Raw genomic sequence first — 56,526 nt, 5'->3', positions numbered from 1 at the left:
GCCAGGCCGGCGCGCCGGGCCAGCGCCGTGGCGGGGCGGCCACCGGCGGTGAGCACGACGAGGTCGGCGCTGAGCACGTAGCCGTTGTCCAGCCGCAGCCCCTCGTCGGTCAGCCTCACCGCGCGGGCGCCGGTGTAGACGGCCGTGCCGAGCCGGGCCAGGTCACGGGCGATGATGCGGCCGGCCTGGGGGCCGACCTGGCTGCGGAGCAGGTGCTCCCCGCCCTCGACGAGCTCGACCTCGAGCCCGCGGACCGCGAGCGCCCGGGCGACCTGGAGGCCCAGCAGGCCACCGCCGACGACGACCGCGCGGGCCCCGGGTGACACCGCGGCATCGAGGCGGAGGCAGTCGTCGAGGCTGCGGAAGGCGTGGACGGCCGGGTGCAGGGTGCCGTCCATCCTGACCAGGCCGCGGATCGGCGGCAGGCTCGGGATCGAGCCGGTGGCCAGGACGAGCACGTCGTAGCCGAACCGCTCGCCGTCGACCAGCATCACCTCGCGACGCTCCCGGTCGACGTCGAGCACGCGGGCGCCCAGGCGCAGCTCGACGCCGTGCGCGGCGTACCAGGCCGGCGAGCGGAGCGTGAGCGCCTCGGGACGGTGGGTGCCCTCGAGGACCGCGGAGAGCAGGATCCGGTTGTACGGCGCGTGCGGCTCGTCGCCGAGCACGGTGACCTGGTCGCGCTCGGCCACGCCGCGGGCGACCAGGCCCTCGACGAGGCGGGTGGTGGCCATGCCGGAGCCGACGACCACGATGCGCCGGCCTGTCACGTGCGCACCGCCGCGGCGCAGACCTTGAACTCCGGCATCCGGCTGGAGGGGTCGAGCGCGTCGTTGGTGAGCCGGTTGGCGCCGACCCAGTGGAAGGGCACGAAGACCGTGTCGGGCCGGATCGTGGTGACCACCCGGGCCGGTGCCTTCAGCTCGCCGCGCCGCGTGGTGACGACCACCGGCTCGCCGTCGACGGCGCCGAGACGGGCGGCCAGCATCGGGTGCAGCTCGACGAAGGGGCCGGTGTCGGGCAGGTCGCGGACCCGACGGGTCTGGGCGCCGGACTGGTACTGCGCGAGCACCCGGCCGGTGGTCAGGTGCAGCGGGTACGCCGCGTCGGTGGGCTCGGCGGTGCCGACGTGGTCGACCGCCACGAACCGGGCCCGGCCGTCGGCGTGGGCGAAGCTCTCGGTGAACATCCGTGGCGTCCCGGCAGATCCGACCGGGCAGGGCCAGAAAACCCCGTGCTCCTCGCGGATCCGGTCGTAGCTGATGCCGCTGTAGTCGGCCCGGCCGCCCGCCGAGGCGCGACCCAGCTCGGCGAAGACCTCCTCGGGGTCGGTGCTGAACGGCACCGGCGACCCGAGCCGCTCGGCCAGCCCGGCCAGCACCTCGAGGTCGGAGCGCACGCCCTCGGGCGGGGGAGTCGCCTGCTGCCGCAGCACGACGCGGCCCTCGAGGTTGGTCATGGTGCCGGTCTCCTCGGCCCACTGGGTCACCGGCAGCACCACGTCGGCGATCGCCGCGGTCTCGCTCATCACCAGGTCGCAGACGACGAGCAGGTCCAGCGCCTCGAGCCGGGCGGTGACGTGGCCGGCGTGGGGGGCGGAGACCACGATGTTGGAGCCGTGGACGAGCAGCGCGCGGGGGCCGCCGGGGGTGCCGAGGGCGTCCAGCAGCTCGTACGCCGATCGCCCGGCCCCCGGCAGGTCGGCCGGGTCGACGCCCCACACGCGGGCGACGTGGTCGCGCGCCGCCGGGTCGTCGATCATCCGGTAGCCGGGCAGCTGGTCGGCCTTCTGGCCGTGCTCGCGGCCGCCCTGGCCGTTGCCCTGCCCGGTGAGGCAGCCGTAGCCGGCGTACGGCCTCCCGGGCATGCCGAGCGCCAGCGCGACGTCGATCCAGCCGAGCACGGTCGCGGTGCCCTGGGCGTGCTGCTCGGCGCCGCGGGCGGTCAGCACGGTGACGCGCTCGGCCCCGGCCAGCAGCGTGGCCAGCGCCCGCAGCTCGGTGGCGGGCACGCCGGTCACGCGCTCGACCCGCTCGGGCCACCAGCCGGCCGTCACCTCGCGGACCGGCTCGAAGCCGGTGGTCCGGGCCTCGACGTACGCCGTGTCGACCGCGCCCGCTGCGTCGAGCAGGTGCAGCACGCCCAGCGCCAGCGCGAGGTCGGTGCCCGGGACGGGCTGGAGCAGCACGTCGGCGCGGTCCGCGGTCGGCGTACGACGGGGGTCGACGACCACCACGGTGCCGCCGCGCTCGCGGAGCCGGTCGAGGTGCCGGGCCGCGGGCGGCATCGTCTCGGCCAGGTTGGACCCGACCAGGACGAGCACGTCGGTCTGCTCGAGGTCGGCGAGCGGGAACGGCAGCCCGCGGTCGAGGCCGAAGGCCTGGTTGGCCGCCGACGCGGCCGAGCTCATGCACCAGCGGCCGTTGTAGTCGACCTGGCTGGTGCGTAGCGCGACCCGGGCGAACTTGCCGAGCGCGTAGGCCTTCTCGTTGGTCAGCCCGCCGCCGCCGAACACCGCGACCGCGTCGGGGCCCGACTCCACCTGCAGGTCGCGCAGCCGGCCGGCGACGAGGTCGAGCGCCTCGTCCCAGCCGGCCGCGCGCAGCTCACCCGTCGCCCGGTCGCGCACCAGCGGCTGCGTCAGCCGCTCGCGGTGACCGCGCAGCCCCGTCGCCGTCCAGCCCTTGCGGCACAGCCCGCCCTCGTTCACCGGGAACTCGGGCCACGGCTGCACCTCCAGGGTGCGCCCGCCGCGCCCGTCCCCGGTCCCTGAGGAGGGCGCTCCGCGCCCGTCTCGAAGGGTCATGCCGCACTGGAGCGAGCAGTAGGGGCAGTGGGTGAGCGTGTCCATCGCCGGCTCAGACCTCGACGCGGCCGACGGCCGAGCGGCTGCGTCGCAGGTAGACCGCCCAGACGACGATCGCGCAGACGACGTAGTAGCCGGCGAACACCACGAACGCGCCCTGGGTGGCCTGCAGCGGGCTGTCGACCCACGGGGCGCTGAAGGCGAGCGGGATCAGGAAGCCGCCGATCGCGCCCACCGCCCCGATGACGCCGAGCGCCGAGGAGGCCTGCCGGGTGGAGGTGAGCAGCGCCCGGTTGCGCTCGGGGGTGCCGGCCTCGGTGGCGGCGACGGCGCCGGCGCGCCAGATCGCGGGGATCATCTTGTAGGTCGAGCCGTTGCCGATGCCGGTCGAGGCGAAGACCAGCAGGAAGAAGCCGAGGAACACCGGGAACAGGCTCTGGTTGTCCGCGGCGATCCCCGGGTCGGCGGTGGGGTTCGGGGTCAGCTGCAGCAGCGTCGCGAGCACGCCCAGGGTGAACACGATCATCCCGGCGAACGCGGCGAGGGTCACCTTGGCGCCGCCGTACTTGTCGGCGAGCCAGCCGCCGAACGGGCGGGTCAGCGAGCCCACCAGCGCGCCGAGGAAGGCGTAGTAGGCGAAGTAGATGCCGGTGCCGAGCGGCGCCGGCTCGGGCACCCAGAAGTTGAGCTTGATCAGCAGCGGCATCGCGGCGGAGTAGCCGATGAACGACCCGAAGGTGCCGATGTAGAGCACCGCCATCACCCAGGTGTGCTTCTGGGTGACGACCTTGAGCTGCTCGCGGGGGCTGGACTTGGCGGTGCCGAGGTTGTCCATGAACAGGTACGCCGCGAGCGTGGCGACGACGGCCAGGCCGGCGTACAGCCACCCCGCCCGCTCGAGGTGGATCCCGCCCTCGCTGGCCTTGACCAGCCCGAAGATGCCGGCGCCGCCGACCACGACCGGCAGGAAGAACTGGATCAGCGAGACGCCCAGGTTGCCGCCCGCGGCGTTGAGCCCGAGCGCGGCGCCCTTCTTCGCGGTCGGGTAGAAGAAGTTGATGTTGGCCATCGAGCTGGCGAAGTTGCCGCCACCGAAGCCCGCGGTGGCCGCGATCAGGCAGAACACCCAGTACGGCGTCGCGGGGTTGCCCACCGCGATCGCGAACCCGATCGTCGGGACCAGCAGCAGCGCGGCGCTGGCGATCGTCCAGTTGCGGCCGCCGAACGCCGGCACGGCGAAGGTGTAGGGCAGCCGCAGCAGCGAGCCGACCAGGTTGGGCAGCGCCACCAGGAAGAACAGCTGCTGCGGGGTGAAGGTGAAGCCCTGGGCCAGCAGGAACGCGGAGCTGACGCTCCAGATCAGCCAGACCGAGAAGCCGAGGTGCTCGGCGAAGATCGACCAGACCAGGTTGCGGCGGGCGACCTGCTTGCCGCCGCTCTCCCAGAAGTCGGTGTCCTCGGGACGCCAGTCGTCGATCCAGCGACCGGTGCGGCGGCCGCTCCCGGAGGGCGGGGTGGGGGTGGTTGGCTGCGGCGCCGCGGTGAGGTCGGGCTGCGATTGCGTCGTGGCCATGGAGGCACTCCTGTGGTGTGGGGGTGCCCCGAACAGTCGTCGTCCGGTGTTTCGCCGTTGTCACGCCCGCGAAGACACGAACGTCAACTTGTGCTCACGACCTCACGGGCCTCACCGCCTCACGCCCGCCCGCCGTCGGTCGAGCCCGACCGACGAACCCTCAGGAGGCGAGGTCCTCCGCGGGGACGCCGAGCGCGGCGCCGGCCTCACGGGCGGCGGAGTGCGCCTTGCGCTGCATCTCCGCGGCGAGGTCGGTGAACTCGTCGAGGGCCGGGTTGACCCCGACGAGGGTGAACTCGCGCTCGACCAGCGTCAGGTCGGCCTGCCACACGTCCTCGAGGATGCGGCGCAGGTAGGCCGTGGAGTGGTCCCAGCCCTCGCGCGGGGTGCCGGCGCCGTAGGCCCCGCCCCGGACGGTGGCGAGCACGACGGGCTTGCCCTGGAGCAACGGGGCGCCGGGCTCGGAGCCGGCGATGACGAGGTCGATCCACGCCTTGACGTGCTGGGAGACGCCGAAGTTGTAGAGCGGGACCGCAAGCAGCACGGCGTCGGCGGTGGTGAGCTCCTCGACCAGCTCGGCGGCGAGCGCGACGGCGCGCTGCTGGCCCTCGCTGCGCTCGTCCTCGGGGGTGAAACCGGCGGTGACGGCGTCGGCCCAGGCCTCCGCGGGCAGCGGCTGCGAGCCGACGTGACGGCGGATGACCTCGTCGTGGGGGTGCTGGGCGGCCCACTCCTGCTCCACGAGGTCGGCGATCTCGCGGCTGGAGGAGGTGGCGGGCAGGATGCTGGCGTCGAGTCGGAACAGGGTCACGGTGTCTCCCGGGGTGGGGCGCGTCGCTGGTCGAAGCGCTTCTAGATCAGGAGCAACATCGAAATACGAAGCGACATTCCCGCTCCGAGCGGATCTGTGGGGGTCGGCGCGCTGAACTACCCTGGGTCCATGGCCGGGGACGTCGACGTGCGCGCGGGGGAGACCCGCGCCGACGGGGCGTCCGGCCACTCCGCCCCGCTCTGCGACGCCGCGCTCGGCCACGCCTTCGAGCTGCTGGGCAAGCGCTGGAACGGCGTCATCCTGGGGTCGCTGATGGAGGGGCCAGCAGGCTTCGCCGAGGTGCGCCGGGCGACCGGGATCAGCGACTCGGTGCTCGCCGACCGGCTCGCGGGGCTGACCGCGGCCGGGCTCGTGGTGCGCGAGGTCGACGAGGGGCCGCCGGTGGCGGTGCACTACCGGCTGGCGCCGCGGGGCGTCGCGCTGGTGCCGGTCCTGCAGGACCTGATGACGTGGGCCCGCGACCACCTCGACCTCGGTCCGCCGCCGGCGGGCTGCTAGGTCCGCCCACGGCGGCCTCGGCCCCTGAGGAGATACGGAGTCCTGTCTCGACGGGCGCGTGGGCAACGCCCGGGTGGTCGAGGAGGTCGTGCACGCGCGCGCCGGGTGGTCGAGAAAATCGCGCACGCGCGTGCCGGGTGGTCGAGGAGGTCGCTCTGCGACCGTCACGAGACCCGCCGGGCCTCACTCCCGCCGGCGGAACTCGAGGGTGCCGTCGGGGGTGAGGTGGTGGTGGTATGCCGGGTCGTGGACGCGGCGGTGGTGGTGACCGCAGAGCAGCCGGCCATTGTCGAGGCTGGTGCCCCCTCCTGCTGACCAGGGGTGGTCGTGGTGGGCGTGGCACATCGCGGGTGGCTTGTCGCAGCCCTGGGCGGTGCAGCCGCGGTCGCGCTGCGCCAGCGCCAGCCGTTGGGTCCTGGTGTGCAGCCGACGTGACCGGCCCAGGTCGAGGGGGACCGATGCTCCGTCGAGGACGGCGGGCAGGATCCGGTGGGCGCACGCCAGGCGTCTCGCTTCGCCGGCGGAGATGCGGGTGCCGGTGTCCAGCGTGGCGACGCCGACGGACGCCAGGTCGGCCAGCAGCTGGTCGTGGCGCATCGTGACCACGACGGTGATGTCGCCGCCGGCGACGGTGGGGAGGCCGTCGGCGGGCAGGGCTTCAAGGAGCTGGGTGAACGCGACACCGTGGCGTACTGGTGTCGGGAGGTCGGGGTCGATGACGACGTCGTCGGACCGGGCGGGTGAGGCGAGCCCGAGGATGGCCTTGGAGAGGATCGCGCCGTGCAGCGCAGGGATGGTGAACCTGCCACGAACCTGGCCGTCGCCGGAGTCCGACATCGTGAGGCTGGTCTTGCGCGCGGCCACGGCTTCCTGGGCTACGAGCAGGCGGCCTTCGTAGGCCTCGGCCAGGTCGGGTGCGATCACCTCGAACACCCGAGCTCCGAGGACCTCGAGGTCCTTTGCGTCGTGGTGGCGCGCGAGGGCGACGAGGTGGTGCTCCGCGGCGAGCCGCCGGTCGGGGTCGATGGCGAAGTCGCCGTCGATCGGGAGCCGGTCGACGGAGCGGACGATGACGCGGGCCTGGTCGGCGTTGACGACGCCGGCGGCCAAGCCACTCGCGGTGGGCTGGTGCTGCTCCAGCGATCGTGCAAGCTTGAGGTCGGAGCGGGCGTGGCTGCGGCGCTGCCGGGTCTGACTTGCGACCCACTCGGCGGCCGAGGCGGACGCCTCGGCTCCGGTGGCGCCGGAGCGGTCGGCCTCGGCGAGGACCTGCAGCCGCAGTGCCTCCAGCTGGGCGGTGGCGGCGGCTAGCTCGGTCAGCACGTGCCGCTGCTCGGCGGCGTCCAGGGCCCACACCGGACGCGACTGGGCGGGGTCGGTCAGCGCGTCCAACCGGTCCCGGAGCCGGGTCGTGAACTCCGCCAGCGGGTGCCCGCTGGTGGGGGTCTCGACCTGGTCGCGCATAGACCAATCCAAGCACCGACCACTGACAGAACCAGACGCTGACCTGGCCTTTTGACCGGGATCTGGACACGACTCCTCGAAAGATTGCGGCCGGTCCGCATGGCCTTTCGAGACGGGACTTCGTCCCTCCTCCGGGGCCGGGGTCGGCCGGTCCCGTGACGGTCGCTGCGCGACCTCCTCGACCGGCCGGGGCCGCGCCCGGCGCCGCCGCCCCTCAGAACACGTTGCGCGGCCGGAACTGCACGCTGATGCGGGGTCCGACCGGTCGCGCGGTCTTGGGCACGGCGTGCTCCCAGGTGCGCTGGCACGAGCCGCCCATCACGACGAGGTCGCCGTGGCCCAGGGCGTGGCTGACGGCGAGCTGTCCGCCGACGGGTCGCAGCTGCAGCTTGCGCGGGGAGCCGAAGGAGACGATGGCGACCATCGTGTCGACGGTCCGGCCGCGGCCGAGGTCGTCGCCGTGCCAGGCGACCGAGTCGCGGCCGTCGCGGTAGTAGCAGCAGCCGGCCGTCACGAACGGCTCGCCCAGCTCCGGCGCGTAGTGGGCCGACAGCGCCTCGCGCGCCTCGACCAGCGCCGGGTGGGGCAGCGGGTCGCCAATGCCGTAGGTGTGGAGCAGTCGGGGCACGTCGACGACGCCGTCGTACATCGGCCGCTTCTCGGCGCGCCAGGGGATCCGCGCGACGAGGTCCTCGAAGACCTGGTCGGCGCCCTCGAACCAGCCGGGCAGCAGGTCCACCCACGCGCCGCGGCTCAGCTCGGTGCGCCGCACCCGCCCCGCGAGCGGGCCGACGCCCACGTGCGAGCCCTCGAACAGCGAGGCCTGGAAGTCCACGGACATGCGGCCCAGCGTAGCGTCGTTCGAACACGTGTTCTAGGGGCATGATCGCTCCGTGACCACGACCGGGCTCCTCCTCGCCGCCGGCGCCGGGCGCCGGATGGGACGCCCCAAGGCGTTGGTCGAGGGCTGGCTGCCCCGCGCCGTGGCCTCGTTGGCCGGCTGCGACCGGGTGGTCGTCGTGCTGGGTGCGCAGGCCGAGGCGGCCCGCCCGCTGGTGCCCGTGGGGGTGGACGTGGTCGTCGCCGACGACTGGTCCGACGGCATGGGCGCCTCGCTGCGGGCGGGGCTGCGGCACCTCGCCGGCTCGGCGTCGAGGAGGTGCGTGGTCACGCTGGTCGACCTGCCCGACGTCGACGCGCGGGTGGTGGGCCGGCTGCTGGAGCGGCCGGTCGACCCGTCGCTGCTCGCGCGGGCGGCGTACGACGGGACGCCGGGCCATCCCGTGCTGCTGGGCCGCGACCACTGGGCCGGCGTCGCCGCGGCGGCGGTGGGCGACCAGGGGGCGAAGGCCTACCTGGGGACCCACGAGGTGGCGCTCGTGGAGTGCGGCGACCTCGCCACCGGGACCGACCAGGACACGCCCGACGGTCTGGTCGAGGGGCCTAGCGGGCCTTCCTGATCCGGATCGCGCCCTTGGCGGTGGAAGGGTCGACGACCTTGCCGCCCTGGGTGATCTCGACCTCGCCGGCCGCGACCAGCCGTCGGGCCGCGCGGCGGGCGGGCTCCATCAGCTCGCGCCAGGCGTCGTCGGCGTCGCCGCCCACGGCGCGGGCGGCCTCCGACGGGCAGATGGTCGACCCGCCCCTGCGACCGGCGAGCAGGTCGAGGATCGAGGCCTCGAGGCGCTCGTCGGTGGCCGAGACCTTGTGCTTGCGGCACGCGGTGGAGCAGTACTTCACGTCGTCCCAGTCGCGCTCCCACTTCTTGCGCCACTCGATGCGGCGGCCGCAGGAGGCGCAGGTCTTGTCGGCGGGAGGCACCGCCCCAGTCTGCCGCGCGGCCGGTGACCCGCGCGGGTCCGGGCAGACTGTCCGGCGTGCACGAGGTGAGGCTGCAGCCGCTGGCGCGCCAGCGGGTGGAGTCGCTCGGCGAGGTCGGGCGGGCGTGGCTCGACGGTCTGCCGGCCGCCCTGGGCGAGCTGGCCGACCGGTGGTCGCTGTCGTGGGGTCGCGGCCTGCCCGGCGGCAGCGCGTCGTACGTCGTGGCAGCGCGCACCGCCGACGGCGAGGACCGCGTCGTCAAGCTGCGGATGCCCGACCCCAGCGCGGTGACGCCGGGCGAGGTGCCGGTGCTCGCGGCGGCGGCCGGTCGGGGGTACGCCGTGCTCCACGACCACGACGCCCACCACGACGCCCTCCTGCTCGAGCGGCTCGGCCGGTCGCTGGAGCAGACGCCGGGCGAGCCGACCCGCACCCTCGACGTGCTGGTCGACACGCTGCGCGAGGCGTGGCGGCTCCCGCTCGGCACGGTGCCGGAGGCCCAGCCCAAGGCCCTCTCGCTGCGCGCGCTCGTGCTCGACACCGACGCCCGGCTGGGCCACCCCTGCGACCGCGACGTCCTCCGCCAGGCCCTGGCGTACGCCGAGGAGCTGGCCGCCCCCGGCCCGGACCCGAGCGTCGTGGCGCACGGCGACCCCCACCCGGCCAACGCGCTGCGCACGCAGCAGCCGCGCGACGGCGCCCCGGCCGGGCACGTGATGGTCGACCCGGACGGGTTCGTCTGCGACCCGGCGTACGACCTCGGGGTGACGCTGCGGGAGTGGACCCGCCGCCTCGAGGACGGCGGCCGGCCGCTCCTGGAGGGCTGGTGCGACCGCGTCGCCGAGCGGGCGGGCGTCGACCGCGACCGGACCTGGCGCTGGGCCTACCTCGAGCGCGTCTCCACCGGCCTGCACGTGCTCGGCTTCGGGGGCACCGTGCTGGGTGAGCGGCTGCTCGGCAGCGCGCGGCTGCTGCTCGCCAACCCGGGACCAACCGGCCGGACGTAGCCTCGCCGCATGGAGCTCACTTCTCCGGACGCGGTGACGGCTGCCCTCGCGAGCACCGGCTACCTCGCCGACGACGACCTGGCCACGGTCGTGTTCCTGAGCGCCTCGATGCAGCGACCGCTGCTGCTCGAGGGCGAGCCCGGCACCGGCAAGACGGCCCTGGCCGAGGCGCTGGCCGAGCTGACGGGCACGCCGCTGATCCGGCTCCAGTGCTACGAGGGCATCGACGCCTCGCAGGCGCTCTACGACTGGGACTTCGCGCGCCAGATCCTGCACCTGCGCACCCTCGAGGCCGCTGCCGCGTCGCGGGCGCCGGGGGAGGGCGCGTTCGACGCCGGCGAGGCCGAGAAGTCGCTGTTCGACGAGCGGTTCCTGCTCGCCCGGCCGGTGCTGCAGGCGCTGCGCCAGGCGCCGGCGGTGCTGCTGGTCGACGAGGTCGACCGGGCCGACGACGAGTTCGAGGCGTTCCTGCTCGAGGTGCTCTCCAGCTGGTCGGTGAGCATCCCCGAGCTCGGCACCGTCGTGGCCGCCACCCCGCCGCTGGTGGTGCTCACCTCCAACCGCACCCGCGAGCTCCACGACGCGCTCAAGCGCCGCTGCCTCTACCACTGGATCGACCACCCGGGCCTGGCCCGCGAGGTCGCCATCGTGCGCAGCCGGCTGCCCGAGGTCAGCGAGCAGCTCGCCGAGCAGGTCGCGACCGTCGTGCAGGGGCTGCGCACCGAGCACCTCCTCAAGGCGCCCGGCGTCGCCGAGACCCTCGACTGGGCCCGTGCGCTGCAGCGTCTCGGCGCGGAGGAGCTCGACCTCGACACCGCCTCGCGCACGCTCGGCACCGTGGTGAAGTACCGCGAGGACACCGACCGCGTGAAGCAGGCCCTCGACCGGATGCTGGCCGGCTGAGATGACCTCCCTGCCCGTGCCGCCCCCGCTGGTCTCCGCGCCCGTCGCGCACGAGGCCGACGAGGTCCTGCTCGGATTCACCCGCGCGCTGCGCGCGGCGGGGATGGGCGTCACCCACGACCGGGCCGCGGTGTTCCTCCAGGCGGCGGCCCTGGTCGACGCGGGCGACGGGGCGGCGGTCTTCCGGGCCGGCCGCGCGACGCTGTGCAGCGGCCCCGACGACCTGCTGCGCTACGAGCACGTCTTCGAGGCATGGTTCGGCTCGCGGGAGCGGCTGCCGCGCAGCATCCCCTCGGAGAAGCCGCGCGAGATCCGCTCGCCGCTGCCCCTGGGCGACGGCGGCGAGAGCGGCGGCGAGGACACCCCCGACACGGTCGCGTCCGCCGCGAGCGACGTCGAGGTGCTCAGCCGGCGCGACGTCGCCACGCTCCGGCCCGACGAGAAGGCGCTGCTCGACGCGATGATCCGCGCGCTGCGGCCGCGGCTGCCGCAGCGGCGCGCCACGCGGCGCACGGCCTGGAGGCGGGGCGAGGTCGACGTCCACCGCACGCTGCGCACCACGCTGCGCCGGATGGGCGAGCCGGCTGCCGTCGAGCACCGCCGCCGGGGCACCACGCCGCGCCGCGTCGTGCTGCTCGTCGACGTGTCCGCGTCGATGCGGCCCTACGCCGACGCGATCCTGCGGCTGTGCCACCTCGTGACGCGCACCGCCGAGGCCGGTCGCGGCCGCAGCCGCGTCGAGGTCTTCACCCTCGGCACGCGGCTGACCCGGGTCACCACCGCGATGCGCACCGCCGACCCCGACCGCGCCCTGGTGCGCGCGGGCGAGGAGGTGCCCGACTGGTCGGGCGGCACCCGGCTGGGCGAGACGATGAAGGCGTTCCTCGACCTGTGGGGCGCGCGCGGCATGGCCCGCGGCGCGGTCGTGGTGGTCTTCTCCGACGGCTGGGAGCGCGGTGACGCGGTCGAGCTCGGCGAGCAGGTGCAGCGGCTGCAGCGACTGGCCCGCCGGGTGGTCTGGGTCAACCCCCACCGCGGCAAGGACGGCTACGAGCCGGTGCAGCGGGGGATCGAGGCGGTGCTGCCGCACTGCGACGACTTCGTGGCAGGGCACTCCCTGCGTGCGTTCGACGAGGTGCTGGAGGTGATCGGCCGTGCGTGAGGTCCTCGACGACCTGCTGCGCTGGTGGGAGCAGGGGGAGACCGTGGGGGTGGGCACCGTGGTGGCCACCTTCCAGTCCGCGCCCCGGCCCGCCGGCGCGTCCATGCTGGTGGGACCCGGCGGCGAGGCCGTCGGGTCGGTCTCCGGCGGCTGCGTCGAGGGCGCGGTCTACGAGCTCGGCCAGGACGTCGTGGGCAGCGGGGCGCCGGTGCTGCAGCGCTACGGCGTGTCCGACGAGGACGCGTTCTCGGTCGGACTGACCTGTGGCGGCATCCTCGACGTCTACGTCGAGAAGGTCGACCAGCAGACCTTCCCCGAGCTCGGCGAGGTCGCGGCCGACATCGCCGCCGGCCGCCCGGTCGCCCTGGCGACCGTGATCGAGCACCCCGACCCCGCGTGGCTGGGTCGGCGGCTCGTCGTACGGCCCGAGGAGGTGGGGGGCCGGCTCGGCAGCGACCGCGCCACCGACGCCGTGTCCGACGACGCCCGGGGGCTGCTCGCCTCGGGCCACAACGCGACGCTGACCTACGGCCCCGACGGCGAGCGGCGCGGCGAGGGAATGCGGGTCTTCGTGTGGGCCTTCGCGCCCGCGCCACGGATGCTGGTCTTCGGCGCCATCGACTTCGCGGCGGCCGTGGCCTCGGTCGGCAAGTTCCTCGGCTACCGCGTCACCGTCTGCGACGCCCGGCCGGTGTTCGCGACGGCGACGCGCTTCCCCGAGGCCGACGAGGTGATCGTGAAGTGGCCGCACAAGTTCCTCGCCGAGGAGCTGGAGGCGGAGCGTATCGACCCCCGCACGGTGATCTGCGTGCTGACCCACGACCCGAAGTTCGACGTGCCCGTGCTCGAGAAGGCGTTGCGGATCCCCGAGGTCGCCTACGTCGGCGCGATGGGGTCGCGGCGCACCCACACCGACCGGCTCGACCGGCTCCGCGAGGCGGGCCTGAGCGAGGAGGAGCTCGGTCGGCTGCACAGCCCGATCGGCCTCGACCTCGGCGCCCGTACGCCGGAGGAGACCGCCGTCAGCATCGCCGCCGAGATCATCGCCGGACGCTGGGGCGGCAGCGGCGACCGGCTCTCGACCACCGACGGCCGGATCCACGCCCACGCCGCGCGCGACCTCGACCCGTCGCTGCCGGTGGGCTGACCCCTCGCAGGAAGGCCTCCCCGCGGGGCACCATGACCGGGTGACGACCTTCGTCCGCGGCCACGAGGCGCTGCCCGACGGCGTCGTCTCGGCGTGCGCGTACGACGCGTCGGGGCTCGAGCCCGGTGAGCACCGCGGACTGCCCTCGCCCTGGCTGACCTTCGTGGTCTCCACGGCCGGCCCGGTGCGCACCTTCGGCACCGTCGCCGAGCCCGGGACGCCCGACGCGTCGCGCGCCACGGCGTACGACGTGCTGCTGGCGGGGCTGCACCCCGTCGCCGCCCGCGTCGAGCAGCCGACCCGGCAGAGCGGGGTGCAGCTGGCCCTGCACCCGCTGGCCGCCCGACGGCTGCTCGGGTGCACCGCGGCCGAGCTGACCGGCGTCGGCCAGGACGGCGTCGACGTGCTGGGCCCGGTCGCCGCGGAGCTGCACGACCGCGTCGCCTCGGTGACGGGTGGGCAGCGGCTGCAGGTCGCCGAGGAGTGGCTGCGCCGGCGTCTGGCCGCCAGCGACCGGGGCCGCCGGGTGCGTCCCGAGGTGGTGCGCGCCTGGCAGGTGCTGCGGGCCGGCCGCGGCCGCTGCCGCGTCGACTACCTCGCCCGTGAGGTCGGCCTGAGCCCGCGGCACCTCCGCGACCTCGTGCGGGCCGAGCTCGGGGTGACGCCCAAGGCGCTGGCCCGGGCGTTCCGCTTCGACCACGTCGTGGCCCGGCTGGCCGCGGGCGAGCGCGGGCTCGCCGGCCTGGCGCTCGGGACGGGGTACGCCGACCAGGCCCACCTGACCCGGGAGTTCACCGCCATGGCCGGCTGCTCCCCGACGGCCTGGCTGGTCGAGGAGCGCCGAAACCTCCAAGACGGCGGCCACCGCAACCGGCCAGGCTGAGCCCATGAGCGATCCTGCGAGCACCCCGCCTCCCACCGTCTGGCCCGCCTTCAACGCCCGTGACCCGCGGGCGATGATCGACTTCCTGGTCGCGATCGGGTTCGAGGCCACCGCCGTCTACGGCGACGAGCACGAGGTCGCCCACGCCCAGCTGGACTGGCCCGAGGGCGGTGGCGTGATGTTCGGCAGCGTGAAGGACCACGGCCTGTCCCGACCGCCGGGCGCCGCCGGCTTCTACGTCGTCACGGCCGACCCCCGCGCCGTCCACGGTCGCGCCGTCGCCGCCGGGGCGAGGATCACCCGCGCCCCGGAGAACCCCGACTACGCCGGCCCCGACGGGTGGGAGTTCTCGCTGGAGGACCCCGAGGGGAACGCCTGGTCCTTCGGGACCTACCCCGGGGAGCCCCGGGCGGGGGGCTGACGGTCGTCCGGTTTCCCAGGTGATGAAGGGAGACCGGGTCCTCGCACACCACACCGGGTCCTCGCACACGGTGCTTCGTGTGCGGAGAGGCTGTTCGGGTTCATCACCTGGGAAACCGGACCCGCACCGTTGGACAACCGGCCCCGCCGTGTCCACGGAGTAGGACTGAGGGATGCGACTGCCCCTGCCCGACCCCCGTGAGCTGCCCCGTGTCCTGCTCGGTCTCCCCGAGCGGGTCTTCGGCCTGCTCGACTCCGCCGAGGCCCTGATCGGCCGGGTCGACGCGCTGCTGGTGCGCATCGAGGACACGCGGCAGGACGCCGCTGCCGTCGTACGCCGCGTCGACGCGATCGCCGCCGACGCCGAGCCCCTCGTCGGCCGGCTCGGCGGCCTGCTCGACCGGCTCGAGCCGTCGCTGACCCGGCTCGAGCCGACGCTGCGGACGCTCGCCGACACCACCTCGCCGGCCGAGGTGGCCGCGCTGGTGACGATGGTCGACCACCTGCCCGAGCTGACCCGGCGGCTGGAGACCGAGGTGCTGCCGATCATGGCCACGCTCGGGTCGGTGGCCCCCGACATGCACGACCTGCTCGACGTCTCCCGCGAGCTCAACGAGATGCTCGGCAAGCTCCCCGGGATGGGTCGGATCCGCAAGCGGGTCGAGGAGCAGCAGGACGAGCAGCAGGAGCAGGAGGCGCTCGCGGAGCAGCGCGGCCCGGTCGCGTGAGCGCGCCCGCCGGCTTGCCCGGGCGGGGCACGATGGGGGCCATGAGCGCGTCCGTGACCCGGCGTACGGCACTGCTCGGCGCCGCCGGCCTGACGCTGTCGGCCTGCGCCGGCGCGGAGGACCCGGCCGCCTCGCCCAGCCCCAGCCGCACCCCGTCCGGGAGCGGGTCGCCCAGCGGGTCGCCCAGCGGGACCCCCGGCGGGACCCCCGGCGCGTCGCCCTCGGCCAGCGCCACCGCCGACGCCCTGCCGCCGGTCGAGCGCCGGGTGTCGCTGCCGCAGCTGATGCGCGAGGAGTTCGACGGCGGCCCGGTCACCCGGGTGCGGCGGCAGGCCGTGACCGACGCCTACGAGCGGTGGGAGGTCACCTACCCGGCGGGGGACACGACCGTGTCCGGCATCCTGCTCCGCCCGCTCGGCCGAGGCCCCTTCCCGGCCGTGGTGCTCAACCACGGCTACATCGAGCCCTCGGTCTACGTCACCGGCCAGGGCCTGGCGCGCGAGCAGGACTACCTCGCCCGGGCCGGCTTCGTGGTGCTGCACACCGACTACCGCGGCCACGCCGCGAGCGACCCCGCCGGCGACCTGGAGCGGGAGAGCCGGCTGGGCTACACCCGCGACACGCTGCACGCCGTCGCCACCCTCAAGCGGCTGCCCGCCGTCGACCCCGACCGGGTCGGCATGCTCGGGCGCTCGATGGGCGGCGGCGTCACGCTCAACGCGCTGGTCGCACAGCCCGGCGCGGTGCGGGCGGCCGTCGTCTACGCCTCGGTCAGCTCGGCCTTCACCGAGAACCTCGACCAGTTCACGATCCCCAACCGGCCCGAGGCGGCGCAACGACTGGCGCAGCGCTTCGGCTCACGGCGCGAGTCGCCCGACTTCTACGCCGGGCTCTCCTCGCGCACCTACTTCGACCGGGTCACCGAGCCGGTGCTGATCCACCACGGCACGGCCGACGACACCTGTCCGCCGCCGTGGTCGAGGCGCACCCACCGGCTGCTGCGCGCCGCCGACGTCGACTCCACGCTGCGCCTCTACGCGGGCGAGCAGCACGCCTTCGTGCCCCAGTGGCCGCTGTCGATGGAGCGGACCGTGCGCTTCCTGCGGCGGCGGCTCCGCGCCTGAGGGCCGCTGGTCCGGTCCGCCCCGGACGACGCCTGTGACGGCGAGGCGTCGGGGGCTACGGTGTGGCCCAGATCACCCGGCACCCCGCGGAGGCCCACGGACCCATGACGAGCACCAGCGACGAGCTCCGGACGCGCCGCCTCGAGGCCGTGCACGCGTGGACGACCTTCATCGAGCACGGTGACCGCGCCGAGGGACTGGTGCGACCCGAGATCCTGCGCTCCTGGGAGCGGTCGGCGCCGCGGGTGCAGGTCGACGTCACCGAGGCACCGCTCGACGACGAGACCGACACCCGCTCGTTCTGGCACGACTCCCCGCTGCAGCTCGCCGTCGAGCGCGTCGAGTCCGAGCTGCGCCGCACCTGCGAGGACGGCGACCTCGTCGTGGCCGTCACCGACGCCGAGACCCGCATCCTGTGGACCTACGGCGGCCGCGTGATGCGCCGCAAGGCGGAGTCCGTCAACTTCGTGGCCGGCGGCCGCTGGGACGACACCAGCGTCGGCACCAACGCCCTCGACCTCGCGTGTCGCCACGACGCGCCGGCGATGGTCTTCAGCGCCGAGCACTACGCCCAGGTGGTGCACAACTGGGTCTGCTGGGCCGCCCCCGTGCACGACCCGGTCAGCGGCGAGCAGCTCGGCGTCATCGACCTCTCCACCACCTGGGACCGCAGCCACCCCATCGGCCTGGCCACCGCGCGGGTGATGGCCCGGCTGATCGAGACCGCCATGCCCGCCACCAGCGCCCGCGGGCTGCCCGGCCAGCCCGGCGCGGCTCCCGTGCCCGGCCTCGACCTGTCGCTGCTCGGCGCCGCCGAGGCGCGGCTCGACGGCCAGCGGTTGCTGCTCAACCGCCGCCAGACCGAGATCCTCGCCCTGCTGGCCCTCAACCCCGGCGGGCTCTCGCTCGAGCACCTCCACGCCCTGCTCTACGGCGACCAGGCGGTCACCTTCTCCACCCTCAAGGCCGAGGTCTCCCACCTGCGCAGCGCCCTCGGCGGTCGGCTCGCCTCCCGGCCCTACCGGCTCGAGGTCCCGGTGCGCGTCGACGTCGACGAGGTGCTGCGGCTGCTGCGCCGCGGCCAGGTGCGCGCGGCCGTCGCGGCGTACGGCGGAGACCTGATGCCCGGCACCGAGTCGCCCGCCCTGGTCGAGCTCGCCGACTACGTCGCCGTCGCGGTCCGCGAGGCGCTGCTGGCCGACCCCCAGCCCCAGGCCGTGGCCCGCTACACCGAGCTCGCGCCGTACGACACCGAGGTCGTCGAGGTCTGCCTCGCCCTGATGGGCGACGACCACCACCCCACCAAGGCCCTGCTCAAGGGCCGCCTGGCCGCCGCCCGCCGCTGACCTCGGGACACCAGGGCTCCTCAGTGGACGCCCGCGCGACGCTCGCGTCCCGAGGTCGGCCTCACAGCGGCCCCGGGTCGTGCAGCAGGCCGAAGGTACGCGGCCGAGTGCTGGCCCGCGCCCGCGCAACCGCCGCGTGCATCCGCTCCACCAGCACGTGGGAGCGGCCCACGTCGCGCCCGACCGCGACGAACCCCTCGAGGCCGGTGGCGGTGAACGCCTCCCACCCGGGCCACGTCCACGGCGTGCTGACGGCCGGTCCGGTGGTCCGCTCCGTCGAGCTCCCCGAAGGTGCCGAGCCCGGGACAGACGAGGTCGGGCCGGCCGAGGCGTCGTCCGTCGGCGTCGGTGACGGGCCAGTTGCAGAGCGGGGTCGGGTAGCCCGCGTCGAGCACCCACACCAGCCGCAGCCGCGTCTCGTACGGCGACAGGCTGCGCTCGACCGCCAGGGAGCACGCCTGCCGCACCTGGGCGCCGCCCGGCCACCGCTGCCGCTGCGCCGCCCACGTCGCGAAGGACGCGAGGTCGACGACGCCGGCGGCCGCGGCGGTGTCGACGACCACCACGGCCTCCCGCACCGACGGCGCGGTGCGGGCCGCGTCGAAGAGGGCTCGCGAGGGCGAGGTGCAGGGCACGCCCCAGCGCACCCCCACCTCGTCGGCGGGCAGGCGCCCCCGGTGCACCACGGTGCCCGGCCAGGTCCGCAGGTGCACCTCGGGCGGTACGACGAGTGGCACGGGCAGCGGACGACCGTCGGTGTCCCGCCCGTCGAGGTAGCCGCAGCCGTGCAGTCGCAGCGCCGCCCACCCGGTGACCGCGCCGGCACCCCGCAGCCGGCACGACGCCTCGAGCACCCGCTGCTCGACCTGCGGGGGGACCTCGGCCGGCACGTAGAGACCGGGGGAGCTGCGCCGCCAGCCACGACCGCGCGCCTGCCCCGGGGTGGGACCTGCCACGCCCAGCGGGTCCACCGGGACCGGCCGCACCAGTCCGGACGGCGGGCGGCACCGCACCCGCCACCCCTCACCCACGGACGCCAGCCTGGACGGCGAGCGTCCCCGCGTCGACCGCCCCCGGCGTCACCTGTGGACGAGCGCTGCGCGACCTCGGGACACCAGCGTCGTCCCAGCTGCCTCCGGAGGACGCTCGTGTCCCGAGGTCGACCGCTGACCCAGGACCGGTCCACCCACGAACCCGTTGGACCGGCCGGGTGCGGCAGCCCCACACTGGGCGCGTGCCCTCGACCCACCAGTGGATCGCGTTCCTCGTCGCCTCCCTGCTCTTCATCCAGGTGCCCGGCCCGAGCCTGCTGTTCACGATCGGGCGGGCGCTCACCGTCGGGCGGCGCGACGCGCTGCTGTCGGTGGTCGGCAACGCGCTCGGGGTGGTCGGCCAGGTGCTGCTCGTCGCGGTCGGCCTCGGCGCGCTGGTGGCGGCGAGCGGAGGCGTCTACACCGTGGTCAAGGTCGGCGGGGCGGCGTACGTCGTGTGGCTGGGCGTGCAGGCGGTCCGCCACCGCCGCGACGCCCGCGAGGCGCTGCTGGCGGCCGGCCCGGACGTGCCGCCCCCGGGCAGTGCGCGCCGGGCGGTCGGCACCGGCGTGGTGGTCGGGCTGACCAACCCCAAGACGATCGTCTTCTTCGTCGCCTTCCTGCCCCAGTTCGTCGACCAGCAGGCGGGCCGCACCGGTCTGCAGGTCGCGATGCTGGGCCTGGCCTTCGGGGTGATGGCGTGCTGCTCGGACAGCCTGTGGGCGCTGGCGGCCGGCCGGGCCCGCGCCTGGTTCGCCCGTACGCCGAGCCGGCTGGACGCCCTCGGTGCCGGCGGCGGCCTGATGATGGTCGGCCTCGGCGCCACCATGCTCGCCTCGGAGTAGCACCCGGACGCCACCCGGAGGTGACCCGAGCGCCATCCGGCCGGGTGACAGGATGCGGGCATGCCCTCGGACCCCCTTCTGGACCTCTCCGCCGACGTCGTGGAGCTGACGCAGGCCCTCGTCGACATCGAGTCGGTGAGCCAGGACGAGGAGCGTCTCGCCGACGCCGTCGAGGAGGCGTTGCGCCGGCTCGACCACCTCGAGGTGACCCGCCTCGGCCACTCCGTGGTCGCGCGCACGACGCAGGGGCTCGGCGAGCGCGTCGTCGTCGCCGGGCACCTCGACACGGTGCCGCTCAACCACAACCTGCCCTCGCGCCTGGACGGCGAGCGCCTGCACGGCCTCGGCAGCTGCGACATGAAGGGCGGCGTCGCGGTCGCGCTCAGGCTCGCCCACGACGTGGCCACCCCGGTGCGCGACGTGACCTACGTCTTCTACGAGGCCGAGGAGATCGACGACGTCTACAACGGCCTCGGCATCATCGCCCGCGAGCGGCCCGACCTCGTCGAGGCCGACTTCGCGATCCTGATGGAGCCCAGCGACGCGGTCGTCGAGGCCGGCTGCCAGGGCACCCTGCGCGTCGAGGTCCGCACGACGGGGGAGCGGGCCCACTCCGCGCGCGCCTGGCGCGGCTCCAACGCGATCCACGCCGCCGCCGACGTGCTCACCCGCCTGGGCGCCTACGAGCCCCGCCGCCCGGTGATCGACGGCCTGGAGTACCACGAGGGCCTCAACGCCGTGCTGGTCTCCGGCGGCGTGGCCACCAACGTGATCCCCGACGAGTGCGTGGTGACCGTCAACTTCCGCTACGCCCCCGACCGCGCCGAGGCCGAGGCGGTGGAGTTCGTCCGCGACTTCTTCGACGGCCACGAGATCACGGTCGTCGACTCCGCCCCCGGGGCGCTGCCCGGGCTGGGGCTCCCCGCCGCCCGGGCGTTCGTCGAGGCGGTCGGCGGCACCGTCAACCCCAAGTTCGGCTGGACCGACGTGGCCCGCTTCACCGCCCTCGGTGTCCCGGCCGTCAACTACGGCCCCGGCGACCCCATGCTGGCGCACAAGCAGGAGGAGTTCGTGCCGCTCGCGCAGCTGCGCTCCTGCGAGCAGACGCTGCGCACCTGGCTGCGTCCCGACGCCGGGGAGCGCGGGTGAGCGGCCGCCGCGAGAAGCGTCGCGGACCCACCCTGCTGCGCGGTGACCAGGTAGACCTGACCACCACCGACCAGCGGCTGCTCGACTCCCACGGACCCAGCGACTGGGTGCACACCGACCCCTGGCGGGTGCTGCGCATCCAGAGCGAGTTCGTCGAGGGCTTCGGCGCGCTGGCCGAGCTGGGCCCGGCGATCGGCGTCTTCGGCTCGGCCCGCACCCGACCCGAGGACCCGTTCTACGCGGTCGGCGAGCAGGTCGGTCGCCGGCTGGTCGAGGCCGGCTTCGCGGTGATCACCGGCGGTGGTCCCGGCGCGATGGAGGCGGCCAACAAGGGTGCCTCCGAGGCGGGCGGCGTCTCGGTCGGTCTGGGCATCGAGCTGCCCTTCGAGACCGGCCTGAACCCCTACGTCGACGTCGGGGTCAACTTCCGCTACTTCTTCGCCCGCAAGACGATGTTCGTCAAGTACGCCAGCGGCTTCGTCGTGCTCCCGGGCGGGCTGGGCACCTTCGACGAGCTGTTCGAGGCGCTCACGCTGGTGCAGACGCAGAAGGTCACCTCGTTCCCGGTGGTCCTGGTCGGCGTCGACTACTGGTCGGGCTTGCTCGACTGGCTGCGCGGCACCGTCCTGGCCGACGGCAAGGTCTCGCAGGCCGACCTCGACCTGCTGCACCTCACCGACGACGTCGAGGAGGCCGTGTCGCTGATGGTGGCGGGGGTGGCGCGGCCGTGACCTGGGTGGTGACCGTGCTGCTGGTCCTGCTCGTCGGCGCCCTGGCGCTGCTGGTGGCCGAGCGCGGCGGCGGGTCCATGCCCACGGCGTACGACGACCGGCCGGACGTCTCGCTGCCGGACGGCCCGCTGCGGGGCGACGACCTGCGCGGCATCCGGCTCAACACCGCGGTCCGCGGCTACCGCGCCGACGAGGTCGACGCCCTCCTGGCACGCCTGGCCGACGAGCTCGACCGGCGCGACGCCCCCGAGGGAACCAGGTCGCCCGGGCCCCGGGACGCTCCCGAGGCCTGAGACGCCTCAGCGACCCTCGAACTCCGGCTTCCGCTTCTCCACGAAGGCCGAGACCGCCGCCCGGTGGTCCTCGGTCTGCCCGGTCAGCGCCATCATCTCGGCCTCGACCGCGAGCGCCTCGTCGAAGGAGTGCCCGGCCGCGTGGGCGACCGAGCGCCGGATCGCGCCGTACGCCACCGTGGGGCCCTCGGCGAGCCGGCGGGCCAGCGTGGCGACCTCCTCGGCGAGGTCCTCTGCGGGGACCACGGTCGTGACCAGGCCCAGCGAGAGCGCCTCGGCGGAGGCGATGGTGCGCGGGAAGTAGAGCAGCTCCAGCGCCTTGGCCCGGCCCACCAGCCGCGGCAGCGTCCAGGAGGAGCCGGTGTCGCAGGACAGCGCGATGCCGGCGAAGGCGAGGTTGAGGCCGGCCGGCTCGGCCATCACCCGGAAGTCGCAGGCCAGCGCGAGGCTGACCCCGGCGCCGGCGGCGACGCCGTTGACCGCGGCCACCACGGGCTTGGGCATCGAGACCAGCGTGCTGACGATCGGGTTGTAGTGCAGCTCGACGGTGTCCAGCGGCGGTGCGCTCGCGTCGGCGAGGGTGCGCTGGTGCTCCTTGAGGTCCTGCCCGACGCAGAACGCCCGGCCCGAGCCGGTGAGCACGACGCAGCGCACCTCGGCGTCGTCGGCGGCGCGGCGCACCGCCGCCAGCAGCGCCACCTTGGTGGGGACGTCGAGGCCGTTCATCGCCTCGGGGCGGTCGAGGGTGATCGTGGCGACGCCGCGGTCGAGTTCGTAGCGGACGGGCTCGGACATGGCGCTCCTGGGGTCGTCGACGACGGTGTCGGGACGGCCGAGTCTGCCGCATCCCGCGGACCACGGACGGGTGGAGTGCTCCGCCCGGTGCGGTGATGGGGAATAATGGGGTCCCAAGAGCGCGTCATGCGCACGAATCGGATGGGAAGAGGTGTGCACATGGCGGCCATGAAGCCGCGGACGGGCGACGGTCCGCTCGAGGTCACCAAGGAAGGTCGTGGCATCGTGATGAGGGTTCCCCTCGAAGGCGGTGGACGACTCGTGGTGGAGCTCAACGCCGAGGAGGCCACGAGCCTCCGGGACGCCCTCACCGGCGTCGTCGGCTGACCCAGACCCCCGCTGGTCGGTGCCCGTCCGAGGCACCGCACCGACGTGAGCACGGCGAAGGCCCTCGTCCTCCCTCGGGAGGGCGGGGGCCTTCGGTCGCTGTCGGCTAGGGTCGACGGGTGCCGCTCGCCCCCCAGGTCCCGCCACCCGACTTCACGCTCTCCGAGCTCTCGCCCGCGGCCCTGACCGGCGCGCAGGTCCTCGCGCTGGCGGTGCTGCCCGGCAGCACCGACGACGACGACCTCGAGGTGGGCCCCGGCGCCGCCGAGCTCGCCGGCCTCGACGGCGTGCCCGACCTGCTCGACGCGCTGCGCTCCGCGGGCGCCACGGGTGCGGCGGGCGAGGTCACCGACCTGCCCGGCGTACGCCGCGACGGCTCCGAGGCCCTGGTCCGGGTGCTGCTCGTCGGTGTCGGCGCCACCACCCGCACCGACCTGCGTCGCGCGGGCGCCGCGCTCGCCCGCCACTGCCGCGACGTCGACGAGGTGGCCTCGGCCGTGCAGGCCGTCGCCGGTGCCGAGGAGCTGACCGCGTTCGTCGAGGGTGCCACCCTGGGGGCCTTCACCTTCTCGCTGCGCCGCGAGGGCGCCGAGCACAGCCCCGTGCGCCACGTCGTGCTGGCGCTCACCGCCCCCGACGTCGCCACCACCGAGGTGCTCGAGCGGGCCGTCGCCCGCGGTCGCGCCGGGTGGCGCAGCCGCCTGCTGGCCACCGTCCCCTCCAACACCAAGTCGCCGCAGTGGCTGGCCGACCAGGTCGTCGAGATCGCCACCGCCGCCGGCCTGACGACCGAGGTCCTCGAGGGGGACGCCCTGCGCGCCGGCGGGTTCGGCGGCGTGCTCGGGGTCGGCCAGGGGTCGGCCACGCCGCCCCGGGTGGTGCGGGTGGAGTACTCCCCGTCGACGCGTCGTGGCCGTCGTACGCCTCACGTGGTGCTGGTCGGCAAGGGCATCACCTTCGACAGCGGCGGCCTCTCGATCAAGCCCGGCCAGGCGATGGCCACGATGAAGCGCGACATGACCGGTGCGGCCGTGGTTGCCGCCGTGATGGGCGCGCTGCCCGCGGTGGGCTGCCCGGTGCGCGTCACCGCGCTGCTGCCGCTGGCCGAGAACGCCGTCGGCGGCGGCTCGATGCGACCCGGCGACGTCCTCACCCACGTGGGCGGGCGCACCACCGAGGTCACCAACACCGACGCCGAGGGCCGCTTGGTCCTGGCCGACGCGCTGGCCCACGCGGTCGCCGAGCTCTCGCCCGACGCCCTGGTCGACGTCGCCACCCTCACCGGCGGCATCAAGGTCGCGCTCGGCCAGCACCTCGGCGGCCTCTTCGCCACCGACGACGCCCTCGCGGAGGCGCTGGTCACCGCGGGCGCCCGGGCGGGGGAGCCGCTGTGGCGGATGCCCCTGGAGCGGGAGTACGCCGGCAAGCTGGCCTCCAAGATCGCCGACGCCGACAACGCCCCCGGCGGTCCGCCCGCCATCACGGCGGCGCTGTTCCTCGAGCCCTTCACCGGCGGCCTCCCGTGGGCCCACCTCGACATCGCCTCCGTCGGCGACGCCCCCGAGGACGCCTTCGAGTGGACCGCCGGCCCCACCGGCTTCGGCGCCCGCCTGCTCCTCGACTGGCTCGGCTCCGACGCGCCCCTGGAGGGGGTCGGGGGCTGAGGGGGGCAGTTTCCCCGGCCAGCCGGTGAAACTGCCCGAGCAACCGGGAGGAAACGGACGCAGACGAGCAGTTTTACCCACTCGGATGCCCGGTCTGTCCGATGCCGTACGCCGCAGAGCGGCGCGGCCGCGCCAGGCCCCTGCTGCCGCGGGGCAGAGCGGAGAGCCGACCGGGGTCAGACCTCCGGCGTCCAGACCTTCTTGGCCACCAGCAGGCCGTCACCGACGGGCAGCAGGGCCGGCACCAGGGCGTCGTGCTCGAGCACCGTGCGGCCGAGCTCGCGGACCGCGACCGTCTCGGGGTCGCGCTGGGAGGGGTCGGCGACCCGGTCGTGCCACAGCGCGTTGTCGAAGGCCACCACGCCGCCGGGGCGGAGCAGGCGGACCGCCTCGGTGAGGTAGTCGGCGTACTCCTGCTTGTCGCCGTCGCAGAAGACCAGGTCGTAGTGGCCGTCGGTGAGGCGGGGGAGGACGTCGAGGGCTGCGCCAGGGATCAGGCGGACGCGCTGGGAGGCGATGCCGGCCTCGGAGAAGCCCTGCTTGGCCAGCCGCTGGTGCTCGGCCTCGGTGTCGACGGTGGTCAGCACGCCGTCCGGGCGCATGCCGCGCAGCAGCCACAGGCCCGAGACGCCGGTGCCGGTGCCGATCTCCACGACCGAGCGGGCCTCGAGCAGCGAGGCCAGCAGGCCGAGCGCAGCGCCGACGCCCTGGCCGATCGCGGTGACGCCAACCTCCTCGGCGCGGGCGCGGGCCCCGGCGACGACCTCGTCCTCGGGCACGAACTCCTCGGCGTAGGTCCAGCTCGCGGACTTGGGTGCGGTGACGATGACGGACTCCTGACGATGGGGCTGACTTCCGGGGCGACCCTACCGCTCGCGACACCTGAGGGCGTCTTCCCGGGTTGTGCTCAGGTGGGTCTCAGCAACCCTGCCTAGCGTGGACGCATGACCTTCCCCGGCCCCACCTCCCCGTCGACCCCCGCCTCCGTCGCGGGCGGCGCGAGCGCCCCCGCCGGCCTGCTCGTCGGTGACGCGGGCGCCCAGGACGGTCCGCTCGACTCCTCCAGCTGGGAGCAGATCGTCACCGAGCACTCGGCCCGCGTCTATCGCCTGGCCTACCGGCTGACCGGCAACGCCCACGACGCCGAGGACCTCACCCAGGAGGTCTTCGTGCGCGTCTTCCGGTCGCTGCACACCTACACGCCCGGCACGATGGCCGGCTGGCTGCACCGCATCACCACCAACCTGTTCCTCGACCAGGCCCGCCGCAAGCAGCGGATCCGCTTCGACGCGCTGACCGACGAGGCCGCCCACCGGCTGCCCAGCGCGCTGCCGACCCCCGACGTCGCGCAGGCCGAGCGGCTCTTCGACGCCGACGTCGAGCAGGCGCTGGCCTCGCTGAGCCCGGAGTTCCGCGCCGCGGTGGTGCTCTGCGACGTCGAGGGGCTGACGTACGACGAGATCGCCGACGTCCTCGGCCTCAAGCTCGGCACCGTCCGCTCGCGCATCCACCGTGGCCGGGCCCAGCTGCGCAAGGCGCTGGCCCACCGCGCCCCCGGTCCCGGCCGCACCCGCCTCTCCGGTCCGCGGCCGCAGCTCGCGACCGGTGGGGCCCGCTGATGCTGTCGCTGAGCGGCCACCTGGGCTCCAAGGCCGCGGCGCTCGTCGACGGCCAGCTCCCGGCGTCGGTGGAGGAGCGGGCCTGGGCCCACGTCCACACCTGTCCCGGCTGCCGCCAGCTCGTCGAGCACGAGGCCTGGACCAAGCAGCGGCTCGGCAGCCTCGCGACCGGGCACGACGACCGACCCGTCCCGTCGTACCCGGGCGTCGACAGCGCGTCGGGCGACCCGCTCGCTCCGCCGCCCTCGCTGCTGGAGTCGCTGCAGTCCGTCGACGACTGGGCGGCCACCCCCGTCGCCCCGGGCCAGGGGAGCAGCCGTCGGGTCGGCCTCGTGGCGGTCGGCGGCGGTGCCATCGCGGCCTCGGTCCTCGGCCTGGTGGCCGTGACCGGGGGAGTGGTGGTGCGTGGCGACGTACCCGTCCGGCCCTCCCCGGCCAGCATCCGTGGCGAGCAGCCGCAGCGCGGTGCGGGCGTCGGGTCCGGCACGGTCGGGACGCCGCTGGGCGCGGAGACGAACACCTCCGCCGTCTGGGCGCGTAGGTCAAGATAGGGGGCGTGAGCCCCGAGCAGCCCGACCCGCAGCCGAGCCCGCCGCCCCCGGGGCGGCAGCCGCAGGGCGCGGAGCCGGTCGTCTCGCAGCCGCGGCCGTGGCTCGCGGAGCAGCCGCAGGGCCTGGGTCAACCGCGTCCGGGCCAGCCGTCGTTCGCCTCCCCTCCGGGCCGGGTCCCGCCCGGCGTCGCGGCCACCCCGCCCGGGCCGCGCGGACCGTGGGGCCCGCCGCCGCCGTCGTACGCCGAGCACACCCGGCCGCTCCCCGGTCTGCCCCTCCCATCCGCCGACGGCCGGTCCGACGGCCGGTCCGACGACCGGTCCGACGACCGGGGCTTCCTCGGCGGGGCGCTCGCCGAGCCGGAGCCCGACGGGGCCACCCCGGCCCGCGCCGGGCTGCCGCGGTGGGTCTGGCCGGCCGTCGCCGGCCTCGCGCTGGTGCTCGGGCTCACCGGCGGTGCGCTCGCGGCCGGGCTGATGGCCCAGGACGGCCCGCAGGCCACGATCAGCGTCGAGCGTCGTACGGCGCAACCGCTGCCCGCCGACAACTCCAGCATCGCCTCGGTCGCCGAGGAGGTGCTGCCGAGCACCGTCCAGATCCTCGCCGGCTCCGCCGGGGCCGGGTCGGGCGGCGCGACCGGCTCGGGCTTCGTCTACGACGACGAGGGTCACGTCATCACCAACAACCACGTGGTTGCCGAGGCCGCCGAGGCCGGCCAGGACATCCGCATCGTCGACCAGGACGGCAACCGCTCGGCGGCCAGGGTCGTGGGCCGCAGCACCGTCTACGACCTCGCCGTGCTCGAGGCCGAGGGGGCGCGCTCGATGCAGCCCGCGGCGGTCGGGTCCGCCGAGCAGATGCGGGTGGGGGAGACGGTGGTCGCGATCGGCTCGCCGCTCGGGCTGTCCTCGACGGTGACGAGCGGGATCATCAGCGCCGTCAACCGGCCGGTGACCACGGGCGAGAGCCGGAGCGACAACTCCTACATCAACGCCGTCCAGACCGACGCGGCCATCAACCCCGGCAACTCCGGCGGGCCGCTGGTCAACCTCCAGGGGCAGGTCGTCGGGGTCAACTCCGCGATCGCCTCGCTCGGCTCGGTGTCCGGCGACCAGGGCGGCAACATCGGCGTCGGGTTCGCCATCCCGATCGAGCAGGTCGAGGTGACCGCGGCCCAGATCCTGCAGAGCGGCAAGGCGCAGTACCCCGTCATCGGCGCCAACGTGCGCGGCCTGCCCAGCCTCGACGGCGCCCGCGTGGAGGAGATCGACCGCGGCTCCCCGGCCGCCGACGCCGACCTCGAGGTCGGCGACGTGATCCGCCGCGTCGACGACGCCCTGGTCACCAGCTCCATCGACCTGGTGGTGGCGATCCGCTCGCACGTGCCGGGCGAGGAGGTCACCCTGTCGGTGACCCGGTCGGGCCGGGACTTCTCGGTGCCGGTGACCCTCGACGCCAAGACCGAGTAGCCGGCTGCGCCGTTCTCCTCTCAAACCGGACTTAACGTCGCATACTGGTGCGGTGACCACCGTCCCCCAGTCGCCCGTCCCCGTGCGCTACGGGCTCGCCAGCCGTGACCGCGAGCGTCACTGGACCGTCATCGTCGACGCCGTGCTCCTCGGCGCCGTCGTCGGCTGGTTCGTGCTCCTCGCCGTCGGCGGCCTCCACGCGACCGTCACCGTCGTCGCCGGCGTCGTGCTCACCGCCATGGTGGTGCACCGGGTGCTGATCCTGCTCGAGCGCCAGCGCTCCGCTCGGGCGTCGCGCGGCGGCGTGTAGATCGGGGTCGTGGGCGCTCGTCCGTGGCTGGTCCGGCCCCGGAAGCGTCACCATCCTGTCCGGGCTGCTGGGTGAGGCGACCGACGTGCGCGGCGGCTGGCCCGGCGTACGTCGGACCGCCTGGCGAGCACCCACCGCGGGGTCGTGGAGGGTCCACGCCCGGCGCAGGCCGTGACGGGCGTCCATGACCCCGATCGACGAGGCGGCCCGGACGACGACGGCGGCGGCCCCTACGCGTCTCTCAGGTCGCCTCGCCGTCGAAGGGGGGACGTTCGCCGGGGCCGAGGAGCTCGACGGCGGGCTCGAGGGGCGGGCGGCTCTGGGCCGGGGTCCGGTCGTCGTCGTCCTCCATGGCCTCGAGGATGTGGCGGCGGATGGCGACGCGGGGGTCGAGGTCGGTGAGCTTGAGGTCGGCGTACTCCGGCCCGAGCTCGTCGCGCAGCTGCGTCTGGGCGTTGTTGGCGAGGTTGCGGACCTGGCGTACGAAACGACCGGCCTGACGGGCCAGCTCGGGCAGCCGGTCGGGGCCGAAGACGATGACCGCGACGAGCGCGATGACTGCGAACTCCGGCAGCCCGACCCCGAACACCGGAGGCTCAGCCCTTCGCGGTGGGGCTCAGGCCCAGCTGCATGCCGGCCAGTCCGCGGCCGCGGGCGGTGAGCGTGCGGGCGACCTCGCGCAGCACCAGCGCGCCCGGCGCGGTGGGGTCGGACTCGACGATCGGCTTGCCGACGTCGCCGCCCTCGCGCAGGCTCGTGTCGAGCGGGATGCGACCCAGCAGCGGGACGTCGTAGCCGAACCGCTGGCCCAGGGTGGTGGCCGTGCGCTGGCCGCCGCCGGTGCCGAAGACGTCGATGCGGTGGTCCTTGCCCTCGGGGGTGCAGTGGGGGCACGGGAGCCAGGACATGTTCTCCAGGACGCCGATGACGCGCTGGTGCATCATCGAGGCCATCGTGCCGGCGCGCTCGGCGACCTCGGTCGCGGCGTCCTGCGGGGTGGTCACGACGACCACCTCGGCGCTCGGGAGGTGCTGGCCCAGCGAGATCGCGACGTCGCCGGTGCCGGGCGGGAGGTCGAGCAGCAGCACGTCGAGGCTGCCCCAGTAGACGTCGGCGAGCATCTGCACCAGCGCCCGGTCGAGCATCGGGCCACGCCAGGCGACGACCTGGTCGCGGCGCGGCTTGAGCATGCCGATGCTGATCACCGAGACGCCGCTGGCGGTCGGGACCGGCATGATCAGGTCCTCGACCTGGGTCGGCCGGACGTCGGCGACGCCGAGCATCGCCGGGATCGAGTGGCCGTAGATGTCGGCGTCGACGATGCCGACCTTGAGGCCCTGGGCCGCCATCGACACGGCGAGGTTGACCGTGACCGAGGACTTGCCGACCCCGCCCTTGCCCGACGCGATCGCGATCACGCGGGTGAGCGAGCCGGGCTGGGCGAAGGGGATCTCGCGCTGGGCCTGGCCGCCGCGCAGCTGGTCCTGCAGCGTCGATCGCTGCTCGGCGGTCATCACGCCGAGCTTGACGTCGACCCCGGTCACGCCCTCGATGGGGCTGACCTCGGAGGTCACGTCGCGGGTGATGGTGTCCTTGAGGGGGCAGCCGGAGACGGTGAGCAGCACGGTGACCGTCACCAGGCCGGTGTCGTCGACGGTGACGTCGTCGAGCATGCCGAGCTCGGTGATCGGTCGCTTGATCTCGGGGTCGTGGACCCGCGCGAGGGCAGCCCTGATCCGGTCGATGTCAGGGGAGGTCATGGCTCCAGCGTACGTGGGGTCACGACGTCCGCCCCGGGGTGTCCGGGTCGTCCTCGTCGTCGTCGCCGGTCAGCTCCTCGACCAGGTTGCGCAGCTCCGAGCGCATGAAGTCGCGGGTGGCGACCTCGCCGACCGACATCCGCAGCGAGGCCACCTCGCGGGCGAGGTACTCCATGTCGGCGTGGGCCCGGGCGTTGGCCTGCCGGTCCTGCTCGTTGACCACCCGGTCGCGCACCTCCTGGCGGTTCTGCGCGAGCAGGATCAGCGGCGCGGCGTACGACGCCTGGAGGCTGAGCATCAGGGTGAGGAAGATGAACGGGTAGTCGTCGAAGCGCAGCGACTCGGGCGCCAGCACGTTCCACAGCACCCAGAAGATGACGAACATCGTCATGTAGATGAGGAACCGCGCGGTGCCCATAAACCGGGCGAACTGCTCCGCGAAGATGCCGAACGCGTCCTGGCGCACCTGGGGGCGGCGCACGAACGAGCGGCGGCGTACGTCGGTGGGCTGGTCCAGCCGCACGACGCGTGACTCGGGGCGGCGGTCGCCGGCCCGGTCGTGCCGGTCGTGCCGGTCGGAGCGGTCGCGGCGGTCCTTCTCGCCCATGCCGCTCACCTCCGCCCGATCTTGCGGTCGCGCCAGCCCTCGGGCAGCAGGTGGTCGAGGAGGTCGTCGACCGCGACGGTGCCGAGCAGCCGGCCCTCCTCGTCGACCACCGGCGCGGCGACGAGGTTGTAGGTGGCCAGGAAGGTCGCGACGTCCTCGAGGCTGGCCTGCGGCCGCAGGTAGTCGATGCCGGTGTCGAGCGCGCCGGCGACCAGCGAGGACGGCGGCTCGCGCAGCAGCCGCTGGATGTGGGCGACCCCGAGCAGCTTGCCGGTGGGGGTCTCCAGCGGCTGGCGGCAGACGTAGACCAGCGCGGCGAGCGAGGGGGTGAGCTCGACGGCACGGACGCGGGCCAGTGCCTCGGCGACGGTGGCGTCCGGGGGCAGGATGACCGGCTCGGGCGTCATCATGCCGCCGGCGGTCTCCTCGCCGTAGGACATCAGCCGCCGCACCGACGCGGCCTCCTCGGTCTCCATCAGCTCGAGCAGCTGGGCCGCGGTCTCGGGCGGCAGGTCGGCGATGAGGTCGGCGGCGTCGTCGGCCGACATCTCCTCGAGGATGTCCGCGGCGCGCTCGGAGTCGAGGTGCTCCAGGATCTCGACCTGGTCCTCCTCGGGCAGCTCCTCGAGCACGTGGGCCAGCCGCTCGTCGTCGAGCGCGGCCACCACCTGCGTACGCCGCTCCGGCGTGAGGTCGTGGATCACGCTGGCCGCGTCGGCCGGCCGCAGGTCCGCGAGCGAGGCGGCCAGGTGCTCGGCGCCCTGCCGCGGCTGCCGCTCGTGCAGCCCCTCCACGTCGTCCCACTCCACGACGTGGGTCTGCGAGCGGCGTCGGAAGCCCTTGGCGCCCTCGGTGACGGCCACCCGGGACAGCACCCAGTCGCGGGTGCGGGCCTGCTCCATCGCGACGTCGAAGACGGTGCCCTCGGTGCCGGTGCTGCGGATCCGCACGTGGCGGTCCAGCATCTGCGCGATCACCAGCGTCTCCGTCGTACGCCGCTCGAAGCGACGCATGTTGAGCAGCCCGGTCGTGATCACCTGGCCGGGGTCCATCGCGGTGACGCGGGTCATCGGCGCGAAGATCTGGCGGCGGCCGAAGACCTCGACGACGAGTCCCACCACGCGGGGCTGGCGGACGTCGGAGCGCAGCACCACCACCACGTCGCGGACCTTGCCGACCTGGTCGCCCGAGGGGTCGAACACCGGCAGCCCCGCGAGCCGGGCGGCGAAGACGCGGGTGGGTGTGGTGCTCACGTCGGATGAGACTACCCACGACTAGGCTCGCCGGGATCCGGACGGCGGACCACCCCGCGTCCGCCGCAGACAGGAGCCCACCGTGACCACTCAGGTCGTCATCCTCGCCGCCGGCATGGGCACCCGCCTGGGCCGGCCCCACCCCAAGCCGCTGACCCCGCTCAGCTCGGGCGAGACGATCATGCGGCGCGCGGTGGACGCGCTGCGCGGCGGGCTCGGCGAGGACGTCCACGTCACCGCGGTGGTCGGCTTCAAGCTCGACCTGGTGATCGAGGCGATGCCCGACATCGGCTTCGTCTACAACGAGGTCTACGACTCCACCAACACCTCCAAGAGCCTCCACAAGGCGCTGCGCCTCTCCCAGCCCGGCGGGGTGCTGTGGCTCAACGGCGACGTCGTCTTCGACCCGCGGGTGCTGACGCTGCTGCAGGAGCACATCGCCACCGGGCGCAGCTTCGTGTGCGTCAACACCGAGTCGGTCGCCGAGGAGGAGGTCAAGTACACCCTCGACGACGACGGCTACATCCGCGAGCTGTCCAAGCAGGTCGTGGACGGTCTCGGCGAGGCGGTCGGCATCAACTACGTCGCGGCCGAGGACAAGGCCACGCTCGTGCGCCGCCTCGCGGAGGTCGGTGACCAGGACTACTTCGAGCGAGGCATCGAGGTGGCGATCCAGGAGGACGGCCTGCGGGTCGAGGCCCTCGACATCTCGGAGTTCCCCATCGTCGAGGTCGACTTCGACGAGGACCTGACGCGCGCCAACGCCTTCGTCGGCTAGGGCTCGGACGGGGCCGACGGCGGCTGGTCCAGACGGGTTCCCGTCAACGCGCGGGTGAGTCCCCGCCCCGGTGGAGCAACGCGGTACGATCCGCCCGTCTTCGGGGACACGGGTCGGTCACCGACCCCCGTCGACATCGACCAGGTCGCAGCTCGGTGCCGGCCTCGACAGCGTCCGGGGGAGCTGGCAGTGGTGGGGAGGCGACGCATCGTCATGACGCTGGGAGCCGTCGCGCTGTGCGCGGGCTGCGGCTCCGCGCCCGCCGGCACGGACGCCGGCTCCGAGCCGTCCTCCGCCTCCGCGTCGGCCTCCGCGACGACCTCCGCGACGACCGCCGGCGAGCCGACCGCGTCCGCGGAGCCCTACGTGCCCGGCTCGCCCGACAACGAGGTCCGGCCCGCGACCCGGGCCGAGCGGGCCGCCTGGCCGGCCTGCGGCGAGGTGTGGCGCGGTGACGGCTCGATCCCGGGCCGCTACCGGGGCTGCGTCGACGGCGACCGGGCCGTGGTCGCCGACCGCATCCCCTGCTCCTTCGGCGGGTCCATGACGACCTACGCCGACCGCTACTACGGCGTGCTCGGCAACGTCGTCAACGACGCCGGGGAGTCCCTCTCCACGAGCCGCCGCTACGCCCGGGCCCACGCCCTCTGCACGGGCTGACCCCCACCCGCTTCGCACCACCCCACGACAGGATCGGACCACGATGAGAACGACCATGCGACACACCGCCCTGTGGCTGGCTGCCGTGGCGGTGGCCGCGACCGGCTCGCTGTCGGTCACCGCGGCCCAGGCCGCGGCGCCGCCGGCCACGACCGTCGCGGCCGGGATCGTCGTCCCGGGCTACAGCCCGACGGCGCCCTACACCCCCCGGACAGGCGTCATCATCAACGACCCGCAGATCCGTGATCGGCAGCGGGTGATCATGAACCACATCGTCAACCTCTACGACAGCGCACCGCCCAACAGCAGGATCCGGATGTCGGACTGGAACATCGCCTACAGCCCGTTCGTCAGCACGGCGATCGCGGCCCACCGACGCGGCGTCAGCGTCCAGATCATGATGTCGGCAGGGGTCGCGGCCCGTCAGGACCCACGCACCGGCGACTACGCCACGTTGAAGCGGGGCCTCGAGCAGGACGGACGCAACGCGTCGAGGCCGGCGGCCCTGCGCAGCTTCATCCGCACGTGCGTCGACGCGTGCCGTGGTGCCGGCGGCATCAACCACGCCAAGTTCCTCACCGTGAGCCAGACGGGCGGGACCGTCGCGAGCCCCACGCCCGCGCCTCCGGTCCCCGCGCCGACCGGGACCCCGACCCCGGCCCCGGCGCCCACGCCTGTGCCCACGTCGCCGACTGCCCGCAACATCGTCATGATCAGCTCGGCCAACGTCACCAAGGTCGCGATGTTCAACCAGTGGAACGACGCGTTCACGCTCGTCGGTGACGCCAAGGTGTACGGCTTCTACGAGCGCACGTTCGGGGAGATGGTCGCAGGCACCCGCGGCAACTACTCCACCTCGACCTCGGCGAACTTCCCCTGGTTGCTGGCCGCGTGGTTCAACCCGTTCCGCGACCGGCCCGACCCGATCATGGTGATGCTCAACAAGGTGCGGTGCACCGGCGCGGTCGGGGCCGGCTCGCGGGGCCGCACGGTGGTCCGACTGGCGCACACCGTCCTCACGGGCGATCGAGGCATGACCGTCGCGAAGAAGGTCAAGTCGCTCAACCGGGCCGGCTGCATCACCAAGGTCGTCTTCACCCTGATGGACCGCAAGATCCGCAACATGCTCTACTCCACGACCGGCACGCGGGTCCCGATCCGGCAGCTCGTGCGCGACCGTGACCGCGACGGCTTCTACGACCTGTACCTCCACACCAAGACGCTGACCATCAGCGGCAACTGGGGAGGCGACCGCGGTGCTCACGTCGTGCGCACCGGGTCCGAGAACATCTCGGCCAAGTCGGCGGTCAGCGACGAGACCGGCTTCGACGTCAAGCACGTCGGCTACGAGACCCTCTACAGCCGGTGGATCGACTCCGTCTTCGCCAAGGGCACCACTAGCTACACCCCGCGGGCGCCTTCCGACGCCCGCGTCGGTGCCGACCCGTGGCGCGACGTCCAGCTCGACTGACCGTCCTGCGGCCGCCCGCCGCACAGGACAGCGGTCCGCGTCAGCGCCCCGGGGCACAACGCCCCGGGGCGCTGGTGGTGCGTCTGTGGGAGGAAATCGGCGGATAGTGCTGCGCACCTCCCGCCTTGTCTGTTCACATAAGACCCACATGCCCCGTGGGTCCCCCGCCGCGGGGGTCGCGCGACCTCTCGGAGCCCCCATGACCGTCCGTCCCCTCTCGACCGCGATGACGCTCCTGCTGGGGCTGGTCCTCGCCGTGGGGACGCTCCAGGCGACGCCCTCGACGGGATCCGTCGGCGGGAGGGCCCTGACGCCGGTGGCCAGCGCCTGCGCGGACGTCGCGTTCGTGGCCGCCGGGGGCGACGGCCAGGCCTCGGCCACGTCGGCGGGGCCGGCGCTGCAGCGGCTGCTGGCGGTGACGCGCGCCGCCGCGCCCGACCGCACCTTCACGTCCGTCTCGGTGCCGTGGTCCACGACCCGGGCCACGACGCTGCGGGGGCGCGGCGGTCTCGCGACCCCCGCCTCGCGCGCCGTCACGACGACGTCGGTCGCCCGGTGGGCCGGTGACGTGCGGGGGTACGCCGCGCGGCTCGGCAGCCGCCTGGCCCAGCTGGCCGCCGACTGCCCGCGCCAGAGCCTGGTGCTGGCCGGCCACGCCCAGGGGGCGCTGGCTCTCCACCGGGTGCTGACGACCCTGCCGACGGGCCCGGCCGCAGTGCAGCAGCGGGTGGTCGGCGCGGCGCTGGTCTCCGACGGCTACCGACTGCGGGGATCGGCGCACCTGGGCGCTCCGGCGGTACGCCGCGCCTCCTCCGGCGTGCTCGGCGGGCGCGGAGCGCCGGTGTCCGTGCCGGTCGCCGCCAGCCGCTACCCGGTCGTGTCGGTCTGCACCTCGGGCGACCTGGTCTGCGACCTCGGCACCACGCGGGTCCGACGCGCACTCGCGGCCCACGCGAGCTACGGCACGTCCGGCGCGACGTCCCTCCTCGGCACGGCCGCCGGTCGACTGGCCCGCGGTGTGGCCCGGACCGTCCTCGCGGCCCCCCTGCCGGACGTCAGGGCGATCGTCGGCGTGCCCGTCCGGCAGACCGTGCCGCTGCGCGTCCTCGCCGAGGACCGCGACGACGTCGTGCTCTCCGCCACCGGCACGCCCCCCGGTACGACGCTGGACCGCAACGGGCTCCTGAGCGGCGCACCCACGACCGCGGGCACCTGGACGGTCGAGTGGACCGCCACCAACGCGGCCGCCCCGTGGACCCTCCCGGCCACGGGCCGCTTCCGGGTCGTGGTCACCGAGCCGCGGACCAGACCCGACGCCCGGGTCTCGGCCGGCGGCCAGCACAGCTGCGCCCTCGACGCACCCGGCCGGCTGCGGTGCTGGGGCGCCAACGACCGCGGCCAGCTCGGGACCGGCTCGACCGGTGCGGCCCAGTCGTCCCCGGTCGCCGTCGCCGGGGACACGACCTGGTCCCAGGTCTCCGCCGGTGGCTCCTCGACGTGCGCGATCCGCACCGACCGGTCGCTGTGGTGCTGGGGCCTCAACCACGAGGGCCAGCTCGGCGACGGCACCCGCACCGACCGCGCAGCCCCGGTGCGCGTCACGACGACCAACGACTGGGCCTCGGTCAGTGCCGACTGGTGGACCACCTGCGCCACCCGGACCGACGGCCGCGCCTACTGCTGGGGCCAGAACACCGCGGGTCAGGTCGGTGACGGCTCCACGACCACGCGGCTGCGGCCGACGGCGGTGCTCGGCACCGGGTGGCGGTCGGTCGAGACGGCCGGCTGGCACAGCTGCGGCGTCCGGGTCGACGGGACCGCCGCGTGCTGGGGCCGGAACAACTTCGGCGAGCTCGGGACCGGCGGCAAGGTCAACACCGCCCGCCCCACCGCCGTCCCCGGGACCGGGTGGCGCGAGCTGGCCCTGTCGTGGGGGAGCACCTGCGGCACCCGGACGAGCGGTGCCGTGCAGTGCTGGGGACGCAACGACCAGGGCCAGGTCGGCGACGGCACCACCACCCACCGCGTGAACCCGCAGACGGTCGTCCTGCCGCCGGCCCGCACGGTCGTGGTGGGGGACACCCACGCCTGCGCCCTCGACACCGACGGTGGCACGTGGTGCTGGGGCAGCGGCGACCACGGCAACCTCGGGGTCGGCACGACCGCCCGTTCGACGCGACCGGTGCGGGTGACCGCGTCGGCCTCGGTCGCCCTCGACGCCGGGTGGGCCCACACCTGCAGCCAGACCGACGCCGGGACGACGCGGTGCTGGGGCGACAACGCCGCGGCGCAGCTCGGCGACGGCACCACCGACGACTCGGCCGGCCGGGGGCTGCCGGCGGCGCGCGCCGCGAGCACGTTCACCATCGCGACCTTCAACCAGCTTGGCCACAACCACACCCTGCCGGGGGCCGCCGACGACGTCTTCGCGCCTGCCTGGATCCGGGCGCAGTGGTCGGTGCAGACCTGGCGTGACCGCGACCTGTCGGTCGTCGGCGGCCAGGAGGCCGACCTCGGTCAGATCCAGGCGCTGCAGCGGGCCGCTGGCGCGGAGTACGCCGCCTGGCCGGGCACCGAGCTCGGGCGGACCCGCACCCACACCTCGGTGTGGTGGCGCACCAGCGACTGGGAGGCCGTGGAGCGCACCACCTTCGAGATCCCGTTCATGACCTTCACCCGCACCATCCCCGTCGTCCGGCTGCGCAGCCGCGTCGACCCCGCCCGCACCATCTGGGTGATGAACGTCCACAACGCCCCGGGGACCGCGGGGCAGGGACAGCGCGACAGGGCGCTCAAGATCGAGGTGGCGAAGGTCCGCGAGCTCGTCGCCTCGGGCGACCCGGTCTTCCTGGTGGGTGACTTCAACGAGCAGACGGCCTACTGCAAGGTGGCGCCCGCGACGGGGCTGACCTCGCCGCGCGGCGGGAGCGTCAGTGGCACGACCTGCACCCCGCCGAGCGGTAACCTTCCGATCGACTGGATCTTCGGCCGCGGCACGTGGAGCGGCTACACCAAGACCCGCGACCCGCTCGTCGCCCGCATCACCGACCACCACCTGACGTCCTCGAGAGTGACCTTGCGTTGAACTCCTCCGCCTCCGCCCAGCCCGGCCGCCCCGGACTGACGGGGGCTCCGGAGGGCCCGGCGCCCGGGACGGCGTCGGACTTCCGCGTCGACGACCACGGGGTGCGCGCCCCGGTCGCCGAGGCCGGCACCTGGCAGGTGGCCTTCGACGGCCGGGTGGTGCTGTCGCTCGACCTGACACCCGACCCCGACGGCGAGCACGCCTCGGCCGCCTGGGTGGGGACCACCGTCTTCTACCTCGACGGCCGCTCGTCGGTGGAGCTGCGGCGCGACGACCGGGTGGTCGAGGTCGGCGAGGTGGCCTTCGGCGACGCCCGACCGGGCGACCGGGTGAGGTTCGTGGACGCACAGGGCGGGCCCGTGGTGATCGACAAGTGGGGCCTGGCCCAGCGGCCGTTCTCCACACGCAGCCCGGACGTCGCGGCGTTCCTGGCCGAGCGGGCGCTGGAGATGTGCCGCGTCGCCCGCGAGGACGCCGGCATCGAGCTGTGGATGGCCTTCGGCACGCTCCTGGGCGCGATGCGCGGGGGCAAGGTGATCGGGCACGACTCCGACATCGACCTCGCGTTCCTGGGGGAGGGCGAGACACCCGCGGAGCTGCACGGCGAGATGACCCGGCTGCGTCGGGCGCTCAGCACCGCCGGGATGATGACGGTCAACAAGACCGGCAGCTTCGTGACCGTGCTCTTCACGGCCCCCGACGGCAGTCTGGCCAGCATCGACGTCTACACCTGCTTCCACTACGGCGGGCTGCTCTACGAGACCGCCTCGGCGCGGGCGGCCGTGCCCCGCGAGGCGATCCTCCCGCTCGGCGAGGCCGAGTTCGAGGGCCTGCTGCTGCCGGCTCCCGCGGACCCCGCCCGGCTGCTGGAGGTGTCCTACGGACCGGGGTGGCGCCATCCCGACCCCGACTTCGTGCACCGGCCGGACCACGCCGTGCGCAGCCGCTTCGACGGGTGGTTCGGCAACGTGATGCGCCGGCGCCGCGACTGGGAGGCCTACTGGGACCACCACCAGCAGCCCGGTCGGCCGTCCGACTTCTCCGCCTGGGTGCGCTCCCGGGTGGCTCCGGGCGCGCTGGTGGTCGAGCTGGGCATCGGTCGCGGTGACGACGCCGTGGCGTACGCCGAGGCCGGGCTGTCGTGCTTCGGGATCGACTACGCCCGCAGCGGAGGACGCACGATCGCCCGTCGACGCGGCGACTTCGACCGTGACCGCCTGTCCTGGACCCACGGCAACCTCTACGACCTGCGCGACGCCGTCTCGCTGGCGGCCCAGGTCGCCCGGCGGTCCGCCGCGGCCGACCGCGTGCTGGTCGCGCGCGGCCTGCTCGAGTCGTTGCGGCCGCAGGAGCGCGACGGGTTCTGGGTGCTGGTGCGCATGCTCGGGCGCGGGTCCCGGGGCTGCTACCTCGAGATCGACGAGTCCGGGCACGCCGGGCCCGCCCGTGACGGCGTCTGGCGGTTCCCGGTCGACCGCGACGAGGTGCGACGACGCGCGGCAGCGGCCGGTGCCGAGGTGGTCGAGGAGGTGCTCGTCGGAGCGGCCGCGAGCGCGGTCGAGGGCGGGACCCGGTGGCGTATGCTCCTCGACTGGCCGGGCCAGTCGACGACCCAGGAGACGATCCCATGACCGAGCGGGTGTACCTCCACGTCGGAGGCCCCAAGTCCGGCACCACCTACCTGCAGTCGGTGCTCCGGCAGCAGCGCGACCGGCTGGCTGAGGCCGGTGTGCTGGTGGCCGGCGAGGCACAGGTCCAGCTCGTCCACGCGGCCATGGTGCTGCGTGACGACCGCCGGCTCGACGACCTGCCGCCGCGCGCCCGTGACGCCTGGAAGCGCCTGGTCGAGGAGATCCGGCAGTGGCAGGGCCCGACGGCGGTGGTCAGCTACGAGCTGCTGAGCAACCTCACCGCCGAGCAGGTCGCCCGCGCCGTGGACGACCTCTCCGGCCTCGAGGTGCACGTCGTGGTGACCGCACGCGACCTCGGTCGGGTGCTGTCCTCGGCGTGGCAGGAGCGCCTCAAGTTCGGGCTGCGCGACTCGCTGGAGGCCTGGCAGGTGCCCGACGAGTCCGTGGTGGCCTCGGAGTGGGGCTGGCGCACGCTCGACCCCGCCTCCGTGGCGGCTCGGTGGGGAAGCAGCGTGCCCGCGCACCGGCTCCACCTGGTGACGGTGCCGCGCGAGAAGGATGCCGGTGGCCTGTGGCACCGCTTCGCCGACGCCTGCGGACTCCCGCCCGAGCTGGCCGACGCGCACCCCGCCCGCGCCAACGAGTCGCTGGCCCCCGCCGCGGCCGAGGTGCTGCGACGGGTCAACCCCCACCTGGACGACTTCCTGCGCACCGGCCGCGAGCGTGCTGTGTGGTCGCGGGACCTGTTGGCCAACCAGGTGCTGGCCCGCCTCGGCCGCGAGCCGATCCGGGCCACCGACGTGCAGCTCGAGCAGGCCCGCTCGCGCCACGCGGGCGTCGTCGCGGCCGTGGAGCAGGCCGGCTACGTCGTGCACGGCGACCTGGCCGACCTGGCGCCGACGGCCGGCGCGGGCCGCTCGCCCGGTGACGTCACCGAGGGGGAGGTGCTCGACACCGCCCTGCGCACCATCGCCGCCCTCCTCGAGGAGCTCCGCGTGCGGGACGCGGCCCAGCGTCCGTCGTCGCCGCCCACCGGACCCCGACAGCCGGTGCGGAGCCCGCTCCGCCGGGCCGGGGCAGTGGCTGCCGGCCTGGCGTCGCGACCGCTGCTGGACCGCAACGCTCGGCTGCACGCCCGGATCGACGAGCTGGAGGCCCGCCTGGACGACCGGCGACGGCTCCAGCAGCGGTTGGCGGCCCTGACCGACCTCGTCGCCGAGCTGCTCCTCCCGACGGACGCGGCCGGCGAGGCCGAGATCGCCCGGTTGCTGGAGACCTACCGCCGGACCACGGTGTGAGCGCCGCCGACCGTGCCGTCGACCGCGCCCGGGCGGCGCGGCGCCGGTGGCGCCGGGCGACCGGGGCCGACTCCCTCGCCCACGCGGCGCGTCGCGTCGAGCTGGGCGGGGTCGCGGTGGACGAGGAGGTCCACCTGATGACCGTCCTCGACCGCGACCTGCTCTCGCTGGAGGAGACGGTGGCCGCCGTGGCGAGTCGCCGGCTGGGGCGGAGCTCCTAGATGGCGACGCGTCTCGTCCTCCACATCGGCTCGATGAAGTCCGGCACGAGCTACCTCCAGAACGTCCTGCTGCACAACCGCGCGCTCTTCCGGGAACAGGGCGTCGACTTCCCCGGCCGCCGGTGGCGCGACCAGGTGTCGTCGGTGATGGACCTCATCGAGCGCGGCGGCCCCCAGCAGCCCCCGCTGGACCCCGACGGCCCGTGGCGGCGGCTGGTGCGCGAGATCGACGCGTGGCCGGGCACGTCGGTGGTCTCGATGGAGTTCCTCGGACCGCGCGGACGACCCAAGATCGACGTGGTCCTCGAGAGCTTCCCCGAGACCGCCGTCGACGTCGTGCTCACCGCGCGCGACCTCACCCGGCAGCTCCCGGCGATGTGGCAGGAGGCGGTGCAGAACACCTCCAAGGTCACCTGGCCGGAGTACGTCGCCTCGGTCCGGCGCCCCGCGGACGGTCCTGGCCCGGGCCGCAACTTCTGGAAGCAGCAGGCCGTCGACCAGGTCGCGGAGCGCTGGCGCGACGCCGTCGGAGACGACCACTTCACCCTGGTCACGGTGCCGCCGCCGGGGTCGCCGCCGGGCCTGCTGTGGGAGCGCTTCGCCTCCGTCGTCGGCGTCGCCCCCGACCTCGCCGACCTCGACGTCCCCCGCACCAACCCTTCGATCGGCACGCCGTCGGCGATGGTGATGCGCGACCTCAACGAGCAGCTGGTCGGGGCCGAGCTGTCGCGCGAGGCCTACATGAGCGTGGTCAAGGGGTTGCTGGCCAAGCGTCACCTGGTCCGTCGGGACGAGCCCAAGCTGGGCGCCGACGACCGGTGGCTGCGACGCCGGGCCCGTGACCAGGTCGCGGCGCTGCGGGCGATGGGCCTGCGCGTGGTGGGCGACCTCGACGACCTGCTGCCCCACCGCGTCGAGGGCGTGCACACCCGCGACGTCTCCGCCGAGGACCGGCTCGCCGCCGCCGTGGACGGGCTGGCCTTCATGGTCCAGGAGGTGGTCCGCCGGCAGGAGGAGCACGCGCGGCTGCGCACCGAGCTGGCCCGGCTGCGGGCGCAGCTCCGGGCCGCCGAGGCCGTGCCCACGCCGGGTGCCGACGACACGACGACCGGGCAGGTGGGCTGAGTGCGCAGCCTGCGACGCGCGAGGAGCGCCGCGCCGGACGCCCCGGCCCTGCCCCAGCGCCGGGCCGAGCGCGCCGGCGCCGACCTGGCCGTGATCACGATGGTGCGCGACGAGGGCGCCATGCTGCGCCGCTGGGTCGAGCACTACGGCCGCGAGGTGGGTGTCGAGCACCTCGTGGTGCTCGACGACGGCTCGAGCGACGGCTCGACCGCCGACCTCCCGTGCCCGGTGATCCCGCTGCCGCCCCTCACCCGGCCCTTCGAGCGCTCCCGCATGGGCCTGCTCTCCGGTCTCGCCTCGGGCCTGCTCGAGGCCTACGACGCCGTGGTGTTCACCGACGCCGACGAGCTGCTGGTGGCCGACCCCGACCGCTGGTCCGACCTGGGTCACTTCGTCCACGAGCAGCCCGACGCCCTCGCGCTGGGCGCCCTCGGCCTCAACGTCGTGCACGCCCCCGGCGAGGAGCCGCTCGACCCGGCCCGCGGTGTCCTCGAGCAGCGCGCCCACGCCACCTTCGTGCCGTTGATGTGCAAGCCCGCGATGAAGTGGGTCGCAGCGGACTGGGCCGCCGCGTCGCACGGCCTGCGGGCGCCGTACGACGTGCACCCCGACCTCTACCTGTTCCACCTCAAGTTCGCCGACCGCGACCACCTCCGTGCGGTCGCCGACCACCGACGCGCCATGGTCGAGGCCGACGGTCGCGCCGCGGGGACGAGCTGGAGCAAGAACGCCGACGAGATGGTCGAGGTGCTCGACCGGGCCGCCGCATCGGTGCGGACCGACGCCCCGGTGTTCACCGCCCCCCGGGGGGCCGAGCTCGACGCCCTGGTCATCGAGGGCGACCGCCCCGGGGTGTGGCGCGCCCCCAAGGGCGGGCAGATCCAGGCGATGGTGCGGCAGCCGCCGCAGCGCGTGCCCGAGCGGTTCGTGGGGCGTGCCTGAGCTACGAGGGTGAGCAGGGCCGGCCCGTGAGGTGACCCGTGGGGTGACTTTGCTCATGCCGCGATCGGGGATCTGTTCAGTAGCCTCTCCCACGCAGCGCCGGTGCCCCTCGACCCGCCACCGGAGCCCTGCCCCCGCGCGTACCGACCGCTCGCCGACCGAAGGACACCATCGATGGCACGCCTCGCCCAGACCGAAGGTCTGACCGACATCCAGATCGAGATCCTCAAGGCGGTGCGGTCGTTCGTGGAGGACAAGATCCTGCCGGTGGCGACCGAGCTGGAGCACGCGGACGAGTACCCCACGGAGATCGTGGAGGGTCTGAAGGAGCTGGGGATCTTCGGTCTGATGATCCCTGAGGAGTACGGCGGGCTGGGGGAGTCGCTGCTGACCTACGCCCTGGCCGTGGAGGAGATCGCGCGGGGCTGGATGAGCGTGTCGGGTGTGATCAACACCCACTTCATCGTGGCGTACATGCTGATGCACCACGGCACCGAGGAGCAGAAGCAGAAGTACCTGCCGCGGATGGCGACCGGTGAGGTCCGTGGGTCGTTCTCGATGTCGGAGCCGGGGCTGGGCTCGGACGTGTCGGCGATCAAGACCAAGGCGGTGCGTGACGGCGACGGCTACGTGATCACGGGTCAGAAGATGTGGCTGACCAACGGCGGGTCGTCGAACCTGATCGCGGTGCTGGTGCGCACCGAGGAGGGTGCGGACTCGGTGTACAAGAACATGTCCACGTTCTTGGTGGAGAAGGAGCCCGGGTTCGGGGAGACCGCGCAGGGCCTGACGATCCCGGGGAAGATCGACAAGATGGGCTACAAGGGCGTCGACACCACCGAGGCGGTCTTCGAGGGCCACCGGATCGCCGCCGACCAGATCCTCGGCGGTGAGGCCGGGCGTGGTTTCTACCAGATGATGGACGGTGTCGAGGTGGGCCGCGTCAACGTCGCGGCGCGTGCGTGCGGCATCGCGACGCGGGCGTTCGAGCTGGGCATCTCCTACGCCCAGCAGCGTGAGACGTTCGGCAAGCCGATCGCGCAGCACCAGGCGATCTTGTTCCGGCTGGCGGAGATGGCGACCAAGGTCGAGGCCGCGCACGCGTTGATGGTCAAGGCCGCGCGCCTGAAGGACAAGGGCGAGCGCAACGACGTCGAGGCCGGGATGGCGNGGCCTCGTTCCGGATCCACGGCGGCTACGGCTACTCCAAGGAGTACGAGATCGAGCGGCTCTACCGGGAGTCGGCGTTCATGCTGATCGGGGAGGGCACGGCCGACATCCAGAAGATGATCATCGGCCGCAGCCTGCTCAAGGACTACGCCCTCAAGGGCTGACCGGGGTCGCCGGGCCGCTGGTCACCCGGACGTCCGGGTGATCGCCGAGGGGTGTCTGCGAGGGTGGGGCCCGTGAGGCCCGACCAGGCGCTGCGGCAGCAGGGGCAGGCGTGCGCCGCCCTCGGCTCGCCGATGTACGCCGGCCTGCTCGCCCGGCTGGCCGACGACTGGGCCGCCGGTGGTCCGACGGCGCGGGTGCTGGCCGGTCACGAGGACCTGCCGGCCGGTTCGGCGCTCGCGCTGCGGCTGCTCGGCAGCGTGCACCGGCTGGTGCTCGAGCGGCGGGCCGGCGGGCTCGGCGTCCTCTACCCGAGCGTCGGCGGCACCTGGGACCCGGTCGCGGGCCCCGAGGCCGTCCTCGGGCTGCTGTCCGAGCAGCCCGAGGCCGTGCGGGAGTGGCTCGACCGCCCGCCCCAGACCAACGAGGTGGGACGGTCGGCGGCGCTGCTCGGCGGGCTGCTGCACCTCGACGACGCCCTCCGGCTGCCGGTGCGGCTCGCCGAGCTCGGGTCCTCGGCGGGGCTGAACCTGCTGGCCGACCAGTACGCCGTGGGCGACGCGTCCGGGCCGGTGCACGGCCCGCCCGCCGCCGTCGTACGGCTGGAGCGGGGGTGGGCCGGTCGTCCGCTCCGCCCCTGGCCGGGGCTGCGGTTCGTCGAGCGGCTGGGGTGCGACCCGCGTCCGATCGACCCCAGGAGCACGGCGGGACGGCTGGCGCTGACGGCGTACGTCTGGCCCGACCAGGTCGCACGGCTCGAGCGCCTGCGCGGTGCCCTGGCGGTCGCGGCCGCCGTCACCGCCCCGGAGGTGCGCCCGCAACCGGCCGGCGCGTTCGTCGAGGACCTGCGCCTGCGCGAGGGCACCATTACCGTGGTCTGGCACAGCGTGGTGGTGCAGTACCTCGACGCGGAGGAGCAGCGGCACGTCGTCGACCGGGTCGAGCGCCTCGCCGCCGACGCCACGCCCGCGTCGCCGCTGGCCCACCTGACGATGGAGCCGCCACGGCGCGGTGCCGGCACGCCCGGGGAGGTGCCGGTGGTGCTGCGGACCTGGAGCGGACTCCCCGGCGACGGGGAGCCCCGCGTCCTGGGCCACGCCGCACCCCACGGCCTGCCGACCACCTGGGCCTAGCGCCGCGCCGAAATGCCCTCGCCAGCGGGGGAGGTCGGGTGCGAGGGTGGGGTCCCCGTCCCACCGAGCAGGAGGACCCGCCATGGCCGACGAGACGTCACCGAGCATCCCGACCCAGGACGAGCTCAAGGCGAAGATGCGCCAGGCCCTCGACCGCAAGCGGGGCGTCCACCACCCTGACGACCGCGCCGGGTCGAAGGAGAAGGCCCACGGCTCGGAGGTCCAGGGCGGCACCGGTCCGCAGCTGCACCGTCGCAAGGCCGGGGGCGGCGGCAGCTGAGGCGGGCCCGCCGGGTCAGCGTGCGGGCGCGTCCCCGAACATCGCCTTCTCGCTCCACCGCTCCCCGACGCTGAGGTCGTACTGGATCAGCCGGTAGTCCCGGAGCACCCGCTTGGCCTCGGGACCCAGGTCGGCGACACGCACCCGCTCGCCGTCGGCGCCCACGGTGATGCCCGCGTCCATGGCGGGCACCTGACCGCCGAGGTCGGTGAGCAGGGCGTACCAGGGCGGCACCGGGACGTCCATGGCGTTGAACATCATGGGCAGGAACTGCGTGGGGCTCGTCGTCGGCAGGTCGGTGTGGCGCAGCTGCTCGCGGTTGCTCCAGATCAGGAACGGGGTCTGGTGCGAGCGCAGCGGCCCCTCCCGGTCCAGCAGGGACTGCGGGTAGACCTGGGGCGGGACGTGGTCGCCGTAGAAGATGACCGTGGTGGGCTCGGGCGAGGCCTTGAGCTGGGTCAGCAGCTCGTCGAGCGCCTCGTCGGTGCGCGAGATGCCCCGGGCGTAGGCGCCGGCCTGACGGGCGTACTCGCCGGAGAGCCCGCTCGTGGGCGGGATCGGGTCGTCGTACTGGCCGCCGTAGGGCATGTGGTTCTGCATCGTGACGAGGTGGGCCAGGACCGGCTTGTCGGTGTCGCGGATCTGGTCGAGCACCTCGGCGAAGGCCGAGCGGTCGTCGATGAAGCGGCCGCCGCCCCGCTTGGTGTTCTTCATCTGGTCCTTGGAGACGAACCGGTCGAAGCCGAACGCGTCGTAGACCTCGGGGCGGCTGTACATCCGCGGGGAGAACGGGTGGATCGCCACCGGCTCGTGGCCGTGGCGCCGGAACCACTCCACCGCGGAGGGGAACCGGTCGTAGTTGGAGACCAGCTGCTCGTAGGGCGTGGTGAGCTGCGGCGAGAGCTGGCTCAGCGACTGCCCGGTCAGCAGCTCGTACTCCGTGTTGGCGGTGCCGCTGCCGATGCCCGGGGCCAGCATGCGGCCCGACACGGTCTGCTCCATCGTCGCCGTGGTGCGGGGGATGAGGTTCTCGGGCCAGCTGACGCCGTCGAGCCAGGCCGGCTGGCTGAAGCTCTCCGAGAGCACGATGACGACGTTGGTGTCCTCGAGCGAGCCGGTCCGGCCCTGGTTCATCCGGGCCGCCTCGGCCTGGTAGCGCTGCACGACGCGTCGCACGGCGGCCTCGGAGTAGCCGTCGGGCTCGGTCATGGCGTCGACGTGCATGTTGTAGAGCAGCCCCGAGACGAAGCCGTTCTGCTGGTAGTTCACGCGCTGGTCCCAGGCGCGCCAGCGCATGCCGGTGGAGTCGAAGGCGGCGCGCCACTGGTTGCCGCGCTCGTTGAAGTTGCCGGCGACGTGCAGCATGCCCATGCAGACCACCACGACCAGCACGCGGGCCAGGACCACACCGCGTCGGCGGCGCCGCGTGGCGTTCATGGTCAGGCGGGGGAAGAACTTGCCGACGACCCAGCCCACGGCCGCCGCCAGCAGCACGACCGCGACCAGGGCGACGGCGCCGCGGACCAGCTGGGCCTTCGAGACCATCTCGAGCAGGAACGACGGTTGGCGCAGGAACACCACGTCGCTGGGGTAGACCGGGTCGTTGCGCAGCTCCAGCTTGGTGACGTTGACCAGGCCCACGAGCACGGTGAGCGCGCTGACCACGCCCATGCCGGTCCACAGCCTGCCCAGCAGCGCCACCACGAGGAGCACGAAGACCCAGACCACGGCCACGCTGGGCACCAGCGCCGGCGAGTCGAAGGTGCGGTTGCGCAACGCGTTGACCGGGTGGGGCCAGGCCGAGGCGTCGAGCAGGACGGTGACGACCACGGCGAGCAGCAGGGTCAGCGCGAGGCCGCCCAGCACGGTCACCGCCGGGCGGACGCGCCGCCAGGTCGAGGGGGACGAGGGTGCAGGGGCGCCGTCGAGCGGGGCGGGGGACGGGCCGTCCCCGCCGGGACCGCCGGCGTCGGCGTCGCCACCGCCTCCGCCCGAACGGCGCGTGACGCGAGTGTGGACGTCGAGCATCCGGCCAGCATAGGTCGGTCGACGCGCCGGTCCCGACCGCGAACCACCGGTGGTCGGGGCCGGGTGAGAGGAATCCCACGCCCCCTCCCGGTGCCGGGCCGGGTCCGACAGGATGAGGCGGTCGTCACCGCCGTCCACGAGGAGAGTCCGCATGCAGTTCGGTCGCAGCTACGAGGAGTTCGAGGTCGGGGCGACGTACAAGCACTGGCCCGGCAAGACCGTCACCGAGTTCGACGACCACATGTTCTGCCTGCTGACGATGAACCACCACCCGCTGCACCTCGACACGAACTACGCCGAGGAGACCACGCAGTTCGGCAAGAACGTCGTGGTGGGCAACTACGTCTACTCCATCCTGCTCGGCATGAGCGTCCCGGACGTCTCCGGCAAGGCCATCGCCAACCTGGAGATCGAGTCGCTGCGCCACGTGGCGCCGACCTTCCACGGCGACACGCTGTACGGCGAGACCCGCGTGCTCGACAAGTGGGAGTCCACGAGCAAGGACGACCGGGGCGTCGTGCACGTCGAGACCGTGGGCTACAACCAGGACGGCAAGGTCGTGTGCCTGTTCCGCCGCAAGGTGATGGTGCCCAAGGACAGCTACCTCGCCGAGCGCGGCGGGGAGCAGCCCGGCCGGCCGGTCCCGCAGCCGGACAAGAACTGGCCCGGGCCGGAGGCGGGCTGACCCGTGTCCGCCACCGACAGCGAGCTCTGGGTCGTCCGCCACGGCGAGACCGAGTGGAGCCGCGACGGCCGCCACACCTCGACCACCGACCTCGACCTCACCGAGGAGGGTGCCGAGATCGCGCGCGGGCTGGCCGGCCGGCTCGAGGACGCGGTGGGCACCGAGGGGTTCGACCTGGTGCTGAGCAGTCCCCGGCTGCGTGCCGTGCGCACCGCCGAGCTCGCCGGGTTCGCCGACGTGGAGACCACCGAGGACCTCGCCGAGTGGGACTACGGCGACTACGAGGGCCTCACCACGCCCCACATCCGCGAGACGGTGCCGGACTGGACGGTCTGGTCGCACCCCTGCCCCGGGGGCGAGGACGCCGCCGCGGTGGCGGCCCGCCTCGACCGGGTCGTGGAGCGGGTCCGCGAGCACGGCGGCCGCGCGATCGTGTTCAGCCACGGCCACGCCTCGCGCGTCCTGGCCGCCCGCTGGCTCGGCCTCGAGGCCGTCGACGGGCGCCACTTCGTGCTCGGCACCGCCACCTTGTCCACCCTCGGCTGGGAACGTGAGTCGCCGGCCGTGGCGCGCTGGAACGCCTGAGCCCTAGGCTGCGGCACGTGTCGCTCGCGGCCTCGTGTCCCCGGTGCACCTCGCCCGTCTCGGGCGAGGGGAGCTCGTTCGCCTGCCTGACCCACGGCCCGACCGACCCGCTGTGGCGCCCCGACGTCGCCGGCTACGACGCCTTCGCCGAGCTGGTGGGCCGCATCGACGACGCCCCGACCTACCTGCCGTGGCCGATGAGCCCGGGGTGGACCATCGCCGACTTCGGCTGCGTCGGCGAGGGGCCGCGGGTGCGGGCCACGGTCACCACCATCGTCGGCACCAGCGACCTCGACGGCGACGTCGAGGTCACGGTCGTCTCCGAGGACCCCGGGGTCGGGCTGGGCGCCCGGTGCAGCGGCACGACGTACGACGACCCGGGGCCGCAGATCAGCAACGGCCCGCCCGCGATCAAGGTCCGTGCCGGGGGACGGCCCGTGCCGCTCTGGCTGGTCGACGGCACCGGCGACGACGACGAGCTGCTGGCCCGGGCGACCTTCGCCGGGGAGGCCGACGGCCGCTGGCTGTGGCTGGTGATGCGCCCTGCCTCGGCCGCGCTGCTGCTGAGCGACGACTGGCTGCTGGCCGACGTCACCGGGTTCGGGCCGGAGGCCCTCGAGATGCCGTTCGGCGGTCCACGACCCACCTGGTGAGACCTCGCCCGGGTCCGGCGCGCGGGCGTGGGACGTCGGGCGGGGAACGGCCGGTGGTGGGGCACAATGCACGGTGATGAGCACTCACGTCCTGGCCGTGGCCAACCAGAAGGGTGGGGTCGCCAAGACCACCACCGTCGCCTCGCTCGGTGCCGCCCTCGCCGAGCAGGGCCAGCGCGTCCTCCTCGTCGACCTCGACCCCCAGGCCTGCCTGACCTTCAGCCTCGGCATCGACCCCGAGGACCTCGAGGTCTCGGTCCACCACGTGCTGACCAAGGGCCTGGACCCCGCCGAGGTCGTCATCGCCACCGAGGACGGCGTCGACCTGCTGCCCGCCACCATCGAGCTGGCGCGCGCCGAGGCCGACCTGCTGACCCGGACGGGGCGCGAGTACGTCATCCGCACCGCCGTCGAGGACACCGAGGGCTACGACTGGGTGATCCTGGACTGCCCGCCCTCGCTCGGCGTGCTGACCGTCGCAGCCCTGACCGCCGCGACCGGGGTGCTGATCCCGCTGCAGTGCGAGACGCTGTCGCACCGCGGCGTCGGCCAGCTGCTCGACACCGTCCACGACGTACGCCGGTTCACCAACCGCGAGCTCGAGGTGTGGGGCGTGCTCCCGACGCTGTACGACGGCCGCACCAACCACGCCCGCACCGTGCTCGAGACCATCTCCGAGACCTACGACCTCGCCGTCATCGAGCCGCCGATCCCCAAGTCGATCCGGTTCGCCGAGGCGCCCGCGGCCGGCCGCTCGATCTTGAAGACCTCCCGGACCGGCAAGGGCGCCCAGGCCTACCGCGACGTCGCGACCTCGCTGCGGGCCCGGGTCTGATCCTGGTGCCCCGGCCCGCCGACCCCGTGGCCGCGGTCTGGCTGCGGCCGGCGCTGGTCGCGCTGGCCGTGGCCACCACCCTGGTCTCGCTGCTCGGCGGGGCGGGGGTGCTGCCCACGGGTGCCGCCACGGCGGCGGACCCGGTCGGGACCCGCGCGGTCCTGGCGACCGTGCCGGAGCCGCCCGAGGTGCGTCGGGCTCCGCGGTCGCCGCGGGAGGTCGCACCGGCGCTCCCGGCCGACAGCGGCGCGGGCACCCGGGTGGTGTTCTCGATCGGCGAGCAGCGGGTGTGGCTGGTCGAGGCGGGGGAGCGCGGCGACACGGTCCGACGCACCTACCCGGCCTCGGGCAGCGTCTACGACAACCTGCACCCGGGCACCTTCGCGGTCTACTCGCGCTCGCGGCACGCGACCGGCATCGGCGACTCGGGGACGATGGAGTACTTCGTGCGCTTCACCCGCGGCGTCAACGCCGCGATCGGGTTCCACAGCGTCCCGGTGAGCGACGGTGAGTTCGTGCAGACCCGCGACCAGCTCGGGACGCCGCTCTCGCACGGCTGCATCCGGCAGTGGCGTCCCGACGCACGGGCCCTGTGGGACTTCGCGCCCGTGGGCCGCACGGTCGTCGTCACCGCCTGACCCGGCCCCGGACGCAGCACCGGGACGTCACGCGGACCGGTGGCTCGGGGCCACGATCCGGATGACGTCCCGGGGTGCTGTCAGCTGTCGGTGCTGGCGGCCGGGGTGCCGCCGCGGGTGCGACGTCGGCTGCGGTTGCGCTTGCGGGGCGGCCGGCCGCCGTCGCCGCCCTCGCCCGCGGGGCCCGAGGACGCGGGGGCCTCGGGAGCGGCGCCCTCGTTGCGGGCGCCCTCGCTGCGACCGCCGCGACCGCGGTCACGACCACCGTCGCGGCTGCCGCCGTCGCGACCTCGGCCGCCGTCACGGCCGCCACTGCCGCCGCGACCACCGCTGCCGCCGCGCCCGTCGGTGCGGGGCTCGCGGGCGATGACGACCTGGCCCTCGGGGATGACGCGGCCCTTGATCCCCTTCGGGATCCCCTGGTCGTGGAGGAAGTTCTCCGAGCTGGAGTAGGTCTCGACCAGCTCGTCGAAGGGCAGGCCGAGCGCCTTGTTGATCATCTTCCAGCGGTGCAGGTCGGCCCAGTCGACGAAGGTGATCGCGATGCCGGTGGCGCCGGCGCGGCCGGTGCGGCCGATGCGGTGGACGTAGGTCTTCTCGTCCTCGGGGCAGGTGTAGTTCACGACGTGCGTGACGCCGGTGACGTCGATGCCGCGGGCGGCGACGTCGGTGGCGACCAGGACCTGGAGCTTGCCCTCGCGGAACTTGGTCATGGCCTTCTCGCGGGCGGCCTGCGCCATGTCGCCGTGGAGCGGCGCGCTCACGAAGCCACGCATCTCCAGGTCGTCGGAGATCCGCTGCGCCTGGCGCTTGGTGCGGGTGAACACGATCATCAGGTCAGCACCCTCGGCCTGCAGCAGCCGGCCGAGCATCTCCGGCTTGTCGAGGTCGTGGGCCTGGTAGATGAACTGGGCCGTGGCCGGCACCATCTGGTTGTCCTCGCCGGACTCGGCGCGGATGTTCATCGGGTGGCGCATGTGGGTGCGCGCCAGGGCCACGATCGCGGCGGGCATGGTGGCCGAGAACAGCATCGTCTGGCGGGTCTCGGGGGTCTGCTTGAGCAGCCGCTCCACGTCGGGCAGGAAGCCGAGGTCGAGCATCTCGTCGGCCTCGTCGAGGACGAGCGACTTCACGTGGGAGATGTCGAGCGCGCGGCGGTTCATCAGGTCGATGAGGCGGCCGGGCGTGCCGACGACGACGTCGACGCCGGACTCCAGCGCCTCCAGCTGACCCTCGTAGGGCACCCCGCCGTAGACGGTGAGCACGCGGATGCCGCGCACCGAGCCGGCCAGCTTGAGGTCCTTGCTGACCTGCAGCGCGAGCTCACGGGTGGGGGCCACGACCAGGGCCTGCGGCTTGCCGGGGGCGGCCAGGTCGTCGTAGTCGGGGTCGTGCTGGGCGACGGCGCGCTGCACGACGGGGATGCCGAACGCCAGCGTCTTGCCGGTGCCGGTGCGGGCCTGGCCGATCAGGTCGGTGCCCATCAGGGCGACCGAGAGGGTCATCTCCTGGATGGGGAAGGGTTCGGTGATGTTGACGCTCTCGAGCGCCTCGGCAATCTCGGGGAGGACCCCGAGCTCTCGGAAGGTGGTCAGGATCTTGGCCTGTTCTGTGCTGACCCGACGCTGCGGGTCGATGGTCTGGGGGTCGTGTCACGACCAGGGCGAGCCGCCCGCAGGGCATCGCCACGAGAGGTGCTGAGAGGCACTCCTGCGACGCCGCCGTCGAGGCGGTGCGAGGGCATCGAGCCTGCGGCCCGCCCCCGAGTCTATCGGTAGGGTGCGCCCATGACCGAACCGTCGCCCGAGGACACCGCCGTGCCGTCGACGGAGACGGTCCACGACACCGACCAGGTGGCCTTCGACGACCCCGCCTACCGGGCGGCGGTGGTCGACCTGCTGGGGGTCATCACCTACGGCGAGATCTCCGCCTTCGAGCGCCTCGCCGACGACGCCAAGCTGGCGCCGAACCTGGAGGACAAGGTCGCCCTGGCCACCATGGCCACCGTGCAGTTCGGGCACGTGCCGGCGCTGATGGACCGCATCACCGAGCTCGGGGCCGACCCGCTCGAGGCCGTCGCGCCGTTCGTGCGGGCCTTCGACGTCTTCCACGCCGCCACCGCGCCCAACGACTGGCTCGAGGGCCTGGTCAAGGCCTACGTCGGTGACGGGCTGGCCGCCGACTTCTACGTCGAGATCGCGATGTTCCTCGACTCCGGCACCCGCCAGCTGGTCATAGACTCCCTCGCCCACGCCGGGCAGGCCGACTTCGTCGTCGACCGGGTCCGCCGCGCGATCGCGGCCGACCCCCGCGTCGGTGGCCGCTTGGCGCTGTGGGGCCGCCGGCTGATGGGGGAGGCGCTCTCGCAGGCCCAGCGTGTCGCCGCCGAGCGCGACTCGCTCGCCGCCCTGCTGGCCGGCGGCGTGGACCGCCCCGGCATGGACCTCGCCGCCCTCGCCCGGATGTTCGGCCGCCTCACCGAGAACCACGCCCAGCGGATGGCGGAGCTCGGACTCGCCTCCTAGCCCTGCTTGGGGCGGTTTCCCGAGGTCGCCTGGGAAGCCGACGCTGCGCCGGAGCAACAACCCCCGCGCAGCCCCAGCCTTCCCGGCCAGGTGAGCCGGGTCACCGGGATAGAAGTTGCTTGCGACAACCATCTAAGCCTATAGTTGACCTATGTCAACGACCTCTCCCACGACCGGCCTGGAGCCGCGGCGTACCGAGGCGGTCTCCGGGCTCTTCGACGCGCTGCTGGAGTTCAGCCGCTCGGTGAGGGCGCGGGGCTCGGACTGGGCCACGCTGTCCGACGACCTGTCCCGCGGCGACCTCGTCACCCTCGGGGTGGTGGGCGTCCACGACGCCATCCGTCCGGGCCACATCGCCGCCAAGCTCGGCGTCGACCCCTCGGTCGTCAGCCGCCAGCTGGCCGGCCTGCACCGCCTCGGCCTCGTCGCGCGGGGCACCGACCCCGCCGACCGGCGCGCCGAGCTGATCTCGCTGACCCCGGCCGGCCACGAGCGGCTCCGCGAGGCGCGCCGCACCATGTGCGCCGCGCTGGGCGAACGCCTCGACCACTGGGACGTCGAGCAGGTCGTCCAGGCCACGGCCGTGGTCGAGGACCTCGGTCGGCGCCTCCACGACCCCCTCGTCCGTCCCCTCCCCACCACCCACGCAGCTGTGAAGGAACGTCCATGACCGACACCGCGGCCCCGACCGCCGTCGCGAGCACCACCCCGTCCGCCACCCCGTCCGCTACCGAGCCCACCCACCGCGAGATCGTCGAGGTCCTCGTCGGCCTGCTCTCCGCGCTGTTCGTGGCAATCCTGTCGACCACGATCGTCTCGACGGCGCTGCCGACGATCATCGCCGACCTCGACGGCACCCAGACGCAGTACACCTGGGTCGTCACCGCCTCGCTGCTCGCGATGACGGTGACCAGCCCGATCTGGTCGAAGTTCTCCGACCTCTACAACAAGAAGCTGCTGGTGCAGCTGGCCATCGGGATCTTCGTCCTCGGCTCGCTTGCCGCCGGCGCCGTGCAGGACGTGCCGCAGCTGCTCGCCGCCCGCGCCCTGCAGGGCCTCGGCATGGGCGGCCTGATCGCGCTGACCCAGTCGATCATCGCCTCGATCATCCCGCCGCGGCAGCGCGGTCGCTACAGCGGCTACATGGCCGGCGTGATGGCCGTCGCCACCGTCTCCGGCCCGCTCCTGGGCGGCGTCATCGTCGACAGCCTCGGCTGGCGCTGGTGCTTCTGGGTGGCCGTGCCGTTCGCCGTCGCCGGCCTGGCGATGCTGCAGAAGTTCCTGCACGTCGAGACCATCCGTCGCGAGGTCCGCATCGACGTCCTCGGCGCGCTCGCCATCACCGCCGCGGCCGCCCTGCCGCTGGTGTGGGTCTCCTTCGCCGGCACCAGCTTCGCGTGGTGGTCGCGCGAGACGGCGTACTTCGGTGTGGGCACGCTGCTCGCCCTGGTCGCCGCCGTGGTCGTCGAGCGCCGCCACCCCGACGCCCTGGTGCCGCCGCGCATCATCGCGGACAAGATGACGATGCTCTCGATCGCCGGCAGCCTCGCGGTCGGCGTCGCGCAGTTCGGCGCCTCGGTCTTCCTCAGCCAGTACTTCCAGGTCGCCCGGGGCCACACCCCCACCGAGGCCGGCCTGCTGATGCTGCCGCTCATCGCCGGCAACCTCGTCGGCGCCACCGGGTCGGGGCAGTACATCACCCGCACCGGCAGGTGGAAGGGCGTCATGGTCCTCGGCGGCGTGCTGCTCTCCGGCGGCCTGCTGCTCATGGGCACGGTCACCCACACCAGCCCGCTGTGGCACCTCTCGGCCTACATGGTCGTGATGGGCCTCGGCACCGGCGCCCTGATGCAGAACCTCGTGCTGGTCGTGCAGAACACCGTCGACGTCACCGACGTCGGTGCGGCGTCGGGCGTGGTCACGTTCTTCCGCTCGCTCGGCGGCACCATCGGCGTCGCGGCGCTCGGCGCGGTCCTGGCCAGCAGCGTCAGCGACCGGATCGCCTCGGCGCTGGGCACGAGCGGGGGAGCCGGCAGCACCGGCAGCACGCTGGACCTCAGCGGCCTCCCGGCCCCGGTGGTGGAGACCATCCGGGCGGCGTACGCCGACTCGACCGCCGAGATCTTCCTGATCGCCGGGCTCGTCGCCCTGGTGACCCTCGTCGCGGTGTCGCTGATGCCGGTCACCGAGCTGCGCACCACGATCCGCAAGACCGAGCCGGAGCCNCGAGCACGGCCGCCCGGTCGAGGACGCCCTGGTCTGACCAGCCCCTCCCAGCAGCAGCGCGGCCCCCGTCCATCAGGACGGGGGCCGCGCTGCGTCCGGCCGGCTCAGGCGGAGAGCGCCTCGCGCACGGCGTCGGCGACCGACAGCGGCTCGCGGCCGAGGAGCCCGGCCAGGTCGTCGGTGGGCACGAGCAGCTCGCCCTCGGCGATGCCGCGGTCGACGTCGGCGAAGACCTGCGCGGCGGGGCCGGGCACCCCGGCGCCCTCGAGCACCTGCT

Annotated in this window: 55 protein-coding genes and 3 pseudogenes (1 of these 58 only partly in view); 42 read left to right on the top strand and 16 right to left on the bottom strand. The window is 74.2% G+C overall.

Annotation, left to right across the window (positions count from 1 at the left end; translation table 11 throughout):
* The 4 genes from ASG49_RS11535 to ASG49_RS11520 form a co-directional block, all read right to left on the bottom strand.
* Positions 1-752, bottom strand: the 5' portion of a protein-coding gene (locus ASG49_RS11535; RefSeq protein WP_255355128.1) for an FAD-dependent oxidoreductase. Its footprint begins 625 nt before the window's first position; 752 of the gene's 1,377 nt are visible here — the first part of the coding sequence; it begins with the start codon at positions 750-752; its stop codon lies off the left edge, out of view.
* A 14-nt stretch (positions 753-766) separates the two neighbouring features.
* Positions 767-2,851, bottom strand: a complete 2,085-nt coding sequence (locus tag ASG49_RS11530; protein ID WP_056541916.1) for a molybdopterin oxidoreductase family protein — start codon at positions 2,849-2,851, stop codon at positions 767-769.
* A 7-nt stretch (positions 2,852-2,858) separates the two neighbouring features.
* Positions 2,859-4,379, bottom strand: a complete 1,521-nt coding sequence (locus ASG49_RS11525; RefSeq protein WP_082534060.1) for an MFS transporter — start codon at positions 4,377-4,379, stop codon at positions 2,859-2,861.
* Positions 4,380-4,539: 160 nt separating this feature from the next.
* On the bottom strand, positions 4,540-5,190 hold the full coding sequence (locus ASG49_RS11520; RefSeq protein WP_056541912.1) for an FMN-dependent NADH-azoreductase: 651 nt from the start codon (positions 5,188-5,190) through the stop codon (positions 4,540-4,542).
* A 129-nt stretch (positions 5,191-5,319) separates the two neighbouring features.
* Here ASG49_RS11520 and ASG49_RS11515 point away from each other — a divergent pair, with 129 nt between their 5' ends.
* Complete coding sequence (locus ASG49_RS11515) at positions 5,320-5,709, top strand: helix-turn-helix domain-containing protein (RefSeq protein WP_082534069.1); 390 nt, start codon at positions 5,320-5,322, stop codon at positions 5,707-5,709.
* Between the two features lie 183 nt (positions 5,710-5,892).
* Here ASG49_RS11515 and ASG49_RS11510 read toward each other — a convergent pair whose 3' ends face one another.
* Positions 5,893-7,173, bottom strand: coding sequence for an HNH endonuclease signature motif containing protein (locus ASG49_RS11510; RefSeq protein ID WP_056541910.1), 1,281 nt, complete (start codon positions 7,171-7,173; stop codon positions 5,893-5,895).
* Positions 7,174-7,387: 214 nt separating this feature from the next.
* Positions 7,388-8,014, bottom strand: coding sequence for an alpha-ketoglutarate-dependent dioxygenase AlkB (locus ASG49_RS11505; RefSeq protein WP_056541907.1), 627 nt, complete (start codon positions 8,012-8,014; stop codon positions 7,388-7,390).
* 52 nt (positions 8,015-8,066) lie between these two features.
* Here ASG49_RS11505 and ASG49_RS11500 point away from each other — a divergent pair, with 52 nt between their 5' ends.
* Positions 8,067-8,633: an NTP transferase domain-containing protein gene (locus tag ASG49_RS11500; protein WP_082534059.1), complete on the top strand. Its 567-nt coding sequence runs from the start codon at positions 8,067-8,069 to the stop codon at positions 8,631-8,633.
* Here the strand turns inward: ASG49_RS11500 and ASG49_RS11495 are convergent.
* Positions 8,617-8,994 (bottom strand): DUF2256 and DUF3253 domain-containing protein, encoded by a 378-nt coding sequence (locus tag ASG49_RS11495; protein ID WP_056541904.1) that lies wholly within the window; start codon positions 8,992-8,994, stop codon positions 8,617-8,619. The genes ASG49_RS11500 and ASG49_RS11495 overlap by 17 nt on opposite strands.
* A gap of 56 nt (positions 8,995-9,050) precedes the next feature.
* On the opposite strand from ASG49_RS11495, the gene ASG49_RS11490 reads away from it, so the two are divergent.
* From ASG49_RS11490 to ASG49_RS11450, 9 genes are all read left to right on the top strand, one after another.
* On the top strand, positions 9,051-10,001 hold the full coding sequence (locus tag ASG49_RS11490) for an aminoglycoside phosphotransferase family protein (protein ID WP_056541899.1): 951 nt from the start codon (positions 9,051-9,053) through the stop codon (positions 9,999-10,001).
* A 9-nt stretch (positions 10,002-10,010) separates the two neighbouring features.
* Positions 10,011-10,904, top strand: coding sequence for a MoxR family ATPase (locus ASG49_RS11485; protein WP_056541896.1), 894 nt, complete (start codon positions 10,011-10,013; stop codon positions 10,902-10,904).
* Position 10,905: 1 nt separating this feature from the next.
* A complete protein-coding gene (locus ASG49_RS11480) occupies positions 10,906-12,066 on the top strand; it encodes a VWA domain-containing protein (protein WP_056541893.1) in 1,161 nt (386 codons plus the stop codon).
* On the top strand, positions 12,059-13,213 hold the full coding sequence (locus ASG49_RS11475) for an XdhC/CoxI family protein (protein ID WP_056541890.1): 1,155 nt from the start codon (positions 12,059-12,061) through the stop codon (positions 13,211-13,213). Before ASG49_RS11480 ends, ASG49_RS11475 begins: the two co-directional genes overlap by 8 nt.
* A 40-nt stretch (positions 13,214-13,253) precedes the next feature.
* Positions 13,254-14,096, top strand: a complete 843-nt coding sequence (locus ASG49_RS11470) for an AraC family transcriptional regulator (RefSeq protein ID WP_056541886.1) — start codon at positions 13,254-13,256, stop codon at positions 14,094-14,096.
* A gap of 4 nt (positions 14,097-14,100) precedes the next feature.
* Positions 14,101-14,517: a VOC family protein gene (locus ASG49_RS11465; protein WP_056541883.1), complete on the top strand. Its 417-nt coding sequence runs from the start codon at positions 14,101-14,103 to the stop codon at positions 14,515-14,517.
* Between the two features lie 172 nt (positions 14,518-14,689).
* A complete protein-coding gene (locus tag ASG49_RS11460) occupies positions 14,690-15,244 on the top strand; it encodes a hypothetical protein (RefSeq protein WP_056541880.1) in 555 nt (184 codons plus the stop codon).
* 41 nt (positions 15,245-15,285) lie between these two features.
* Positions 15,286-16,368 carry a S9 family peptidase gene (locus ASG49_RS11455; protein ID WP_082534057.1) on the top strand — a complete coding sequence of 361 codons (1,083 nt, stop codon included), beginning with the start codon at positions 15,286-15,288 and terminating at the stop codon, positions 16,366-16,368.
* 104 nt (positions 16,369-16,472) lie between these two features.
* On the top strand, positions 16,473-17,714 hold the full coding sequence (locus tag ASG49_RS11450) for a hypothetical protein (RefSeq protein WP_056542042.1): 1,242 nt from the start codon (positions 16,473-16,475) through the stop codon (positions 17,712-17,714).
* 20 nt (positions 17,715-17,734) lie between these two features.
* Here ASG49_RS11450 and ASG49_RS11445 read toward each other — a convergent pair whose 3' ends face one another.
* On the bottom strand, positions 17,735-18,670 hold the full coding sequence (locus ASG49_RS11445; protein WP_156384304.1) for a hypothetical protein: 936 nt from the start codon (positions 18,668-18,670) through the stop codon (positions 17,735-17,737).
* Positions 18,671-18,948: 278 nt separating this feature from the next.
* On the opposite strand from ASG49_RS11445, the gene ASG49_RS11440 reads away from it, so the two are divergent.
* The 4 genes from ASG49_RS11440 to ASG49_RS11425 are packed head-to-tail and all read left to right on the top strand — an operon-like array spanning position 18,949 to position 21,763.
* Positions 18,949-19,590, top strand: coding sequence for a LysE family translocator (locus ASG49_RS11440; RefSeq protein ID WP_056541874.1), 642 nt, complete (start codon positions 18,949-18,951; stop codon positions 19,588-19,590).
* Between the two features lie 60 nt (positions 19,591-19,650).
* Positions 19,651-20,739: a succinyl-diaminopimelate desuccinylase gene (gene dapE, locus ASG49_RS11435; protein ID WP_056541870.1), complete on the top strand. Its 1,089-nt coding sequence runs from the start codon at positions 19,651-19,653 to the stop codon at positions 20,737-20,739.
* On the top strand, positions 20,736-21,470 hold the full coding sequence (locus tag ASG49_RS11430) for a TIGR00730 family Rossman fold protein (protein WP_056541867.1): 735 nt from the start codon (positions 20,736-20,738) through the stop codon (positions 21,468-21,470). The genes dapE and ASG49_RS11430 overlap by 4 nt, the downstream gene beginning before the upstream one ends.
* Positions 21,467-21,763, top strand: a complete 297-nt coding sequence (locus ASG49_RS11425) for a DivIVA domain-containing protein (RefSeq protein WP_156384303.1) — start codon at positions 21,467-21,469, stop codon at positions 21,761-21,763. Before ASG49_RS11430 ends, ASG49_RS11425 begins: the two co-directional genes overlap by 4 nt.
* A 6-nt stretch (positions 21,764-21,769) precedes the next feature.
* Here the strand turns inward: ASG49_RS11425 and ASG49_RS11420 are convergent, their stop codons facing one another.
* Entirely contained in the window at positions 21,770-22,558 is a 789-nt protein-coding gene (locus tag ASG49_RS11420) for an enoyl-CoA hydratase-related protein (RefSeq protein ID WP_056541863.1), read from the bottom strand.
* A 159-nt stretch (positions 22,559-22,717) separates the two neighbouring features.
* On the opposite strand from ASG49_RS11420, the gene ASG49_RS18320 reads away from it, so the two are divergent.
* Positions 22,718-22,885: a DUF3117 domain-containing protein gene (locus tag ASG49_RS18320; protein WP_200936294.1), complete on the top strand. Its 168-nt coding sequence runs from the start codon at positions 22,718-22,720 to the stop codon at positions 22,883-22,885.
* A 119-nt stretch (positions 22,886-23,004) separates the two neighbouring features.
* A complete protein-coding gene (locus tag ASG49_RS11415) occupies positions 23,005-24,549 on the top strand; it encodes a M17 family metallopeptidase (RefSeq protein ID WP_056541861.1) in 1,545 nt (514 codons plus the stop codon).
* Between the two features lie 176 nt (positions 24,550-24,725).
* On the opposite strand, the gene ASG49_RS11410 is transcribed toward ASG49_RS11415, so the two are convergent.
* Positions 24,726-25,328 (bottom strand): O-methyltransferase, encoded by a 603-nt coding sequence (locus tag ASG49_RS11410; protein ID WP_304437957.1) that lies wholly within the window; start codon positions 25,326-25,328, stop codon positions 24,726-24,728.
* 165 nt (positions 25,329-25,493) lie between these two features.
* Here ASG49_RS11410 and sigE point away from each other — a divergent pair, with 165 nt between their 5' ends.
* The 4 genes from sigE to ASG49_RS11390 are packed head-to-tail and all read left to right on the top strand — an operon-like array spanning position 25,494 to position 28,498.
* The gene (gene sigE / locus ASG49_RS11405) at positions 25,494-26,168 is read left to right on the top strand and encodes an RNA polymerase sigma factor SigE (protein ID WP_082534055.1); all 675 of its coding nucleotides are present in this window, start codon (positions 25,494-25,496) and stop codon (positions 26,166-26,168) included.
* Positions 26,168-26,719 (top strand): hypothetical protein, encoded by a 552-nt coding sequence (locus tag ASG49_RS11400; RefSeq protein WP_056541854.1) that lies wholly within the window; start codon positions 26,168-26,170, stop codon positions 26,717-26,719. Before sigE ends, ASG49_RS11400 begins: the two co-directional genes overlap by 1 nt.
* Before the next feature lie 5 nt (positions 26,720-26,724).
* Positions 26,725-28,188: a S1C family serine protease gene (locus tag ASG49_RS11395; RefSeq protein ID WP_056541851.1), complete on the top strand. Its 1,464-nt coding sequence runs from the start codon at positions 26,725-26,727 to the stop codon at positions 28,186-28,188.
* Positions 28,189-28,240: 52 nt separating this feature from the next.
* Positions 28,241-28,498, top strand: coding sequence for a hypothetical protein (locus ASG49_RS11390; RefSeq protein ID WP_056541846.1), 258 nt, complete (start codon positions 28,241-28,243; stop codon positions 28,496-28,498).
* A gap of 241 nt (positions 28,499-28,739) precedes the next feature.
* On the opposite strand, the gene ASG49_RS11385 is transcribed toward ASG49_RS11390, so the two are convergent.
* Genes ASG49_RS11385 through ASG49_RS11370 form a run of 4 tightly spaced genes read right to left on the bottom strand, consistent with a single transcriptional unit; the run spans position 28,740 to position 32,118 of the window.
* Positions 28,740-29,087, bottom strand: a complete 348-nt coding sequence (locus ASG49_RS11385) for a sec-independent translocase (RefSeq protein WP_056541844.1) — start codon at positions 29,085-29,087, stop codon at positions 28,740-28,742.
* A gap of 7 nt (positions 29,088-29,094) precedes the next feature.
* Positions 29,095-30,258, bottom strand: coding sequence for an Mrp/NBP35 family ATP-binding protein (locus tag ASG49_RS11380; protein WP_056541841.1), 1,164 nt, complete (start codon positions 30,256-30,258; stop codon positions 29,095-29,097).
* Positions 30,259-30,277: 19 nt separating this feature from the next.
* A complete protein-coding gene (locus tag ASG49_RS11375; RefSeq protein WP_082534054.1) occupies positions 30,278-30,865 on the bottom strand; it encodes a DUF1003 domain-containing protein in 588 nt (195 codons plus the stop codon).
* Between the two features lie 5 nt (positions 30,866-30,870).
* The gene (locus ASG49_RS11370) at positions 30,871-32,118 is read right to left on the bottom strand and encodes a magnesium transporter MgtE N-terminal domain-containing protein (protein ID WP_056541838.1); all 1,248 of its coding nucleotides are present in this window, start codon (positions 32,116-32,118) and stop codon (positions 30,871-30,873) included.
* An 82-nt stretch (positions 32,119-32,200) separates the two neighbouring features.
* Here ASG49_RS11370 and ASG49_RS11365 point away from each other — a divergent pair, with 82 nt between their 5' ends.
* From ASG49_RS11365 to ASG49_RS11310, 13 genes and pseudogenes are all read left to right on the top strand, one after another.
* Complete coding sequence (locus ASG49_RS11365; protein ID WP_056541836.1) at positions 32,201-32,896, top strand: NTP transferase domain-containing protein; 696 nt, start codon at positions 32,201-32,203, stop codon at positions 32,894-32,896.
* Positions 32,897-33,109: 213 nt separating this feature from the next.
* Positions 33,110-33,556 carry a hypothetical protein gene (locus ASG49_RS11360; RefSeq protein ID WP_056541833.1) on the top strand — a complete coding sequence of 149 codons (447 nt, stop codon included), beginning with the start codon at positions 33,110-33,112 and terminating at the stop codon, positions 33,554-33,556.
* A gap of 55 nt (positions 33,557-33,611) precedes the next feature.
* Positions 33,612-35,027, top strand: coding sequence for a hypothetical protein (locus ASG49_RS11355; protein WP_056541830.1), 1,416 nt, complete (start codon positions 33,612-33,614; stop codon positions 35,025-35,027).
* Positions 35,028-35,226: 199 nt separating this feature from the next.
* Complete coding sequence (locus ASG49_RS11350; protein ID WP_056541827.1) at positions 35,227-38,112, top strand: cutinase family protein; 2,886 nt, start codon at positions 35,227-35,229, stop codon at positions 38,110-38,112.
* Positions 38,109-39,743 (top strand): hypothetical protein, encoded by a 1,635-nt coding sequence (locus ASG49_RS11345; RefSeq protein ID WP_156384302.1) that lies wholly within the window; start codon positions 38,109-38,111, stop codon positions 39,741-39,743. Before ASG49_RS11350 ends, ASG49_RS11345 begins: the two co-directional genes overlap by 4 nt.
* Complete coding sequence (locus tag ASG49_RS11340; protein ID WP_056541821.1) at positions 39,740-41,041, top strand: DUF6752 domain-containing protein; 1,302 nt, start codon at positions 39,740-39,742, stop codon at positions 41,039-41,041. Before ASG49_RS11345 ends, ASG49_RS11340 begins: the two co-directional genes overlap by 4 nt.
* Positions 41,038-41,262: a hypothetical protein gene (locus ASG49_RS11335; protein WP_056541818.1), complete on the top strand. Its 225-nt coding sequence runs from the start codon at positions 41,038-41,040 to the stop codon at positions 41,260-41,262. Before ASG49_RS11340 ends, ASG49_RS11335 begins: the two co-directional genes overlap by 4 nt.
* Positions 41,263-42,387 carry a hypothetical protein gene (locus ASG49_RS11330; protein ID WP_056541816.1) on the top strand — a complete coding sequence of 375 codons (1,125 nt, stop codon included), beginning with the start codon at positions 41,263-41,265 and terminating at the stop codon, positions 42,385-42,387.
* Positions 42,388-43,329, top strand: coding sequence for a glycosyltransferase family 2 protein (locus ASG49_RS11325; protein WP_056541813.1), 942 nt, complete (start codon positions 42,388-42,390; stop codon positions 43,327-43,329). It abuts the gene before it with no gap.
* Positions 43,330-43,503: 174 nt separating this feature from the next.
* Positions 43,504-44,499, top strand: a pseudogene (locus ASG49_RS11320) (acyl-CoA dehydrogenase family protein); the annotation flags it as partial.
* Position 44,500: 1 nt separating this feature from the next.
* Positions 44,501-44,663 (top strand): annotated as a pseudogene (locus ASG49_RS19605) (acyl-CoA dehydrogenase family protein); the annotation flags it as partial.
* Positions 44,664-44,735: 72 nt separating this feature from the next.
* A complete protein-coding gene (locus tag ASG49_RS11315) occupies positions 44,736-45,794 on the top strand; it encodes a DUF2332 domain-containing protein (RefSeq protein WP_156384301.1) in 1,059 nt (352 codons plus the stop codon).
* 82 nt (positions 45,795-45,876) lie between these two features.
* Positions 45,877-46,074: a DUF5302 domain-containing protein gene (locus ASG49_RS11310; protein ID WP_056541807.1), complete on the top strand. Its 198-nt coding sequence runs from the start codon at positions 45,877-45,879 to the stop codon at positions 46,072-46,074.
* 15 nt (positions 46,075-46,089) lie between these two features.
* On the opposite strand, the gene ASG49_RS11305 is transcribed toward ASG49_RS11310, so the two are convergent.
* Entirely contained in the window at positions 46,090-48,102 is a 2,013-nt protein-coding gene (locus ASG49_RS11305) for an LTA synthase family protein (RefSeq protein ID WP_056541804.1), read from the bottom strand.
* Positions 48,103-48,253: 151 nt separating this feature from the next.
* Between ASG49_RS11305 and ASG49_RS11300 the strand changes: the two genes are divergently transcribed.
* The 5 genes from ASG49_RS11300 (at position 48,254) to ASG49_RS11280 (ending at position 51,498) form a co-directional block, all read left to right on the top strand.
* Entirely contained in the window at positions 48,254-48,787 is a 534-nt protein-coding gene (locus ASG49_RS11300) for a MaoC family dehydratase (RefSeq protein WP_056541800.1), read from the top strand.
* 3 nt (positions 48,788-48,790) lie between these two features.
* Complete coding sequence (locus tag ASG49_RS11295; RefSeq protein ID WP_056541797.1) at positions 48,791-49,372, top strand: histidine phosphatase family protein; 582 nt, start codon at positions 48,791-48,793, stop codon at positions 49,370-49,372.
* A gap of 17 nt (positions 49,373-49,389) precedes the next feature.
* The gene (locus ASG49_RS11290) at positions 49,390-50,025 is read left to right on the top strand and encodes a DUF6758 family protein (protein WP_056541793.1); all 636 of its coding nucleotides are present in this window, start codon (positions 49,390-49,392) and stop codon (positions 50,023-50,025) included.
* 76 nt (positions 50,026-50,101) lie between these two features.
* Entirely contained in the window at positions 50,102-50,860 is a 759-nt protein-coding gene (locus ASG49_RS11285; protein WP_056541789.1) for a ParA family protein, read from the top strand.
* Positions 50,861-50,865: 5 nt separating this feature from the next.
* On the top strand, positions 50,866-51,498 hold the full coding sequence (locus tag ASG49_RS11280) for a L,D-transpeptidase (protein WP_056541787.1): 633 nt from the start codon (positions 50,866-50,868) through the stop codon (positions 51,496-51,498).
* Positions 51,499-51,578: 80 nt separating this feature from the next.
* On the opposite strand, the gene ASG49_RS11275 is transcribed toward ASG49_RS11280, so the two are convergent.
* Complete coding sequence (locus ASG49_RS11275) at positions 51,579-53,003, bottom strand: DEAD/DEAH box helicase (RefSeq protein WP_369814221.1); 1,425 nt, start codon at positions 53,001-53,003, stop codon at positions 51,579-51,581.
* Positions 53,004-53,285: 282 nt separating this feature from the next.
* Here ASG49_RS11275 and ASG49_RS11270 point away from each other — a divergent pair, with 282 nt between their 5' ends.
* The 3 genes and pseudogenes from ASG49_RS11270 to ASG49_RS19525 form a co-directional block, all read left to right on the top strand.
* A complete protein-coding gene (locus ASG49_RS11270; RefSeq protein WP_082534052.1) occupies positions 53,286-54,023 on the top strand; it encodes a ferritin-like fold-containing protein in 738 nt (245 codons plus the stop codon).
* A 151-nt stretch (positions 54,024-54,174) separates the two neighbouring features.
* The gene (locus tag ASG49_RS11265) at positions 54,175-54,693 is read left to right on the top strand and encodes a MarR family winged helix-turn-helix transcriptional regulator (protein WP_056541781.1); all 519 of its coding nucleotides are present in this window, start codon (positions 54,175-54,177) and stop codon (positions 54,691-54,693) included.
* Positions 54,690-56,248 (top strand): annotated as a pseudogene (locus ASG49_RS19525) (MDR family MFS transporter); the annotation flags it as partial. The gene ASG49_RS11265 and the pseudogene ASG49_RS19525, both read left to right, overlap by 4 nt.
* Positions 56,249-56,526 lie beyond the last annotated feature (278 nt).

The organism is Marmoricola sp. Leaf446, from assembly GCF_001424755.1.
Classification (GTDB): Bacteria; Actinomycetota; Actinomycetes; order Propionibacteriales; family Nocardioidaceae; genus Marmoricola.
This window is presented reverse-complemented; position numbering and strand designations above follow the sequence as displayed.

Bases quoted from the DNA above. Each gene is read 5' to 3' on its own strand.
- ASG49_RS11355 (WP_056541830.1), top strand. From the start codon at position 33,612: ATGCGACACACCGCCCTGTGGCTGGCTGCCGTGGCGGTGGCCGCGACC.
- ASG49_RS11330 (WP_056541816.1), top strand. From the start codon at position 41,263: ATGGCGACGCGTCTCGTCCTCCACATCGGCTCGATGAAGTCCGGCACG.
- ASG49_RS11450 (WP_056542042.1), top strand. From the start codon at position 16,473: ATGACGAGCACCAGCGACGAGCTCCGGACGCGCCGCCTCGAGGCCGTG.
- ASG49_RS11375 (WP_082534054.1), bottom strand. From the start codon at position 30,865: ATGGGCGAGAAGGACCGCCGCGACCGCTCCGACCGGCACGACCGGCAC.
- ASG49_RS11270 (WP_082534052.1), top strand. From the start codon at position 53,286: ATGACCGAACCGTCGCCCGAGGACACCGCCGTGCCGTCGACGGAGACG.
- ASG49_RS18320 (WP_200936294.1), top strand. From the start codon at position 22,718: ATGGCGGCCATGAAGCCGCGGACGGGCGACGGTCCGCTCGAGGTCACC.
- ASG49_RS11350 (WP_056541827.1), top strand. From the start codon at position 35,227: ATGACCGTCCGTCCCCTCTCGACCGCGATGACGCTCCTGCTGGGGCTG.
- ASG49_RS11305 (WP_056541804.1), bottom strand. From the start codon at position 48,102: ATGCTCGACGTCCACACTCGCGTCACGCGCCGTTCGGGCGGAGGCGGT.
- ASG49_RS11300 (WP_056541800.1), top strand. From the start codon at position 48,254: ATGCAGTTCGGTCGCAGCTACGAGGAGTTCGAGGTCGGGGCGACGTAC.
- ASG49_RS11530 (WP_056541916.1), bottom strand. From the start codon at position 2,851: ATGGACACGCTCACCCACTGCCCCTACTGCTCGCTCCAGTGCGGCATG.
- ASG49_RS11525 (WP_082534060.1), bottom strand. From the start codon at position 4,379: ATGGCCACGACGCAATCGCAGCCCGACCTCACCGCGGCGCCGCAGCCA.
- ASG49_RS11455 (WP_082534057.1), top strand. From the start codon at position 15,286: ATGAGCGCGTCCGTGACCCGGCGTACGGCACTGCTCGGCGCCGCCGGC.
- ASG49_RS11480 (WP_056541893.1), top strand. From the start codon at position 10,906: ATGACCTCCCTGCCCGTGCCGCCCCCGCTGGTCTCCGCGCCCGTCGCG.
- ASG49_RS11285 (WP_056541789.1), top strand. From the start codon at position 50,102: ATGAGCACTCACGTCCTGGCCGTGGCCAACCAGAAGGGTGGGGTCGCC.
- ASG49_RS11460 (WP_056541880.1), top strand. From the start codon at position 14,690: ATGCGACTGCCCCTGCCCGACCCCCGTGAGCTGCCCCGTGTCCTGCTC.
- ASG49_RS11360 (WP_056541833.1), top strand. From the start codon at position 33,110: ATGACGCTGGGAGCCGTCGCGCTGTGCGCGGGCTGCGGCTCCGCGCCC.
- ASG49_RS11275 (WP_369814221.1), bottom strand. From the start codon at position 53,003: ATGACCCTCTCGGTCGCCCTGATGGGCACCGACCTGATCGGCCAGGCC.
- ASG49_RS11485 (WP_056541896.1), top strand. From the start codon at position 10,011: ATGGAGCTCACTTCTCCGGACGCGGTGACGGCTGCCCTCGCGAGCACC.
- sigE (WP_082534055.1), top strand. From the start codon at position 25,494: ATGACCTTCCCCGGCCCCACCTCCCCGTCGACCCCCGCCTCCGTCGCG.
- dapE (WP_056541870.1), top strand. From the start codon at position 19,651: ATGCCCTCGGACCCCCTTCTGGACCTCTCCGCCGACGTCGTGGAGCTG.
- ASG49_RS11310 (WP_056541807.1), top strand. From the start codon at position 45,877: ATGGCCGACGAGACGTCACCGAGCATCCCGACCCAGGACGAGCTCAAG.
- ASG49_RS11400 (WP_056541854.1), top strand. From the start codon at position 26,168: ATGCTGTCGCTGAGCGGCCACCTGGGCTCCAAGGCCGCGGCGCTCGTC.
- ASG49_RS11380 (WP_056541841.1), bottom strand. From the start codon at position 30,258: ATGACCTCCCCTGACATCGACCGGATCAGGGCTGCCCTCGCGCGGGTC.
- ASG49_RS11340 (WP_056541821.1), top strand. From the start codon at position 39,740: ATGACCGAGCGGGTGTACCTCCACGTCGGAGGCCCCAAGTCCGGCACC.
- ASG49_RS11265 (WP_056541781.1), top strand. From the start codon at position 54,175: ATGTCAACGACCTCTCCCACGACCGGCCTGGAGCCGCGGCGTACCGAG.
- ASG49_RS11510 (WP_056541910.1), bottom strand. From the start codon at position 7,173: ATGCGCGACCAGGTCGAGACCCCCACCAGCGGGCACCCGCTGGCGGAG.
- ASG49_RS11420 (WP_056541863.1), bottom strand. From the start codon at position 22,558: ATGTCCGAGCCCGTCCGCTACGAACTCGACCGCGGCGTCGCCACGATC.
- ASG49_RS11465 (WP_056541883.1), top strand. From the start codon at position 14,101: ATGAGCGATCCTGCGAGCACCCCGCCTCCCACCGTCTGGCCCGCCTTC.
- ASG49_RS11505 (WP_056541907.1), bottom strand. From the start codon at position 8,014: ATGTCCGTGGACTTCCAGGCCTCGCTGTTCGAGGGCTCGCACGTGGGC.
- ASG49_RS11515 (WP_082534069.1), top strand. From the start codon at position 5,320: ATGGCCGGGGACGTCGACGTGCGCGCGGGGGAGACCCGCGCCGACGGG.